This window comes from Ruegeria sp. AD11(2025) (assembly GCF_056542405.1).
The window spans coordinates 1-55,033 of record NZ_JBQFZU010000026.1 but is presented as its reverse complement, the minus strand read 5'-3'; the positions used below and the strand labels follow the sequence as shown (position 1 = coordinate 55,033).

Genomic DNA, 55,033 nt, shown 5'->3' with positions numbered 1-55,033 from the left:
TGCAGCCAGTGGTCGGTGCCTGGGATTACGACGCGGGTCAGGTCGGGTGCGAATTCTTCCAAACCCGCAGTGGCCTCGGGCAGCAGAGCTTTGTCGTCAGGCCCCCACAGCAGCAGGTGCGGACAACGGACCATCAGGCGGTCCAGCGGCAAATCGGGCAGATCGGTGCGGGGCTCTCCGGGTATGGCGACGACCAAAGGCGAGGCGCGGTACCAGTTCAGCATCGCCTCAAGCCGACCGGGCCGGGCCCATTCGGAGCGATAGTCCTGCATACGTTCCTCCGACAGCCAATCGACGCCCATGCCAAAGCGAAAGAACTGTTCGAGTCGCGCGAAATTGTCAGCCGAGAAGTGTGACGCAGCATCCGGCGCGCGCAGGACGTTGATATATTGCGATGCCTCGGATTGCGCGCCACCGGCTGCCATGGCGCGTTGAAACGGCCCCGGGTGGACGCCGTTTGCGATGATCAGGTGGCTGACCAGCTCAGGGCGGAACATGGCCAGACCATAGGCCACTGAGGCACCCCAATCGTGCCCCAAGATGCAGGTCGGTGCTTCGAACTGTTCAATCAGCGCCGCCACGTCCGAGACCAGTCGCGACAGTGCATAATGGTCAACCCTGTCCGGACACCAGCTTTGCCCATAGCCGCGCTGGTCCGGTGCGATGCAATGAAAATGGTTGGCCAGATGTGGGGCCAGATCGCTCCAGGCCCCGCCATATTCGGGAAAGCCGTGCAACATCACCAAAGGCGGCAGGTCGGGTTCGCCCCAGCGCCGCAGAAAGAAGGACTGGCCGTTCAGGTCGACGATGTCGGTGTTCATTGCAACCTTCCTCTTTCTCCTCGAATTGATGGGTTTTTCGCGCATCAATTTGACGCCAATCAAAGCGAATAACAGCGTCTTCTGCTAGTCGTGTCCGCGGATAGTGAAAAAAGGAAAGACTGAATGGAAGCTGTTGTAAAAATCGAAGAAACACAATCCCCCGTCAAAATCTCGCCAACATCGAAAACCGCGCCTTCTCAGCCCAGCCCCGAGAAAATTCGGCAGGCGTTTGAAAGTGGCAAATACCCCTATGGCCGCAAGATGGCGCGCAAATCCTATGAGGCGCAAAAGGCTGAGCTGCAAGCTGAATTACTGAAGGTTCAGTTGTGGGCGCAGGAATCCGGTCAGCGATTTGTGCTGCTGTTCGAAGGTCGAGACGCGGCCGGCAAGGGCGGCACAATCAAACGTTTCATGGAGCACCTGAACCCGCGTCAGGCGCGCGTTGTGGCCCTGAACAAGCCGACCTGGGAGGAAAAGGGTCAGTGGTACTATCAGCGCTATGTTCAGGAACTTCCGACGGTTGGCGAAATGGTGTTCTACGACCGGTCCTGGTACAACCGCGCAGGTGTTGAGCGCGTCATGGGGTTCTGCTCGCCAAACGAATACCTTGAGTTCATGCGTCAGACGCCGGATCTTGAGCGGATGTTGGTCCGTTCGGGCATTCAGCTTTACAAATACTGGTTCTCTGTCACGCAGTCCGAGCAACAGCGCCGGTTCAAAAGCCGTGAGACTGATCCGCTGAAACAGTGGAAACTGTCGCCGATTGACAAGGCCAGCCTCGACAAGTGGGATGATTATACCGAGGCGAAAGAGGCTATGTTCTTCTACACGGACACTGCGGACGCGCCCTGGACAATCGTAAAATCGAACGACAAGAAACGCGCTCGTCTGAATTGTATGCGCCATTTCCTGTCGACGCTGGACTACCCGGACAAGGATCACGGTATCGTGGGGCAACCCGATCCTCTGATCGTAGGGCAGGCCCATCACGTGATCCATCGATCCGAGCATATTCTGGGCAATACCCTGCACCCGGAAACGTAGTGACCGGTTAGGCCGACTGTTAGTGCACCGATAGTCTCAACCTGAAATTTACCTTATCACCTCTTGTCCCGGCCTTTGGCCGGGCATAAGGCTGATGGGATGAACAAGGTGATGACATATCGCGGCCATTTTCGGGCCATTGCCGTGCTGGGCTTTCCGTTGATCGGCGGGCATCTGGCGCAGTTCGCGATCGGACTGACCGACACGGTCATGCTGGGCTGGTACGGGGTCGAGGCTCTGGCTGCCGTGACACTGGCAAGCAGCTATTACTTCGTGCTGTTTCTGTTCGGCGCAGGGTTTGGCTGGGCAGTGATGCCCATGGTGGCAACGGCCGCCGCCGAAGAGGATGAGACCAGCATTCGCCGCTCAACCCGCATGGGGCTGTGGTTGTCTCTGATTTATGCGACGTTGATGATGCCACTCTTATGGTGGTCCCAACCCATCCTGATCGCCTTGAAGCAAGACCCGCAAGTCGCTGAAACTGCTTCACAATACCTGCGTGTTGCGGGGTGGGGCCTGTTCCCGGCGCTGTTGGTGATGGTGCTGAAATCCTATCTGGCCGCGCTTGAACGGACTCAGATCGTACTGTGGATCACCGTCACCGCAGCGGTGGTGAACGCGGTGACGAACTATGCGCTGATCTTCGGCAACTGGGGCGCGCCCGAATTGGGGGTGATGGGCGCGGCCATCGCCTCGGTCTTGACGCAGATCGTGTCGCTGGTCTTTGTGGTGATTTATGCGGTGCGTGTGTTGCCGGAACACAGCCTGTTCCAACGTTTCTGGCGCCCGGATTGGGAGTTTTTTTTCAGCGTCCTGCGCCTTGGCGTACCCATCGGCCTGACGACGCTGGCCGAGGTCAGCCTGTTCGCCATGTCGGCCATCATGATGGGTTGGCTGGGGCAGGTGCCGCTGGCGGCACATGGGATCGCGCTGAACCTGGCCTCGGCCACGTTCATGGTGCATTTGGGGCTGTCCAATGCGGCAACGATCCGGGCGGGGAATGCCCTTGGGCGCAAAGACCGCCCGCATCTGGAAAAGGGTGCGATCGCGGTGACGGGCATGTCTCTGGTGGTATCCGTATTCACGGTTATCCTGTTCCTGACCTGTGCCGAACCGCTGATTTCGCTGTTCATGGAATCAGACGATCCGCAGCGCCCGCAAATCCTGGCCATCGGCACCGGGCTGCTGGCCATGGCCGCTCTGTTCCAACTGGTGGACGGGGCGCAGGTGATTGCGCTGGGCCTGTTGCGCGGATTGCAGGACGCCAAGGTGCCGATGGTGATGGCCGGACTCAGTTATTGGGTCGTGGGGATACCGGCGTCGTACTACTTTGGCTTCGTGCAGGGTATGGACGGGATCGGCATCTGGCTGGGCCTCGTGCTTGGCCTTGCCTGCGCCGCCGTTCTGCTGATGGCGCGGTTCTGGATGCGATCGGTCCGTGGGGTTGGCGTTCCGGCCGAATAGCCTCCCGGTCAGCCCTTGGTCAGCCGATCCGCCTTTTTGCGCACCAGTACGGTGCGCAGATCGTGCATCGCCAGCAGCAATCGGTCGGTGACATCCTCGAGTTGTTCTTCCGACGCCTTGGACTGCGCCCATTGCGTTGTCAGGTTCATGTAGTCGACCGCGCGATGAATGTCGTCGATATCGCGCTGCGCCAACAGGGCTTTGCGTTCCTCTATCCAGCGAGCAATTTCTGTATGGTCGGATTCGGTTAGGGCGCGCTGGCCTTGCGGTTTCACCTCGCCGTTGCGAATGTTGATGACCGCGATCTGATCCATCTCGATCCGCCGCTGGCGATTTTCAGTGTCGATCCTGAAAACAACCGCGCCGTTTTCACGGATACGGAAATAGTATTCTGGCAGTTCTGCGGTCATCGGGGTCTCCGGCTCAGGTCAGGGACGCGCAGAAGCGCTGAATGCGCGTGCAGGCTTCGGACAGGGCCTCATCCGAGGTTGCATAGCTGACGCGGAAGTTCGGCGACAAGCCGAAGGCCGCGCCGAACACGACGGCCACGTCTGCCTCTTCCAGCAGGGCGGTAGCGAAAGCCTCATCCGAGTCGATCACCGTGCCCGCCGGTGTGGTCTTACCGATCAGCCCGGCGATTGAGGGGTAGACATAGAACGCGCCTTCGGGGGTGGGGCAGGTGATGTCGTCGATTTCGTTCAGCATCCGTACGACCAAATCGCGGCGACGTTTGAAGGTTTCGTTGTTCGGGGCCAGAAACGCTTGCGTACCATTCAGCGCCTCGACCGCAGCCCATTGGCTGACCGAGCAAGGGTTCGATGTAGACTGTGACTGGATCTTGCGCATCGCGGCAATGATCTCAACCGGACCGGCGGCATACCCAATCCTCCATCCGGTCATGGCATAGGCTTTCGAGACCCCGTTGCAGGTCAGCGTGCGGTCAAAGAGGCCGGGTTCGACTTCGGCCGGGGTGCAGAATTCGAAACCGTCGTAGGCCAGGTGCTCATACATGTCGTCGGACATGATCCAGACATGCGGATGGCGCATTAATACATCGGTCAGCGCCTTCAACTCGTCACTGCTGTACCCCGCGCCGGTCGGGTTGGACGGTGAGTTGAAGATGAACCACTTGGTCTTGGGCGTGATTGCGGCCTCAAGCTGTTCGGCGGTCAGCTTAAAGCTGTTTGCCAGCGTCGTTTCGACCACAACCGGAGTGCCCCCGGCCAACAGCACCATATCAGGATAACTGACCCAATAGGGTGCGGGGATAATGACCTCATCGCCGTCATTCATTGTCGCCATGAGGGCGTTGTACAGGGTCTGCTTGCCTCCGGTCCCAACCGAGATCTGCGCAGGCGTGTAATCCAACCCATGGTCGCGTTTCATCTTGGCACAGGCGGCTTGTTTCAGCTCGGGGATGCCGTCTGGCGCGGTGTATTTGGTCTTACCCGCCGCGATCGCCGCCACTGCCGCGTCCTTGATGTTCTGCGGAGTGTCAAAATCCGGCTCGCCCGCGCTCAGGCCGATCACGTCGCGACCGGCGGCTTTCAGCTCAGCCGCTTTTGCTGTCATTGCAATGGTCGGAGAGGGTTTTACGCGTGACAGTGTCGCAGACAGGAAACTCATGGTCGACCTCGGTTTGTATGTTCAACCTGTCTGTCATAGGGTGCGCCCGAATGACGATCAAGCTGTATGAATAATGAATTAGGAGACCCCGATGAGCGACGAAACCGACTGGTATGGAGCAGATGCAGCGACTTTCGGGGACAGGCTGGCGGGCGCGCGTGAGGCCGCAGGGATGACACAGTCCCAGCTGGCCCGGCGCCTGGGGGTCAAGAAGGCAACGATCGCGGCCTGGGAAAACGATCTGTCCGAACCACGCGCCAACCGATTGTCGATGATGGCGGGCATGATCAACGTCTCGATCATGTGGCTGCTGACTGGCGAGGGTGAGGGCATGGAAGCCCCGGTCGACGAGGCCGAGGGCGATCTGGAACTGGTGGACGCAGTGGCAGAACTGCGTGCCATCCGCGGGGAGATGCGCGCCAGTGCTGAGCGTGCCGCGCGGCTGGAAAAGCGACTGCGATTGATGTTGGAGTCGGCCCAGTGACCGAAACGCGCGAAGTCCGGATCAAGCGCATGCAGATGCGCTCAATGCGGCGCGGTATCAAAGAGATGGACCTGATCCTTTCTGCCTATGCCGAACGCAATCTGGATAAGATGGATACGGCGGGTCTAGACCTGTACGACGCCATGCTGCATGAAAACGATCAGGACCTCTATCAATGGGTCACGGGTCAGGTTCAACCGCCCGGTGTTTTTGCCGACCTCATCGCGGATATCGCGCAGACCTTTCAAAAATAAAGAAAACCCGGCTTAACCGATTTTTCGGGATTTCGATTCATGCTGCCTGAAACAGCGCGAGTGAATCGGAGGATCGGATGAGTATGGAAATGCAGGTCTCCGCGCCGGAAACCAAGGGGTTTATGACCAGCTATCTCGAGGCGCTCGCTTTGGTCGAGCGTCTGCACCGCCTGCTGCTGGACGTCATCAAGGATGAGTTCGAGCGTGTCGGAGTGTTGGAGATCAACGCTGTTCAGGCCTTATTGCTATTCAATATCGGTGACCATGAGGTGACGGCGGGCGAACTTAAAAGCCGTGGCTATTATCAAGGCAGCAACGTCAGCTACAACCTCAAGAAGCTGGTTGAAATGGGCTACATGCACCACCAGCGCTGCGAGATCGACAGGCGCTCGGTCCGGGTTCGTTTGACCCCGCGCGGGCGGGAAATCCGCGATATCGTGTCCAAGCTGTTCTCGCGCCATGCCGAAGGGTTGCAGACCCGTGGCGTGCTGGGGCTGGAAGGGATCGACGACATCACCATGTCTCTGCGCCGGGTCGAGCGGTATTGGACCGACCAGATCCGGTATATCTACTGATCAGGGGCGCGGGATGGGATTTGCGTTGGGAAGGTCCAGTCCTTGCATCCTTTTCGCGGCGTCCTGCAGAGCGCCGATTTGCAACCCCTTCAGTTCCCGCTCCAGTTTGCGCCGCATCGCGCGTTCGAAATCCTCGAACCCCTGCGCAATTTCCAGAAACGCGCCGGGCCCGTGCAGGACGTTGTTTTCGAAAAACGGGATCAGGTACAGCTCGCCCTCGAAATCGGCGGCATTGATGACCAAACCGTTGACGACCGTGTTCTGAAAGGGAAAGTGTCTATAGGCCGAGTCCGGGCCATAGCCGTCATTGTTCGACCCATCGCCCGACAGATCGATGGTTTGAAACAAACAGGGCGGGGCCTTCTGCATCAGGGTTGCACCGAAGGCCAGCGCATATCCCATCGCTGTTGCCGAGCCACTATCGGACCGGATCGATTGCTGCACGGTCGCCGCCGCGGCGAAAAGGTCGGCCTGCGTGTAGATCATCGTCCAGTTCAGAATGACGCGCTGGGTGGATCGACCGCTCCATTCATACACGGCGAGCGCAACCGGCATAGGCGAGGAAAAGAACGCCTCGGTAACCTCGGGCGCGACAAGCGCGGCGGCCAAGCCCTGCCGCTGCAGGGCGTCTTCGTTTGCGTCTACCGAAGTGGAGATGTCCATGGCCAAAGCCAGGGCCAGACGGCAGGTTTCGGCCCGAAGCGGGCTGGCCAGAACGGCTAGCCCCAGTGCTGTCAGCCAGCGGATCACCAGTGGCCGGTGCTTTCCATGCTGGCCCAGGGCTCCGCGGGTTTCAACGCATCGCCGTTCTGTAGAAGTTCGACGGAAATGTTGTCCGGGGACCGCACAAACGCCATACGTCCATCGCGCGGCGGGCGATTGATCACGACGCCACTGTCCTGTAGGTGCTGACAGACTTCGTAGATGTTATCGACACCGTAGGCCAAGTGTCCGAAATGGCGGCTGTCGCTCGGCAGAGCGTCGTCGCCATCCCAGTTATAAGTCAGCTCGATCGGCCGATCCTCTTGCCCAGGAGGCGCCATGAAGATCAGAGAAAACCGTCCGGCCTCGCTGTCATAGCGGCGGGTTTCCTTCAGGCCTAGTAACTCATAAAACGCCATCGACTTTTCCAGATCCTTCACGCGGACCATGGTGTGAAGATATGTCAGCCCCATCTGCGGCTTCCTTTCTGTTCAGGTGATGCGCAGCAGCTTAGCGCGCGGACATTGCGTGTCGAGGGGCAGCAGGGACACATTTTGAATTTTGAAGAAATGAGCGCACATATCGCGGTTCCGGTCCGGGAATTGCCGAGATATAGTGGTGGGCGACTCATTGCTGGATAGGAGATTCCATGCCGCTGTCCTCTGACCAACTGGCCGAGATCGAAGCGCAAAGGGCGCAATCGCATCCAACACGCCGCGTTGTGGCTGCGGGTATGGAAGAGCATCTTTACACTGCCCATCAAGTGCTGGACCACGGTTTTGTGCGCGTGATCGACTATATGGGCGATGACGCGGCGATCTGTCAGGCGGCGCGGGTGTCTTATGGCAAGGGCACCAAATCGGTGCAGAATGACGAGGGCCTGATCCGCTATCTGATGCGTCACTGGCACTCGACCCCGTTCGAGATGTGCGAGATCAAGCTGCTCGTCAAACTTCCCGTGTTCGTGGCCCGGCAATGGATTCGCCACCGCACGGCAAATGTAAACGAATACTCCGCGCGCTACTCGATTCTCGACCGTGAGTTCTATATCCCAGCGCCCGATCATGTCGCGGCGCAGTCCGAGGTGAACAATCAGGGCAGGGGCGATGCGCTGCAGGGGGAAGAGGCCGCGCGGGTTCTTGAAGTGCTCAAGGCCGACAGCGCGCGGTGCTACGACAACTATGAGGCGATGATCAGCCAGGATGGTCAGCAGGGGTTGGCACGCGAACTGGCGCGGATGAATTTGCCCGCAATTATCTATACGCAGTGGTACTGGAAAGCTATAGGTGCTGTGAATACTCCCAATTTATGGAAAATGCTTTCCAAGTCAGTAAGTTACGAAAAAGTGGGAAGTAGCTTTCCCGTTATTGGTCTGACTGGTTTTTTCAAACGAGGAAAGTTGGGGCGGCTAGGTGCTGTTTGAAATATCGTGCCGCGTAGACAGGTCTCGTTCCCAGATTAGTCTGAGTGAACGTCAATGTGACTGCACGATGCTTTTAGCTTTGGGCCAGTGATGTCCAAGCTGAAGAAAGAAAGGCGAGGGCAAAGTTGAAGCAGTATCTAGATGCATTGAACACCATTCTAGAATGTGGTGAGGAATCAACCGACCGCACGGGTACGGGCACAATCTCGTTATTCGGCTTGCAGTCGCGCTATCGGTTGGCGGATGGTTTTCCTTTGGTAACTACCAAGAAGCTACACTTAAGATCAATTATTCATGAACTTTTATGGTTCATAGCTGGCGACACCAACATCAAATATTTGAACGACAATGGTGTCACGATTTGGGACGAATGGGCTGACGAAAATGGTGATCTGGGTCCAGTATATGGCCATCAATGGCGAGCCTTCCCCACACTTCAACCGACTGGGCAGGTAAAGGATGATGAACCCCTGTACTTCGGGAGGGGAGTTGACCAGATCACGCAGCTTATCGAAACGATAAAGTCCACGCCCGATAGTCGCCGCCTCATTGTGTCTGCATGGAATCCGGGAGATGTTCCGCGCATGGCGCTCCCTCCTTGCCATACAATCTGGCAAGTTCGGGTCTTGAACGGTCGTATGCACCTTCAGCTCTACCAGCGGTCAGCTGACATGTTCCTTGGCGTGCCATTCAACATTGCATCCTATGCGTTGCTTCTAGTGATGCTCGCTCATGTTACTGGCTACGAAGCGGGTGATTTTGTGCACACTATTGGAGATGCCCACATATATTCCAACCATATGGATCAGGTGAAATTGCAGCTTACTCGCAAGCCGAAAAAGCTGCCGACTATCCGCATCAAACGCGATGTGTCGTCCATATTTGATTTCCGATACGAGGACTTCGAGATCGTTGATTATGATCCTGAACCCGCGATCCCTGCGCCAGTGGCGGTCTAAGCAATGATTACTTTGATCGTCGCGCGTGCCGAAAATGGCGCAATCGGCCGAAATGGCGATATCCCCTGGCATCTTCCCGAGGACTTGAAGTCCTTTCAGCGAGAAACACTCGGCGGTGCACTGATAATGGGACGTAACACGTGGGATAGCCTTCCGGTAAAACCGCTGCCAAAGCGCCTAAATATCGTTGTATCTTCACGGCCTGACGCCGCGGATCTTGTGGCTCCCTCGGTGGCCGCGGCCGTTAAGATCGCCGCCGATGCGGGATATGATCGAATTTATGGCATCGGAGGAGCACGGATTTACCAAGAGATGATCCCACTAGCGAATAGGTTGATGATTTCCGAGGTCGACATTCAAGTCCAAGATGCCGATACATTTTTCCCCAGTTTTGACCTGGAGGCCTGGCGTTTGATCAACAAGCGGCTACTACGGTCAGACGGGCCAAAGTGTTGTTTGCACGAGTACCTGAGGCGTGGGGCTCAGCTAATTCAGCTGGATACCCAGGAAGCAAACATGCTTAGCTGACTACCGCAAGTAGCGGAGAGTGCTTTTGCCTTTGTCCGTAAAGATCGAAAACCCTTCGCAGGTGAGTGAAGAATTTTCCGTATTGAAGGTTATTGGCGCGCTCGGTCTTTTCGAACAAGATTTCGTCTTCTTCCAAAATCGACAGGTGCGGCTGTCCACTGTACTTGGATTTCGGTCTGCCTACTTCCTTTCCGGGTTTTTCGTTTGTAACAATTCTTGGCTTAACAAAGGTCACCTGTTCCTTTTCACGCACCTCTCTTTGGAGCATTTGAGCTTCAACTCTGTCGACTATTTCAATTACCCGAGATTCTGACAGTTGGATCTTTCGCAGAAGCTCGCCGCCGCTGATGAACTCGTCCAAGAAATGATCAACCTTGATCTGCGCGGTGAAAGTGAAGAGCAAATCTGGTTCGCCCATTTCTTGATGAAACATGGGTATCCTGAGCGAGCGATATCAACCGCATACGCAGCACTGAGCGCAGGGCCCAACGAGGCTGAACCCCACAGCGGCTATTGTGGGCTGATACAGATGAATACGCGTCTCGGACCAAACGAGCGAGTGGTTCCATCTGTACCACAAGTCAGTGGCGATAGCTGGGTTGCAATCACAAGGGACAACGGAGAACGTCGAGAATTCCTAATTTCCGCCGAGCCAGAGAAAGAAGCGCGGCATCTATTTGGTTTGGTCGTCGATACTTCGAATGAGCTGGCACAGATGTGCATAGGAAAGAGCGTTGGCGAAAGTTTTCAGTTTGCAGGTGTTATTGCTCAACAATTATCGGAATGGACAGTCTCTGAAGTAAAACACAAGTATTCTCAAGCTTGCCACATCATAATGGATGAGTTTGACATTCGGTTTCCCGGCTCACGCCAGATGTCCAAGATGGCTATGGCGGACGGCGACGTTCAACCGGTGCTTGACTACATCCGCGGTTATGCTGAGCAGCATCAAAAAGCGTCGGAATATTACACAAAACAGGGTTTTCCAATCAGCATTTTGGCGGCTTTGAAAGGCGGAACTTCAATTGAATACGCTGGTTATCTGCGTAGCCTCGGGTCGGATATTATAGTGTGCCGTGGTTTCGCGGACGAGCGTGGCAGCGCGCTCGAACTAATCGCTCAAAAGCGTGTCGAAGGAACGACCATCGATGCTCTGATCGCTTGGACTATTTATTGGGCAGACGCTTTTGATGTGGTCAAGCGAGTTTTTGGCCGAATTCGGATCTCGCAAACGTGCCTTGACGAATTGACGAGAATGGCTGTCGAGTCCGAAGACAACTCTGTTGGTAGGCTTTCGCTTACCTGGAAAGACGGGCGGTATTTTCGTGAAGAGCATTCAGCAGAAGAAATTGCCGCGTACCATGAGCGATTGTTGAAGGTACGGGACCACGTCGTTGGCTTCTGCGAAATCGTACCAAGCGAAGCTCCCGACGACATACCCGAGATGTCACAGGAGCTGATCAGCAGCTTTTCTGTCGATTTACTTGATCCGGCTTTCGCTGCGCTTGGTCAAGGTTTGCTGTTGTCGGAGGATGTGTTTTATCGACAGCTAGTTAATCAAAAGTTCGGAATCCAGGGTGTGTGGCTGCAAGCAGTATTGATGTTCGCGTTGCAGGAGGGTTTTCTAGAATTTGACGCCTACTGCGCTCAGTGCGTGTTTCTAGCTCGAAGCGGGCACGTTCACTTTGCTGTGACTTCGGATGTACTGGCGAACGTGGCGCGGCAAGAAGGTAAAGAAACCTCAGGTGATTTCGAAGCTCTGTCCAACGTCCTCGGCACGCCCGATGCGGATGTCTATTCTCATTTTCAGGTCGCATATGCTGCAATTTAAAAAATCTGGGGTGTCTGTGACCTCACGATAAGACAAAGGCGTCGCTTTTCTGGAACGCTGATCTCTAAGTTGATTAGGAACCGCAAGGAGGATTGGGCTTACGCGTTGAGTGCACTTTATATCTTAATGCATAGCGACTTTCGTCAATTCTTGCAGGAATGGATGCGAAATCAGTCGCTCCCTAAAGAGGAATTTGATGCAGCGTTTTTGGCCGCATTGAAGGCTCGCCATTCAGACTAAGCATCTCTTAGATGAGACGTTTCCTTAGTTCACCTGTGCCCTATCGCTTATCTAGCGCTGTCCGCCTTGGGCTGCGACCAGCCAATAATGCAAGCTGCAGAGAACGGCGGTACTGAGCCCACTTTGACCGATGCTGCGGGATGCCCCAGTTACGGCAATGCGCAGAAAGCAGACTTTGCAAAGTCCGGTTGACCACATTGTCCACCAAAGGCGACAGTTCTGCTTCGCGACTGGGCTATACATAGCCCTCAAAGCGTATTGTTTGCGGGACTTCAGTTGCACCGTTTTCCTGAGCGAGTAGGGCGCGTGCTGACGAAAAGGTAGCAAGCGCAAAAAGAACAAGAAGGGCCTTTATCATCGTAGCGCCTCGGATCCGGGTTTTGAACTTGGGCCGGGGTTCACAAATGATCGCCCCGGCCAGCGTCAGGGCAAACGAGGTAGTTCTTGCCCTGAAACATCGTACTTTCGCCTAATTTAGAAGATCACCGACGATGCCGACGGCATCGACCACGGTAGACAGGTCATTCGTAACTTCGAGGACTTCGTCATCGACCAGAATGTAGCGGTTTCCTTTGCCCGGCTCCCCAAGCTTCCATTTGGAAAGGTCCCCAATATCCTCGAACTCCAGGTCAGATGGGAGCTTGGCACCGCGCGTGTAGCGCTTGATCTGTCCAGGTGGTACAGCTTTTGGGCCTTTGCCGGGTTTGTCTTCTATCTGAATGCTGACATCACCGTTCTTGCCCCCCTTGTTCGGCTTTTTACCCTTGTTGTCTTTGGCATGGGCATCGCTGCCTCCAAGGATGAAAAACACAACTGCTAAGGCTGCAAGAATTCCGTATGCAATCTTCATAGATTGTTCCTTTGCTTCCCAACTTCATTCGACCGGCGTTGAAAATTCCGGCACGCGCTTGATCTCTCTTAGTTGCCCTTTGGCACACCCCTTAGTGACTGCCTTCACCCCGCATTAGAAAACGATCCGGGTTCTTAGACCGAACAGGGTAATCCGGTCCTGATCGGGATTTAGAAGCGGGTCGGAAATGAATTGTACCGATGGCGTGATCTTCAGTCCGGGTGAGATTGAAAAGCGGTAGAAAGCTTCAAGCGTGAACTGATCGCCATCTATGCCTCTTGCTTCGGCCCAGTTTAGGCCCAGACCGGCCAAATCGGTGTTGCGACCATAGTAACCGAGACCGGCAGAAATCGACCGTTCATAAAGCGCTGCGGTTCCCTTCGAGGCCCCTGCACGGAAGAACGGCATCCATTTATTGTCAACAAACCATGCGGCGGAAAACGCTGCGCCGTAATCTTCTGCTCGACTGCCATCGTCAGCCGCATCCGCATGCCAGAGGGTCAGATGGATATTGTCGAAGTAGATGCGATCAAAGCCGGACGTGTACCCAAGTTCGAGCGACTTGAAGAGATTGCCGTCGCTAAACACATCAAAGTTTGGATCGGACGGGTCGGCGTTTGCGTCTGATACGCTGGCAACGGCGTAGAGGTTCTCGCTCAGCTTTACCCCACCGGCAATACCAAGGCCTTGGTTGGGCGTGTTGATTGTCGGGTTGGTATTGAAAGACAGGTTTTGAAAACCACTGTAGGGGCTTACCAACCCGTAGATATCCACAAAGTCCGTTACATCAATCTGGCCGACTTGCAGCGCCCACGACCCATTCTCAGCCCTTTGGGTCCAGAACAAATTGGTCAGAAGCAAACCGTTGTCATTGAAGGCTGTTCCCGTGATTGAAAGGGCTCCGCCATCCAGCCCGAGAAATTGCGGAGCAACGTCAGTATAACTGTGCCTGTCTTCGATCTTGAATGTCAGAGACCCCCGTTCAGTTGCCTGCCAACTGCCGTAGAACCGCGCAATTCCGCTGGCTGCTTCGCCGGTTCCCAGATCAGCATCCGTGGTTTGGCCCAATGCCAGGTAGTCAATGTTGAACCGAAAACCACCCTCAGCCAGTCGGTCTTTCCGCTGAAACCAACCCGGTGCGATGTTGCGTGGAAAATCGGAACGATATTGCGGATCGGTGAGCCCGTCTCCGGGCGCAAGATCGGCTTCGACTGAAGATGGCCCGGATAGTCCCTGAGCCGACGCTGCGCCAGCAAATGCAATGCTCAATGCGGCAACCAGAAGTCTTATCATTTTGACGCCTGTGCCCCACCGGTCTTGCGATTTCCTGCCGCGCGGATGCGATCAGCAGCACGCTGCTTCCATTCCAACCTGTCTGCCTCGGTTTCCAGAGTTTCGACACGTTCCGCCTCTAGCTGGAAAGTCGCATTCATAGGCATGAGGCCATCCACAACCATCATATTATGAACGGAAGGATCGATAGTCAGCGTGCCTGTCAGCCGAACGGGTTCGTGGAAATAGCTAGGCGCCCAGTCCCCGTTCAACCGCACACGGATCATCTGGTTAGGCGGAGGTGGAGGCATGTGGCTGCACATCCCTCTTTCTGGCACCAAATACGCCACAGGCCGGCCGTCCGGATCGCTCGGAGCAGGAATGGCAAAGCCCGCGAGTGTGATTGTTCGGCCGTCGAATTGCGGGTTTCCGCTCGTTCCAGCCTTTCTTCGACGTTCAGTCACAACCTCGCGCTGATCGAGTAACCAGTCGACGTCAATTCCGCCTGACACCAAGGCGTCTTCGGTCTCTGCTAAAAGCAATTGCCATTTCTGCCGTTCTTCGGCGCTGCCAACCTCCTGCTGCAACCTGCCGCGTATACGCACAACGAAAAGAACATCGTCGAACTGTTCAGGGCTGAGATCACGATAGGGGTCATCAAAGACCTGCGCAGACGGATCTAGCAGGTCTGCCCAGTCCAACGCGGTTCCAGGCGTCGCCGCAGCATCATAACCGCACAAAACCAACCCTGCGAATACTGCGGAGCAAAACCAATTTCGCATGAATGCTCTCCGGCTGCTTTATCTGGTCAATCCAGTGTGTTTTTGTAGATCACACCGTCCTTCATGATCAGGCGGATTGTTTCCGGGCTGTCCGGCCTCGGGTCCGCACCAAACCACTGATCACCCGTTCCGACGACAGAGAAGTCTTCGAGGGGGTTGCCGTCTATCAGCAGGATGTCGGCATAGGCACCTTCTTCGATCACACCCAGTTTGCCTTCCGGATAGGGGTTCATGAAATCACCGCTAAGTGCCGCGATCTCGCCACCTACCGAAGTTAGGGTTACCATCGACGCATAGGGGCCGAAGAAATGGTTATTCAGATGTTTCTCGTAGGCGATCTGGATGTTGCACGCTTCGACCGACCCGACGCAATCGGTTTGGAACCCTCGCGGCGCCGGGCATTCCTTCATGCTTGGAATATAGGCTTCGAAGGTCGCCGAGGCCGATTTGGCCTTCCTCAAACTGTTGGGGTTGTTTTTCACGGACGGAACATCAAGTAGGCCTGGATCAAATGCTGTGATGTTCGTCGTGATGTACGCTCCTTTTTCTTTCATCAAAGCAGAAATCTCGCAGTCAAAGTGAAATCCGTGTTCAATGGTTCTGACCCCTGCATTCAGGGCATTGATGATCGCTTCTTTGCGGTAGGAATGTGCCATGACATAGGTGCCGTACTCGTTGGCAACCTGAACAGCGGCCTCGATCTCTTCTTTCGAACCGGCGAGCAACTGCCATGGATCGAATGCCGAAATCACCCCACCTGATTGCATGAACTTCAATTGCGTGGCACCCATGCGCAGGTTGTTGCGGCCATACATGTAAATTTCGTCAACACCGTTGACCTGTTGGGCCATATTCAGAGTCCCAAAGTTGGTCACCCCACCCGGCGGAGATGTGAAGGATGCGAAATCGGCGTGACCACCACGTGTTCCGAGAAATGCCCCGGAAGGATAAAAGCGGGGGCCGACGATCTGGCCGGCGTCAATTGCGCGCCGCAGCCCGCCGCCAGCGCCCCCGGCATCGCGAACGGTCGTGAAGCCCTGCATCAGGTACATTTCGGCCATCCGGGTCCCGTGGATGGCGAAATCCTCCCAGGTCGAGTTGGTTTCCATCTCGGCAATCGATGGCCCCATGAGCATCAGGTGCGCGTGATTCTCTATAAAGCCCGGTGTCAGAGTGCGCCCACCGCCGTCGATAACCGTCGCGCTCGGCGCATCAATGGCATCGGTTGAGACGGACTTGATCAGATTGCCCTCGACCAGAACACTGGCATTTTCAATGCGTTGCTCATTCACACCGTCGAAGACATGCACGTTGGTAAACAGCGTTTGGGGTTCTTCTTGATCCTGAGCCTGCGCGGTCGCCGAAAAAGAAAGAACTGCCGCGACAATTGCCGTCGAGCAAAGAGACATTCGTAAGCCGGACATAAGTACTCCCTTCATATTCATGTTTTGCCAACTATAGTCTGGAATTCATTGGCTCGGTTGCCCCTTTTGAATTAGGATGTACGAATGTGACTGCAAAAATGGCCACTTCTTAAAGCTAATCCAACAAGGGTTATGAGCTTGCCTTTCAACTCCACCTCCCGAGAGCATAGCGAGGGCTTTGTTCGCCTCTCTTTAGCCGCTCCCTTTCTGCAATATCTCACCGAACGTAAGATCAATCCGCAACCAGCATTGGATCAGGTCGGCTTGAAAGCTGAACTGATGACTAACCCATCCGTGTTCGTTCACTCCGAGTTGGTTTACGGCTTGGTAAATGCTTTCTCAGAAGTATCAGGGGATCGATACCTAGGACTGAATGTAGGGGAAGCGTTTGACCTACAAGGATGGCCGCCCTTCGCTCAAGCCTTGCAATCTACAAAAACGCTGTTCGAGTTTTTTACCCGCTTTGTTGAGCTCGTGCCGCAGGAGTCCAATTCTGTGCGGCACAGCCTTGTCATTGAAGCAGACAAAGCGACTTATCGTATCGAGAGGCAACAGGAACCAACCGTCCCACCCATTCAGGTGACCGGTTTTGGTGCCGCAATCTATGTACGCCTATTGCAGACCGTCGTCGGAGAGTCCTGGGACTCTTCCCGTGTGCGATGGGAAAGCAGATACATCAATGGGCTGCCTATCGACTACAAAGGGATCGAGGTTGGCCTTGGGACTGATCCCGGAATGCAAATTAGTTTTCCTGTGGAATGGTTGTTTTTGCACCACGTCTCTGAGGGTTCTGCCAAGCCCATAGCATCACTTCGACAAGATGAAGAAGTAACCGTGGTGGCAGCTTTGCGATCTGTCTTACGCGACAAACTGGATGAAACCGATTTGGGACCAGAGATGGTGGCTGGAATGCTGGGAATACAACCGGAACGGTTTCTGAAAGCGCTTCAAAAACAAGGCACAACGCTACCGCGCGAAATCAAACGGCTGCGTATCGATGTCGCCAAGGAGCACCTCAAACAAAACCAGATGACAATTGCAGAGATCGGACTGATGCTCGGCTATTCTGACAAGTCCCATTTCACTCGCTTTTTCCGAGGTCAGACCGGAATGACACCGACCAAGTTCCGAAGCAAGTAAATGTGGTCGAGCCAAATGAACGCTTCGAAGATTAGGTCCTCGTGGGATCAGTTCGGAGAAGTTGTAGTGCGACGTTGAACAGGTTAGTCGACGACATGAATGGTTGGTTGCCACCGCCGATACAACCTCTGCAACTGGCCGTTTCGTTGTGTATTTCGGAGTTAGCAAAGCTTGGTTGCGAAGGTCCGCTTCGGGCTGACTGCGGCCTATCTAAAAATTTCAAAAACCGGTGACACTTACCCTTGTTAGGACTGCCTTGGGGCGAGTTCTCCTCACTCATCCGCGCTCATGCTTTTTCGCGTTAGCCCATCTTCTGAGGCGAACTGAGCTGCTTTGACGAGGAGAAAGGCCACCGTAATGACGTCTACCTCGCAACGTTTCTCGAATTCTTCGGTCGTCTTATTGGGCCTTTCTTCCGACATTCCCATCTGTATCTGACGCTTTCGGGCAATTGGCTAACTTTGCATAATAATTCGTCGCTCTAGGAAAGCCAGTTCTCGGGCGTGCGAGCGCTTCTTCAGGAGAGGCTCTATTTCCGTCCTCCAGCGCAAGTGATTTGCAATGGTGTAGAAGGACGGGAGACCGGCTCTGATACTCCTCATTGTTCGTTTGGTTGTGTGTCATTTGACAATCCATCCTGCTCATCGTCAGACGTTGTTTCATTTTCCCGAATTGCCATCTCTGCGATTTTTCGAACCAGATACCAAACGCTACTTCGGCGCATGTGACCCTTAATCCAACCGGTGACATCCTTGGCCGGGATATCGAGATGCGGTGCTTCGTCTTCGAATACTCTGACCTTGTCGTCGGAGATATCCTGGTCTTCCCCCAGTGAAGTGGTCCTCCACTATGTTTAGGAAAACGGAGGGATCACATGGCCGACAAGTGACCCAAGCCAGAGGAAATTGTCACGAAGTTACGACAGGTTGAGGTCCTTACTGGGCAAGGTATGCCGCGTCTGGATGCGATCCGGCAAATTGGTGTGACTGAACAAACCTATTACCGCTGGAAGAAGAAATACGGTGGTATCCGCGAAGGCTGACCGCCCATATCGCTTGTTTAAACGAGGCGTCATGAAGCTGTAAGACTCAATTCATGACGGTTTCTACCGTGATCCGAACCATTTGCCTGTGCCTTGTGCTTGCACTCAAAGCACAGGCCAAGTCCTTGATTGCCGAGGTGATTTGCTAGCCCGCCGCCCGGATACACGAAAAACTTGAACGTCAGTTCGGTTGGGAACGCGCGGCGACCGGCACTCGCGGGCCTGAACAATTGATGGAGGTCTGGACCAGAAACCCGGTGACTGGACCATGTTGGTCACCTATGTCACCGGGACATCTTGCATCGTGGCGATGGAACAAGACTGGTAACTCATGCCAAAGTCGACCCGGCGCGAGGCTAAGGTTCTCTAACCTTTGAAGATTGGCCAACGGCCGGTAATTGGCCGTTGGCCTGTTTTGATAACCCGCAGAATGCGGTTGTTTTACAGTGGCTTCAAATCAGCTGCCATTTGGCGGCCGTCGCGTCCGTCTTGCAGCTCGTACGAGACTTTCTGATTGTCAGCGAGCCCGGTCAGACCGGACCGTTCAACGGCCGAGATATGAACAAATACGTCCTTGCCGCCTTCATCGGGGGCAATAAACCCGTAGCCTTTCGTGGTATTAAACCATTTCACGGTGCCAGTTGGCATTTCCCGTGTCTCCTTCTACTTTCACGTTGTCCCACAAAATTGGTGGGGTAGTGGTTGACGCCGCCGCAACACATCACCGCATCGCCCACACGATACAGCCCGAATTGCGTGTTTCGTCTTTTTCAACATTGCACGGTGAAGTAAAAAATCAAGAATTACCGAAACGATCAGGCGAAATTGCCGAGAATTGAACCAGATACAGGAGAACTCCGCAGATGCGCCTCTATGGCCTGAAGACCTGTGATACGTGCCGCAAGGCATTGAAATCACTTCCAGATGCTGAATTTGTCGACGTTCGGGCCGAGGGTGTGCCGGATTCGGTGCTTGCGCGGGCTTTTGACGCCTTCGGCGAGGCTTTGCTCAACACCCGCTCTACAACTTGGCGGGGATTGGGTGATGCGGATCGTGCGCGGCCTCCGCTAGACCTGCTGGCCGATCACCCGACTTTGATGAAGCGTCCCCTGGTCGAGCGGAACGGCACGCTGTATCTGGGTTGGACGGCTGAAACGAAGGCAGGGCTTGGCGTTGCGTGAACGGGTAACTATGTGAATTGACGTAAGTTAGAGGGTTTTAAATGCGCAACGCAGCTATGATTCTAGGCGTCATTGCCGGTCTGATCGGTATGATTGTGGGCTTTTTTGGCTATGGCCGTATCGAACTGATCGAGCATATCGGAGAGATCGACGGACTACTGGAGCAGTCGAAAAACCCGGGGTTTATTCAGGCTGTGTCGATCTTGGCGCCTCTTCTGGCCATCGCAGGTGGTGCGATGGCTCATGCACGAGCCTTGGTCGGAGGCGTGTTGTTGTTGGTTTCGGCAACGGGGATGTATTACGCCTTTGGTTTCAACGTTTTCACCATGTTCCCGGTGGCGTTTGCGGCCGTGGCGGGCTTCCTTGGGCTGGCCGCAGGTAAACCGGACGAGCCCAAGGCACATTTCTAAATCACTTGATCCGAAGGACGCGGTCTAGCGACAGTGGGCCTGCGCCGTTGATCACGATCACCAGCAGTAGGAATGTCCACAGTGTCCGATCGTCCAGCAAGCTCACGGCGTTGGTAAAGTAGCTTCCCAGTTCGGTGCCATGCCCGTTGACGTCCACGATGGTCTGAACCCAGACAAACGTGACCATGCCCAAGGCTGCGAACCGCGACAGCAGACCAATCACGATCAGAGCGGGCAGCAGGAATTCCGCCCAAGTTCCTGCGACCGCTATGGCCCAGTGACCAATACCCAGTTGCGAGCTGTCATAACCGACAGCTTCCATTGCCTTGGGGAAGATCTGTACGTAGGCACCGTCCGACGGGGACAGGAAGCCAAAGAAGCCGCTGCCCAATTTGGTTTTCGCCGAGTTCCAGTAGTACACCAGCAATGTTGCTGCAAAGACCAGCCGGGCCAGGGTTGGTGTCAACCAGCCGGCGGTCATTTCCAACCGTCCCAGGGTGTTGTTGTGCAATGAGATCAGGGCAGTCATGTTGCCAGCCTTTCGATAGTCACAGAGGTTATTGCGCCGCCCTGCAAAAGCAGCGCCAGAGTGGCCCCAAGGTCAAAATCGGGGAATTTGGCCGCCGTTTCTTCAAACGCGTCGCCAATTGTTTGCCCGGCCTGAAGTCCCGCAATCCAATATGCGCCGCCCGTCGGCAGCAGGTGTGGCGCCGGATCATAATCAGGCCGAGTGATCAGAACGGACTCGGGGCCGGGTTCGGGTTTGGGCGCGATCTCTTCAGTGTTGAAGTGCCAGATCGAGAAGACCGGCCAGTTCGAGTTCAGAACCTGCATCGACGGGGCAAAACCCAGCCGTGCCCGCATGATATCTTCCGGCGGCACGGCCAACGCATCTTCCGGGGCGGGTGTGCTGTCCGCCGCATGGTATGACCGCCGCAATGCCAGTTCCAAACGCGCCACGTCGGGCAGGTAGCCCAGATGGGAAAGCTGTTCCATTTCGGTCAGGAAGTCCGGAAACGCCTCGCCATAGAACATCATTAGGGGCGAAGAGGGGGGATGCTTGCGCAGAAATATTCCCGACAGACCATCCATGTTCTGCGCTCCCAAAAGCTTGGTGATCACCGGAAAGGCCTGATGCATCGCCTCTGTCAGCGACACAGCCACGTTGTTCCGGTAGACGCTGAACCGGCGTCCGGCGGGTTGGGCGGCGGCGTCCAGCAGCCCTTCGGGTATGGCTGCCGACGGGTCCAGCAGCGCGGTATGGAAGGTTGTTTGCGAAACACTCATGCCGGGATGCGGTCCAATGCCGCCTGTGCGCGGTCTGCCTCGGTCCGCAGAATGGGCCAGTCGGGGACGTCCGTGTCCCATTCGATCAGCACCGGTTTCGGGCCCGAGCGTTCCAGTACGTAATCCAGTAAGGCCCAGACCGGATCGACCACTTCGCGCCCGTGGCTATCGATCAATAACGGGTGGCCGTGGTCGTCTTCATCCTCATCATGCCCGCCAAGGTGAATCTCGCCAACCTTGTCCAGCGGATAGGCTTCGATATAGCCTTGGGGTGAGAAATCCAGATTGGTGGCCGAGACAAAGACGTTGTTCACATCAAGCAATAGACCGCAGCCCGTGCGACGCGCAATCTCGCGCAGAAAGTCCGGTTCGGACCATGTGCTTTCCTCAAACGCCAGATAACTGGAGGGGTTCTCCAGCAGCATCTGCCGCCCCACGGTTTCCTGAACTTGATCGATATGGTCGCAAACGCGCTCCAGTGTTTCATCAGTATAGGGCAGGGGCAGCAGGTCATTCAGGAAATGGCTGTCATGGGTGGACCAGGCCAAATGCTCGGAAAAACTGGCAGGGTTCAGCCAGCCGACAAGGTGTTTCAGGCGCGCAAGATGGTCAGGGTCCAAGGGTCCTTCGCCACCGATTGACAGGCCGACACCATGGACGGAAATTGGGAACTGCTCTGACAGGTGCCGCAGCTGTGCAATTGGGCGACCGCCATCGCCCATGTAATTTTCGGCATGAATCTCAAGCCAGGCGACGGGGTTTGCGTGATCCAGAATCTGCGCAAAGTGCTGTGGTTTATAGCCAACGCCCGGAGCGGCCGGCAGCCTGTTTGGTCTGGTCGAATTGTCCAACATGTGCGCGCCCTCCAATCACGAAAAAGAGGCGGACGATATGGCCCGCCCCTTCGGTTCTCGAAAGCTTGGGCTTATGCCGGCAGGTCGCGGTCCAGCGGTTCCAGCGAACCCTTGCGGTTGTCCGGCAGTTCGATATCGGCGCAAGTGCCCGCGTCGACCAGAGTCCAGGCGTTGCCCTGATAATCCACGGTTGAGGTGCCCGCGCAGGTGGTGCCGGGGCCAGCTGCGCAGTCGTTCTGACCGGCCAGCGATACGCCATAGCATTTCTCTTTGGCTTGTGCGGTGGCAGTAGTGGCGGCGCCCGAAACGGCGGCTGCGACTGCGCTTGCGATAACCAGTGTTTTTGCGGTGTTCGACATCTCGGTAATCCCTTTTGATGACTGCGTATGTCTGCTTGTGACAATGACAAAGGTAGTGCTTGCGAGGCTGCAGTTGAATTCACGAGCCCGTGTCTCACAACCCCGTCAGGACATGACATGCCCCCTTGAAGGTTAACAAACTGTTTTTGAAATGAAAAATGGTAAATGTTTCAATCCGGCCCCAAATCCGGGGCCGGATTTCCGGCAATTTGATGCCGAATGTTACAGCAAGTCGGGCGGGGTTGCCGCCTGGGAAAGCTCATTTGTTACAACGTCAAGCGGTTGAACCTGCGTCTGTTTTTCGCCCAAACGGCGGACACTGACGGTGCGCTCCTCAACTTCACGGTGGCCAACGGCCAGAATGACCGGCACTTTGCCGACCGAGTGCTCGCGGACCTTGTAGTTGATCTTTTCGTTGCGGATATCCGCCTCGGCGCGCACGCCAGCGGCCTTGAGTGTTTCGACCACTTCCAGCACATAGTCATCGGCCTCTGAGGTGATCGAGGCCACAACGACCTGACGCGGAGCCAGCCAGAAAGGTAATTTACCGGCGTGTTCTTCAATCAGGATGCCGATAAAGCGTTCGAAAGAACCCAGCGTCGCCCGGTGCAGCATGAACGGACGGTGCTTGGCGCCATCTGCGCCGATAAAGCTGGCGTCCAGACGTTCGGGCAGGTTGGGGTCAACTTGCAATGTTCCGCACTGCCACGTCCGACCGATCGCGTCGGTCAGAGTGAATTCCAGCTTGGGCCCGTAGAACGCGCCTTCGCCTTCAAGGACCTCATAGTCATAACCGGCTGCCTTACAGGCATCACCCAGCGCCTTTTCGACCAGATCCCAGCTTTCATCCGATCCGATCCGCTTTTCCGGGCGGGTGGACAGTTTGATCGTCCAGTCGTGGAAGCCCAGATCTGCATAAACCTTGGACAGGAAAGCGATGAACTTGGCGGTCTCGGATTCAATCTGATCCTCGGCGCAGAAGATGTGCCCATCATCCTGCGTAAACCCGCGCACACGCATGATCCCGTGCAACGCCCCCGACGGTTCGTACCGCGCGCAGGATCCGAACTCGGCCATGCGCAAAGGCAGGTCGCGATAGGATTTCAGACCCTGATTGAACACCTGCACGTGGCAGGGGCAATTCATTGGTTTAAGTGCGTTGATCGCCTTTTCGCGGGCGTGTTCCTCGTCGACTTCGACGATGAACATGTTTTCCTGATACTTGTCCCAGTGGCCTGATGCTTCCCACAGCTTGCGGTCAACGACCTGAGGGGTGTTCACCTCGACATAGCCGTCGCGCTCTTGCATCCGCCGCATGTAGTCCTGCAGCGTGGTGTAGATTCGCCAGCCGTTCGGATGCCAGAAGATCTGGCCGGGGGCCTCTTCCTGCATGTGGAAAAGGTTCATCTCGCGACCCAGCTTGCGGTGGTCGCGCTTTGCGGCCTCTTCCAACATATGCAGGTGAGCTTTGAGCTTTTCTTTACCGGTAAAAGCGACGCCATAGATACGCTGCAGCATCGCGCGGTCGCTGTCGCCACGCCAATAGGCGCCAGCGATGGACATCAGTTTGAAAGCGTCGCCAGGTAATTGGCCGGTGTGCTGCAGGTGCGGACCACGGCACAGGTCTTGCCAGTGGCCGTGCCAATACATGCGAAGCGGCTCGTCACCCGGAATGGACTCGATCAACTCGACCTTATAGGGCTCGTTATTGGCCTTGTAGAACTCGATCGCGCGCTGACGGTCCCAAACCTCGGTAGTGACGGGATCACGCTTGTTGATGATCTCTTTCATCTTTTTCTCGATGAGGCCGAGATCTTCGGGCGTGAACGGTTCCTCGCGGTCAAAGTCGTAATACCAACCGTTTTCGATGACCGGGCCGATGGTGACCTTGGTGGCTGGCCAGATCTCCTGCACCGCGCGCGCCATGACATGGGCCAGGTCGTGGCGGATCAGCTCATTGGCCTGTGCTTCATCCTTCATGGTGTTGATGGCGATTTCGGCATCAGCGTCGATGGGCCACTGCAGGTCCCAGTGTTTGCCGTTCACAGTGGCCGAGATGGCCTTTTTCGCCAGCGATGTCGAGATATCGGCAGCCACCTGCGCTGGCGTGACGCCTGCGTCAAAGGAACGTGCATTGCCATCGGGAAAAGTCAGAGAGACGGATTTTGAATCCAGGGCCATATCGGCTCTCCTCGTCGGTTCGGCGCCCACTGAACGCCCGGTTGCGGGTTATATGTGTTGGGCTGATTTGGCAGGTGCAGCATAACCTGTCAAGAGCGGAAGGGGCGGGTACTAACGCAGCGGGACATCTGAATTCGGGAATTGCGACCACTGGGCTGCCGTGCATGATGTCACTCAAAGAGGAAGAGGGATTTATGGCAGCGACGGATTTTCTGGAAACACCGCAGGGGCGGCGATTGGCCTATCACAAGAGCGAAGGCACTGGTCCGACCATCGTTTTCCTGGGTGGTCTCAAGTCGGATATGGAAGGCACCAAGGCCGTATATCTTGAGGCTTGGGCGCAGGCACGGGGACAAGCATTCTTGCGCTTCGATTATTCCGGTCATGGCGAAAGCTCAGGGACGTTTGAAGAAGGTAGTATCGGTGACTGGCATCAGGACACGGTGGCGGCCGTTTCCGAACTGACCGAGGGACCGCTGATTCCAGTCGGATCCTCAATGGGTGGGTGGCAGGCGCTGTTACTGGCCAAGGCGATGCCCGCGAGGATTGCGGGAATGGTGACTGTTGCAGCCGCGCCGGACTTTACCGAAGACGGCTATTGGGCCTCGTTCAGTGACGCGCAAAAGGCGGCTCTGGATACCGTCGGTCATGTGGAGCTGCCCTCGGACTATATGGAGCCCTACATCATCACCAAGCGGTTGATCGAGGACGGTCGGCAGCAGCTGGTTTTGCGGGACGCGCTGGAGCTGCCATTCCCGGTCCGGTTCCTACAAGGCACGGCAGATACAGCAGTAACCACCGAAACGGCCATGCGTTTGCTGAACCACGCCAGCGGGGAAGACATGCGCCTGTTGCTGGTCAAGGATGCCGACCATCGCTTTTCAGACGGCCCTTGTCTTGGGTTGATCGAAAACGCGGTGCTTGAGGTGATGAGGAGTACCTGATGCAGCGTTTGGGATGGATAATTGGCCGTCTGCTGCTGGGGCTGATTGTCCTCGGCGGGTTGATCTACTGGTTCGGACCGCGCGAGGAAGTTGATCTGCACCCGCGCTTTGATCCGCGCAAATTCGGGGAGGGGGTTCAGGTTTATTTCGAAAGTACCGAGTCCAGTTTTGACGACATCGTTCCGGGTGTTGAAAAACGGGTGGTCTGGCAGGACGGTTTCAAAGAACAACGTACGCCGATCTCGGTCCTTTATGTGCACGGCTTTTCGGCTTCGTCCGAGGAAATTCGGCCCGTGCCTGACTTGGTGGCCGATGCTCTGGGGGCCAATCTGGTTTACACCCGGTTGCAGGGTCACGGACGGGATGGTGCTGCGATGGCCGGGGCAACGGCGTCAGGTTGGATGCAGGACATGGCCGAAGGGCTGGCCGCGGCGCGGGCCGTTGGGGACAAGGTTGTGGTCATGTCCACCTCGACCGGCGGCACGCTGGCTGCAGCCGCCGCCTTGGATTCGGAGCTCAGCCAGGACGTTGCAGCGATGATTTTTGTTTCGCCAAATTTCGGAGTGAACACGCCCGGCGCGTGGCTTCCCGGTTTGCCATGGGCGCGTGACTGGTTGCCGTTAGTGATGGGAGAGGAACGTGATGTCTCCAGCCCGGACCCCGAAAAGAACACCTATTGGACGTCGGTCTACCCATGGGAGGCCGTGGTGCCGATGACCGTGCTGGTTGAAACCGTCTATGCGCTGGACTTTTCCGGCGCACAGGTGCCAGCGTTGTTCTGGTTCTCGGATGACGATCAAGTGGTGCGACCGGATCGGACGCACAAGGTGGCTGACAGCTGGGGCGGATCCTCGACGGTCAATATTGTGACGATGGGGCCGGGGGACGATCCCGCGTCGCATGTGATTGCCGGGCGGTTGATGTCACCGGGACAGACAGACGCTACTGTGACGGGCATTCTGGACTGGCTCAAAGGGATAGGTGTGGAGTAGCGATGCGCAAGCCGGGCAGCATGTGGAGCCTTGAAACGCTTGGCCGCGTGCGCCTGTCCCGGCATTTCTTCATGCGGGATTTCCTGTATTCCGAGATCGGGAATTTTCATGAAAAACAGAACCTTCCCGACAATCCCGATCTGGCCATCGAAACCGGCCGCGCGTTTTGCCGGACCCTGCTGGACCCGCTTGAGGAAACCTTTGGGCGCGTTGCGGTCCGGTCAGGGTATCGCTCGCCCTCGCTGAACCGGTTCGGGAATGAGAACCGTCTGAACTGCGCCCGGAACGACAACCCTCTGGAATGCCATATATGGGATCGGGGGGAGGGCGATGCTCGGATTGCAGGCGCCTCGATCGTTACTCCGTGGTTTGCCGATCAGTTTGAGGCCGGGCGAGATTGGCGGGATCTGGCGTGGTGGATGCACGACCATTTGGACTACTCTGAAATCTGGTTCTTCCCCAAGCTTTGCGCGTTCAATCTGGTTTGGAGGCCCAACCCTCTCCGCCGCATCGACAGCTATATCGTGCCGCGCGGCTGTTTGCTGCGCCCGGGAGCCGAGCCGGATGAGGATTTGCGGACGCGTCGTCAGAGATACGCGGATTTTCCAACGTTCCGGGGCATAAATTACCCCTGAAGTTTAACTTGCCCGAAGCAACAAAACGTCTCATCCTGTTAGCAATGAGTACAGGCCGAAAAGGTCGAATAATACGAGGCCCCGCGTGATCGAGCCGCTGGTTTTATTGCCCGAAATGATGTGCGACGCACGGATTTTTGAACATCAGGTCAATTGTCTGTCGCGCCAGCGCGCTGTGATGGTCGCGCCGGTTTCACTGGGGGAACGAATAGAAGAGATCGCCTCGACCCTGCTGGATCAGTTGCCGCATCGCTTTGCGTTGGGCGGGCTGGGGATGGGTGGTGTGGTGGCGCTTGAGCTTATTCGCCGCGCGCCGGACCGGGTGTCGCGCCTGTGCCTGATGGCGGTGGATGCTCAGGCCGATACACCTCAACTGGCAGCCGCGCGCGAGGAACTTCTCGTCGGGGCTAAGGCGGGGCGGCTCGAGGACGTGATGCGGCGGATCATTGGGTCAGACACGCTGGCCCCCGGGCCAATGCGCATTCCCATTCTGAACGGGCTGATTGAAATGGCGCTGGATATGGGGCCTGCGGTGTTCGAGCGTCAGATCCGTGCCTTACAGCGGCGCCCGGATCAGCAGGGCGAACTGCGACGCATCACGGTGCCGACACTGGTACTTTGCGGCGCGCATGACACGCTGACACCGCAGCGAAAACACGCATTCATGGCGGACCTGATCCCCGACGCTGAGCTGAAAGTCATCGAGGGGGCTGGGCATCTGCCGACGCTGGAAGCGCCCCATGTTGTGAATGACTCTATGGCCCAATGGTTGAGAGCGCCCGCGCGGGCGGCCTATGTGTAATACTTCGCGCGCTCAGCCTTGCTGAGGATCGTTGGGGTTGCCACGGGTTCACCCTTGTCGATGTCGAAGAACGGTGTGTTTCTCCAACTGCCCGACACCCAGGATTTCGTCAGGCGTGTCAGTAGTCCAACCACCGCATAGCGCATTTTTTCTTGTGACTGCTTGCCGTCCGGCTGCGGAACAAAGCCACGAGTGGTGATCGGGCCAAGCGCGCCGGGATCGGCGATGCGTTTGACGATGAATCCGGCGAAGGGGACCTTGGCAGTTCGCGACGTCGTCGCAATAGGGGCATTGCAGCAATCCGCGTACCATCGCAGCATCCCCTTGGGGCTGAGCTGCATTAGCGCAAGATATTCTGCGCCATTGTCGATGCGGATTTCTTCGGGGCTCATTTGCAGAATATCGACGGGGCCGGGGGCCGGATCGGGTTGCCCGAAATACAGCTGAGCTGCACGGCAGTCATGGCAGTAGCACACAACATGGGTGCCGGTTCGAACACCGGCAGCCGTGATATGCCCACTCAGGGTGCCGCAAGTACAGGAGAAGGGCGTCGTCTCTGCCGCTCTCCTGCGCATGGGGGTCAGGCGACCTTGTTGCTGTTGGCGGCGCGGCGCGAAGACTTGCGGGAATTCGTATTCATGAAGTCGATCACCAGCGGTCGGATATTGTCGCGCCAGCTGCGCCCGGCAAAGATGCCATAGTGACCGGCGCCGGGTTCAACATGGCTGGCCTTTTTCGAATCCGGCAAACCGGTGCACAAGCCCAGTGCCGCGATGCACTGGCCCGGGGCCGAGATGTCATCATTGGCGCCTTCGACCGTTTTGACTGCAACATCGGTAATCTTGCCGATATCGACCTTGTGGCCGGCAACCACAAATTCATTCTTCGCGATCTCACGGTTCTTGAAGATACGCTCCACCGTAGACAGGTAAAACTCGGCGGTCATATCCATGACGGCCAAATATTCGTCGTAGAACCTGTTATGGGCATCGTGATCCGAGGCCTCGTTGCGCATCACGCGCTGGATCTGGTCCGAGAACGCCTTGGAGTGGCGATCCGCGTTCATCGACATGAAAGACGCCAGTTGCAACAGGCCGGGATAGACCATGCGGCCAACACCCTTGTATTTGAAACCAACGCGCTGGATCATGGTTTCTTCCAACTGGCCCATGGTGACGCGGCGGCCAAAGTCGGTCACGTCTGTGGGGGTAGCGTCAGGATCGACCGGGCCACCGATCAGGGTCAGGGTGCTGGGCTGCGCCTTGGGCTCGAGCTCGGCCAGATAGGCGGTCGCGGCCAATGTCAGCGGAACCGGCTGGCAGACGGCCACAACATGGGTGTCCGGGCCAAGTTCTTTCATAAAATCGACAAGGTATAGAGTGTAATCCTCAACATCGAACTTGCCTTCGGACACAGGGATGTCGCGCGCGTTATGCCAGTCGGTTATGTAAACCTCGCAGTTGACCAGCAGGCTTTTCACAGTCGACCGCAGCAGCGTTGCATAATGGCCCGACATCGGCGCAACCAGCAGAACCTTGCGGGGCTGTTCTTCGCGACCGTTCACCCGGAAATGGACAAGATCACCAAAGGGGCGTTCAACGACAGTGGTGACGTCGACCAGGTGATCCTTGCCGTCTTCGCAGGTGAATGTGCGAATGCCCCAATCGGGTTTTGCGACCATGCGTTGGAATGTCCGCTCGGTCACCTCACCCCAGGCAGCCATCATGCTAAATGCGGGGTTGGGCACCATGGAGAACATAGGATAAGATGCAATGGCGCTGGCAGTTGCGCCCATCCATTGGTTGGTGTTGCGCATCGTTTCCATCAAGTCGTATGTCATCATGTAGCGCATGAAAAAGGGGCCTCCTGCGTGTCAGCCTATTATGTTCGGACCATTCGCCGCTTTGCCCCCCGAGACACACGACGTTATTCTGCATAGCAGCAAGGTTAGGGGGGAATTGTTAAAATGACAACAAGTGAAGACCAGATGCCAGAAGTGACCGAAGAAAACATTGAACGCCTTAAAGAAAACATGGAGAAGGTCGAAGAACTCTCCAAACGGTTGATCGATGTCATGGCGGTGAAAACGCCGCATACCCCTGCCTTGGACGGCCCGAATCAGGATCTTTTTGCAAAGGCAGCATCGGCCTATTGGACCGAAGCATGGCAAAATCCCGCCAAACTACTGGAGCAGCAGATAGAATACTGGGGGAAATCGGTACTGAATTTTGCCGAAGCGCAACAGGCGTTGACCAAGGGCGAGGTCGAAGACGAGGAACCCAAACCCGATGACAAACGGTTTTCCAACCCCCTTTGGGAAACCAATCCCTATTTCCGCCTGATCCGCCAGCAATACCAAACCAATTCCGAAGCCATCGCCCAAGCTGTCGCCTCGGTCGAGGATATGGATGCAAAAGACAGGCAGCGCCTGCGGTATTTCTCACAGCAGATTGTCGACATGATGGCACCCACGAATTTTCTGGCAACGAACCCGGACGCGCTGCAAAAGGCCGTCGAAACAGAGGGCCAGTCGTTGATCAAGGGGCTTGAAAATCTCGTCTCGGACCTTGAGGCCAACGATGGCGAACTGGTGGTGAAGCTGGCTGACGAAAGTGCATTCGAAGTCGGTGGCAACCTGGCGACGACCCCTGGAGACGTGGTGTTCCGCAACCGCATGATGGAACTGATCCAGTACAAGCCTGCGACCGAAACGGTCCATGAAACGCCGATCGTCCTGTTCCCGCCCTGGATCAACAAATTCTACATTCTCGACCTGAAAGCGCAGAACAGCCTGATCAAATGGGTGACCGAGCAAGGCTATACCCTGTTCGTCGTAAGTTGGGTCAACCCGGATGAAAGCTATGCGGACACCGGGATGGAGGACTATATTCAGGACGGGTTCCTGACCGCGATCGAAGAGGCCAAGAAGATCTGCAAGGTCAAGCAGGTCAATGCGATCGGATATTGCATCGCTGGCACCACGCTAAGCCTGACGCTGGCTCTGCTGAAAAAGCGCGGTGACAAATCGGTCAAGTCGGCCACATTGTTTACCGCGCTGACGGATTTCTCCGAACAAGGTGAATTCACGCCCTTCCTTCAGAACGACTTTATCGACGGAATCGAGGAAGAGGTGAACAAAGTGGGTGTGCTGCGGTCGTGGATCATGGCGCGCACCATGTCGTTCCTGCGCTCGCGCGACCTGGTCTATGGCCCGGCGATCCGCAGTTATATGCTGGGTGAGGTGCCGCCGGCCTTTGATCTGCTGTTCTGGAATGGCGACGGTGCCAACCTTCCTGCCAGGATGACGGTTGAGTATCTGCGCGGCCTTTGCCAGCGCAACGAATTCGCCACTGATGGGATTGAGCTGTTCGGGCACAAGTTGAAACTCAGCGACGTGGATGTGCCGCTGATGGCGATCACCTGCGAGACGGACCATATTGCGGCGTGGAAAGACTGTTATCGCGGTGTCCAGAAGATGGGGTCGCGGAACAAGACTTTCGTAGTTTCGGAATCCGGCCATATCGCGGGCATTATCAATCCGCCCAGCAAGAAAAAATATGGTCACTACACAAATCCGGAATTGAAGTCGGATGCCGACACCTGGCTGAAAGAGGCTGATTTCCACGAAGGCTCGTGGTGGCCCCTGTGGGAAGCGTGGCTGAAGAAACGTTCGGGCAAGCAAGTGCCCGCCCGCGATACCGGTGATTCGGACCATCCTCGTTTGGCCCCGGCACCTGGCACCTATGTTATAGCCAATCCAAACGGCTGATTTCATTTTGAAACTTAAGAAATTCTGCGGCGCAGCAAGAAAAAACTTGAAATGCTGCGCCGCAGCATTCATATTATCCTCAAGCTGATGAAAGCCGGGGTGGGCCCGGTTCGGCAAGAAGGATTAATACAATGGCAAAGACTCAAGACTTTACCGCGACCATGAAAGAAATGATGGGCGCGTTCCCCGTTGACACGACTGCTCTGGAAGGTGCTTTCAAGTCGACCGCTTCGCTGAACGAAAAGCTGTCGGGCGTTGCTCTGGAAGCTGCTGAAAAGTCGGCTGAAATCTCGAACAAATGGACCAAGGACACCCTGGCCAAACTGACCGAGATGTCGAAAGCAAAGGCCGAGCCGGCTGACTACGCAAAAGCCGCAACCGATTTCGCCAGCGCTTCGGCTGAAGTTGCTGCTGAAAACATGGCTGCTTTCGCTGAAATCGCGAAAAAATTGCAGACCGAAACCGTCGAGCTGCTGATGGCTGCAGGCAAAGAAGCTGCTGAAGACGCAACCGCTGCCGTCAAGAAAGCAACCAACGACGTGACAGCAGCTGCCAAGAAAGCTGCAACTGCTAAATAAGCAAGGCCGCGAGGCGCACCCGTTCCTCCCATCTGGTGCAATCGCGTTGGGCAGGTCTTTTGACCTGCCCTTTCTTTTTGTTCTGCACTCGCATAATCTCTGCTGCAACGCATCATCCTTGGGGAGGGCAAACGGTGTCACAACAAGAAAAGCCACTGTTGATCAAACGCTATGCAAGCCGTCGGCTGTATAACACCGAGACCAGCGACTATGTAACGCTGGAGGATATCGCGGCCTTTATCCGCGACGGGCGTGAGGTGCAGATCATCGATCTGAAAACCGGGGACGATCTGACCCGGCAATACCTGCTGCAAATCATTGCCGAGCACGAAAGCCGCGGCGAGAATGTTTTGCCGGTGAATGTGCTGAATGATCTGGTACGCAGCTACATGATCCCGGGCGGTGGGATGATGCCGCAATTCCTGCAAAGCTCGTTCGAGATGCTGCGCGAGAGCCAAAGCAAGATGATGGAAAACATGAACGCTATGAACCCGATGTCGCAGATGCCGGGGTTCGAGGCGATGCAAGCGCAGCAACAGGCATTTCTGAAGGCGATGACGGGTGGTTTGTCGGGCAACTGGTCCGGGCCGGACAAAGATGGCGACGACAAACCAGAGTCAAAAGAAGATCTGGACGACATCAAGAAGCAGCTTGCTGAGCTGCAGAAGAAACTCTCCAAGTTGAACTGACCGCGCCAAGGATGCGCTGGCTGGTTCTGAGTATCGCGTTACTTTGGATGCAGCCCGCGCTGTCGCAGGGTGTCTATTCGGAAAACTGGTCTCCGGTCTGCAGGCTGGGTACCCAGTCCGGGGCCGGGTGTGACGCTATTCGCAGCCGCGAGATTCTGGATGCGGATCAAGCCCCGTGGCGCGCCATCGGGCGGATCAACTTTGCCAGCCGGGATCAGAGGTCCCATTGCACCGGTGTTCTGGTGTCGGATCGGCTGGTTCTGACTGCTGCTCATTGCCTGTATAACACCCCACGACAGCGGTGGATTCCGCCCTCGAGCATCCGGTTCGCCGCCGGATATCAGCGCGGATCAGCCGCCGCGGTGTCCGAAATAGCAGGGTATCGGTTACATCCCGAGCAGGGCATTGACGAGGTGTTTGACGATCGTGCTGATCTGGATTGGGCGGTTCTGGAACTCAGCGAGCCGATAGGTCAGCAGGTCGGGTTTTTGCCGCTTGCGAAAGCTGAGAATAATTCGGCCTTTGTCTCAGGGTATCCTGGGGTGCGGCCACATATACTCAGTCGAACCGAAGCCTGCCCGCCGCGCCGATATCAGGGCGGCGTTATGTCGGCGATCTGCCCTGTGATGATGGGGGATTCCGGTGCGCCGCTTTTGGTGGAAACGGCTACCGGTCTGCAGGTGGCCGCAATCCTGTCCCGCGTTGCCGCAACCCCCGATGGGGTCACAGCTTTTTTCCTATCGACCGAACTGTTCGATCTTGGCTCGCAATAGCCGTCAGGTGCCGTAGACCGGGACCGGGCCAGTCACTTCACCCACCGAGGCCAGTAGGATATCGGCGATCACGTCCAGTTCTGCGCGTGTCAGGCGAACCGGCAGGCGCACATCGCAGGCCTTCATCAGCATGTCACGTGTCTTCGGCAGCTCGAAGGTCTCGGGCAGGAATTGCCAGTTCCAGAAGGCGCGGGCGTTGTCCTCGCTCAGCCCGAAGACCTGAACCTTTACACCGCGTGTTTCAGAGGCCGCGGCAAAGGCGCGGATTTCCGCCTCATCCATTCCAATCAGATTGAACTGGATCGAGTCCGGCGCGCGGCGCTCTGGCGCCAGCGGGGCAGGAACGTCGATGTAATCCGACGTGTTCAGGCGATCCGCCACATAGTCGTGGTTCGCCAACCCGTCCCGCACGCGGCGTGCCAGTTCCGGGATTTGTGGGCGGATCACTGCGGCGCTCAGGTTGCTCATGCGCAGGTTATACAGCGGCAGTTGGTTTTGCCAGCGGGCGAAAGCCTGTTCCAGCTCGGGCGAGTTGTCACCGTGCGGGCCTTTGTGTTTCTTCCAGTTATGCTCATAAGCGCCTGACATGATCACAGCGCGGGCCACCAGATCGGCGTCGTCAGTGATCAGGATGCCACCTTCGCCGGCGTTAATCATCTTGTAGGACTGGAACGAGAAGCAGCCGACCTTACCAATGGTGCCAATATTCTGCCCGTGCCAGGTAGTGCCCAGCGAATGGGCCGCGTCCTCGATCACCGGGATGTCGCGCTCGTTGCACAGGGCCATGATCGCGTCCATGTCGGATGTATGGCCGCGCATGTGACTGATGATCACCGCCTGCACGCCGTCCAGCTTGGCGGCGAAATCCTCCATGTCGATGCGATAGTTCTCGCCCACTTCACACAGAACAGGAACGCAATCCGCATGCACGATTGACGACGGCACGGCGGCAAAGGTGAAGCCGGGGATCAGAACCCGCGCGTCCCGCGGCAGGCCTAGTGCTTTCAACGACAGGAACAAAGCGGCCGAGCAGGAAGAAACAGCCAGCGCGTATTTCGAGCCCAGCAGTGCGGCGAATTCCGCTTCAAGCAGCGCGACCGGAGCATCCTGCGGTGCGGTATAGCGGAACAGGTCGCCCGACTGCATCAGGGCGTCGATGGCTTCGCGGGCGGCTGCGGGGATGGGTTCGGCGTCATGAACGTTTGGAGGAAGCGTCATATTTGGTTTTCCCGAATTCTATATTTGGGAAAGATAAAGCTAATTATCGGGCAATAAAACCCCTCAATCGCCTTATGGGCGAAATTTCACCAATCTGTCGCAATTTCTTAAGGTCAGACCCCGAGGCGATCCCGCAAGGCGAACCACGTCATTGCCAGCACCAGCAGGGGACTGCGCAGGGCGGGGCCGCCGGGGAAAGGCAGGGCGGGCACGCGGGCCATGGTGTCGAACCCTTCGGCCTGCCCCTGAATGGCCAGCGCCATCAGTTGCCCGGCATGGGTCGCGGTGCCGACCCCATGGCCGGAATAACCCGAAGCGGACAGGATGTTCGGTGCAACCCGCGCCAAATAGGGCATCCGCCGCATGGTGATGGCCAAAGTTCCGCCCCAGGCGTAGTCGATCTTGATGTCGCGCAGATGCGGGAAAATCTCGGTCATCGGTTTGCGAACCTTGGCCGCGATGTCAGTGGGGAAGCGGTAGCCATAGCTCTCGCCGCCGCCGAACAGCAGACGGTTGTCAGCGCTTAGGCGGAAGTAGTTTACCACGAACTTGGTATCGGCGACCGCAACATCGCGGGTCAGAACGCGGGCGGCGTCTGCGCCCAGAGGCTCGGTCGCCGCAATGAAGTTGTTGATCGGCATGACGCGCGTCGCCACTTTGCCGTTCAGATCGCCAAGATAGCCGTTACAGGCCAGAATGACGTGGTCGGCGGTCACTTTGCCCTGCGCGGAATGCAAGATGGCCTGAGTGCCTTCCTCAATGCCTGTGACCTCGGTGCATTCGTGGATGCGTACACCGGCTTTCACGGCGGCTTGAGCCAGCCCCAGTGTGAAATTCAACGGGTGCAGATGCGCGGCCCCCATGTCCAGATAGCCGCCGCGATAAGCTGGCGAGGGGCACAGAGCGTGGCCTGCGCCTTCGTCCAGCAACTCCATCTGGTCATAGCCGTACCGGTCAGACAGATGCGCCGCATGGTCATGTAGTTCTTGTTGCTCGCCACTGCTCAGGCCCAGAACCGCCACGCCGGGTTTCAGGTCACAATCGATCTGATGCTTGGCGATCAGTGACTTGACCAGATCCTTGGCATCCTCGGCCAGATCCCAGAGCTTCGCTGCGTCGTCGTTTCCGACCAGTCGCTCAAGGTCTTCCTGATCCATCCGTTGTGCGCTGCCCAACTGACCGCCATTGCGGCCCGACGCGCCGAACCCCACCCGATGCGCTTCAAGCAGCACAACATCGAACCCGGCTTCGGCCAAATGCAGCGCGGCGGAGAGGCCGGTATAGCCTCCGCCCACAATGCAGACATCTGCTTTCACTTCCCCCGTCAGCGCGGGATACTGGTCGATCGGATTGGCCGTCGCGGCATACCAACTGGCCGGATACTCGGCTTTGCGGTCATTGGAATAAAGCAGGTTCATCGTGCGCCTCAGACGTTGATCAGCAGATGCTCACGCTCCCACGGAGAGATGACCTGCAGGAATTCCTCATACTCGGCGCGTTTGACTATGCCGTAGACGCGGGCGAACTCGGGGCCGAGAACTTCGTGCAGCGCGGTGGCCTCGTCGAACAGGTCCAGCGCATTGCCCATGACCTGCGGGATATCTCCGTCGCCTTCATAAGCGTCGCCATAGAACTGACGGCGCGGGCGTTCCTGCTGAGTCAGGCCCAAATAGCCACAAGCCAGCGACAGTGCGATGCCCAGATAGGGGTTGCAGTCCATTCCGGCGATGCGGTTTTCGACACGGCGTGCTTCGGGGCCGGACAACGGCACGCGGATGCCGGTGGTGCGGTTGTCGCGCGCCCATTCCAGATTGATCGGCGCGGCGTGGTCCTTCACATAGCGCCGGTACGAGTTCACATAAGGTGCCATCACCGCCAGACCCGCGGGCAGGTGGTTCTGTAGCCCGGCAATGAAGTGATAAAACGCGTCTGTCTCTCCGCCTTGTGGCCCCGAGAAGATGTTTTGCCCGGTTTCCATTTCAATGATCGAATGATGGATGTGCATGGCCGAACCCGGTTCATCCTCGATCGGTTTCGCCATGAAGGTAGCAAAGCAGTTGTGGCGCAGGGCGGCTTCGCGGATCAGGCGTTTGAAATAGAATACCTCATCGGCCAGCTTGACCGGGTTGCCATGGCGCAGGTTGATCTCCAACTGGCCCGCACCGCCTTCCTGAGTGATGCCGTCGATTTCGAAACCCTGATGTTCGGCGAAGTCATAAATGTCGTCGATCACGGGGCCAAATTCGTCCACTGCGGTCATCGAATAGGCCTGACGTGCCGCCGCCGGACGGCCCGAGCGGCCCATCATCGGCTTGATGCCTTGCGCCGGGTCGACATTGGGCGCGACCAGAAAGAACTCCATCTCAGGCGCGACAACCGGCTTCCAGCCCTTGTCGTGATACAGCTGTACAACGCGTTTCAACACGTTGCGCGGGCTGAAAGGGATCGGGTTGTCGTCCCGGTCATAGGCGTCGTGGATCACCTGCAGCGTCCAGTCGCCGGTCCACGGCGCGGCGGAGGCGGTCGTAAAGTCGGGTTTCAGGATCATGTCCCGCTCGATGAACCCGTCCTCGCCCGCAGCCTCACCCCAATCGCCAGTGATGGTCTGGTAAAAGATGCTGTCGGGCAGGTGGAAATAGGCCTGTTTCGCAAATTTTGACGCAGGCACCGCCTTGCCGCGCGCGATGCCGGGCAGGTCCGAGATAATACACTCGACCTCGTCCAGTCTCTGACCTTCAATGTAGGTCCGGGCTGCCTGTGGCAGCTGATCTTTCCAGTCGGCCATCAGGCCCTCTCTTTCTTCAGAAACTTTGCCATATGTTGCCCGATCTTGGGGTTGTCATCCTTGGCGGGCAGACGGTTGGTCGCGGCCTGCATCAGGTCATCGGGTACTACGCCCTTGCCGCGTGTGTCCATCAGGCCCTTGATAAAGCCGTCACCGTATTCCGGGTGCGCCTGAACGGTCCAGATCGTGTCACCATAGGCCACCATGGCATTTCGGCAGAAGGCGTTCGAACCGGTCACCTCGGCACCTTGGGGTAATTCGACGACCTGATCCTGATGCCAAGCGTTCAGGGACACGGTCTGCCCTTCATAGTCATAATCCGTCCGCCCGACGGCCCAGCCGCCCGAGAACTTTTCGACTTTGCCGCCAAGTGCCTGCGCGATGATCTGATGGCCGAAGCAAACGCCGATAAGGGGCTGCCCGCCTTTCTGGATTTCGCGAATAAGCTTTTCAAGCCGAGGAATCCACGCGTGGTCCTCGTAGGCTCCGTGACGCGAGCCGGTGATGATCCAGCCATCTGCCTGATCCGCGCTTTTGGGGAACTGGTTATCCACGACCGCAAAGGTCTCGAACTCAAAGCCGTTGCCGTCCAGAAGCGTGCGAAACATCGCGTCATAGGCGCCGAACTGGTTGCGCAATTCGTCAGGCGGGTGGCCGGTCACTAGGATGCCGATTTTCATGGGTCACCAAATTTGATCAAATTTATTCTAGCCCACCGAATTAAGGCGGGCAAGGGGGTCAAACCGCTTCGAGATAGCTGAGCCAGTGCTCATCCGACGGGCGCTCATCAAAGCGACGGATTTCCTGCCTTTTGGTCATAGCGAAAAAGCGGATCAAGTCGTTGTGAAAGATGCGCGCGACCAACGGGTCACTTTCAAAGGCGGCGATCGCCGAGGCCCAGTCACCAGCCAGTTGCGGCAGGCCGTCGACTTCATAAGCGTTGCCTGATATCGGGACGGGCGGTTCGGTCTCGTCCTCAATCCCGTTCATCGCGGCACCCAGGACGGCGGCCAGCATCAGGTAGGGGTTGATATCGCCGCCCGCAACGCGGTGCTCGATCCGCCGCGCGGCGGGAGCACCGCCGGGGATGCGGATCGCGGCAGTACGGTTTTCATAAGCCCAACTTGCTCCGGTCGGGGCGTGTGCGCCGGGAACAAGGCGGGTGTAAGAGTTTCCGTGCGGTGCGAAGATCAACGTACATCCTGGCATCGCAGCCAGACATCCGGCAACCGCCCAACGCAGCAGATCGGTGCCCTCGGGGCCGCCATTGTCGAACACGTTTTGCCCCTGATTATTTACGACCGAGAAATGCACATGCATTCCGTTGCCCGCATCGTCTGCGTAAGGCTTGGACATGAACGTGGCGGTGAACCCGTGCTTGCGGGCGAGGCCGCGCGTCAAGGTCTTGAAAAGCCACGTATCATCCGCGCAGCGCAGGGCGTCCTGATGATTCAGGTTGATCTCGAACTGGCCGATGCCGCTTTCCGAGATCGCCGTCTGCGCGGGAATGCCCATCGCGGCGCAGCCGTCGTAAAGTTCGGTGAAAAAGGCGTCGAACGCATCCATCTCGGCCATCGACAGGACCGATTCATCCGCCAGCCTGCGCCCGGTCACCGGGTTGATCGGAGGCTGTGGCTGCGCGCCCGACGCATCCAGCAGGGTGAATTCCAGCTCGGTTGCTGCGATGACGGACCAGCCGCGCTGGGCGTAGCGCTGCAATACCGTGGCAAGAGCGTGCCGGGGGTCACCTGCAAACGGCGCGCCCTTGTCATCGTACAGACACATCGGTACCAGCGCGGTATCCGCCGCCAGCCATGGCATCGGTACCGGGCCACGATCCGTCGGCAGCAACATTCCATCAGCATCGCCGGATTCGAAAACCAGAGGACTGCCGTCGATGTCTGCGCCCCACAGGTCCACGTTCAGCGCGGAAAACGGCATCCGCACCGTCCCTTTGCTGAGCTTGTCGGCGTAAGAGGGCGGCACGCGCTTGCCGCGCATCTGACCGTTGAGGTCACTGGTGGCGACGCGAAAACTGTGCAGGGCGCTCAGGTCCATTGGGGTCTCCATCACTCGGGATGTCCGAGATGTAATCGAGACCGCGCGCCTTGTCACGAAATTTGATCAAATTATTCGATCGCGTTTTTCAAGCGATACGCTCCGCGCCAGAGGGGGATGGCGCGGAGCGAGAGGGCGTCAGACGAAATTGACGCCGTTTTCCACCATCGGCAGAGAGGTAACCTTGACGCCCGAAAGCGCCCGGATCGCGTTGGCAAGGGCAGGGGCCGAGGGAGGGGTGCCGGGCTCGCCAACTCCGGTCGGTGCTTCGGCGGACGGCACGATATGGACGTCGATTTCCGCAATGTCACCGATCCGCAGAGGCTCGTAATCAGGGAAGTTGAACTGGTCCACGGCCCCACCTGTCAGCGTGATCTGGTCGCGCATGACGTGGCCGATACCGTAGCCGATGCCGCCCTCCATCTGCGCCCGCACCACGTCGGGGTTTACGGCGATGCCGCAATCCACGGCACAGGTGACCTTTTCGATCTTGATTCCGTTTTCCGGATCGCCCGAAACCTCGACAACCTGCGCGGCATAGGACCCAAAGGACTTGTGCACGGCAATGCCCTGTGCCCGACCTGCCGGAGGGTTGCCCCATCCCGCCTTTTCAGTGACCAGTTTCAGCACTCCCGCTTTGCGTTGCTGATCCGCGTCGCTGGTGTCGGCCAGATGCGCCAGGCGGAACTCGACCGGGTCGCGGCCTGCGGCTTCGGCGACCAGATCCATCATGGTCTCCATCGTATAGCCGGTGTGGGTATGGCCAACCGAGCGCCACCACAGAACCGTCGTGGCTTTCGGTGTATCGGTCAGCCCCAGCGACATGCCGGGGATCATGTACGGGCTGTCGGCAATCCCTTCGATCGAACTGTGATCGATACCGTCATGCACCAGAGCTGCCTCGAACGGTGTACCTTTAATTACCGATTGCCCGGCGACCTGATGCTGCCATCCGACGATATTCCCGTCGGCATCCAGACCCACGCGGACCTTATGGCCGAAGGCGGGGCGATAGTAACCGCTGCGGATGTCATCTTCGCGCGTCCATACCAGCTTCACCGGGCGCGAACGATCAGTGACGGCAAAGGCCAGCGCGGCCTCGACCTGATAATCCGCGTCCGGGGTTGCGCGACGTCCGAACGAGCCACCGGCCAGCATCGTCTTGATGTGAATTTTTTCGGGTGGCAGTTGGAATATCTGCTGATAGGCCATATGCGGCCCGGTCGGCATCTGCGCGCCATCATGCAGTACTATATCACCGTCGGCGGTCTGCTCGATGGTGCAGTTCAGCGGTTCCATCGGCGCGTGGGCCAGCAGCGGGAAGTAGAAGGTCTTTTCGACGACCTTGTCCGCCCCGTCGATAGCCGCCGACACCGCTGCCATATCCGCCTTGTTCACGTTATAGGTGGGTTCGGCGTCCAGTGCGGCCATGATCTCGGCTTTGATCTGGTCCGAGTCGCGGGTCTCAGAACCGGACATGTCCCATTCGACTTCAATCGCGTCGCGCGCCTGAATTGCGGCCCAGGTGTTTTCGGCATAGACCGCGATGCCTGCCTGATTGGGCAGAACGGCGGCGTTGATATAGCCTTTGACCTCTTTTGATGCGCTGTCATCAAAGCCCTTGGCAATGCCACCCTTCGATTCTGGTCGCTTGATCATAGCAACCATCTGGTTCGGCAGGTGAACGTCCATGGCGTACATCGCCTGGCCGTTCCCTTTGATCGCCGAGTCCTTGCGGCGGACGGCTTCGTTGCCGATCAGACGGAACTCGGACGGGTCTTTCAGGCGTGGTTCAGTTGGGGCTTCCAACTGCGCGGCGGCGGCCACGAAGTCCGCAATCGGGGCCGACTTGTCGCCTGCCTTGACGATGCCTTCCTCGATGGTGATGCCGGATGCATCAACGCCCCAACTGTCGGCGGCGGCGTTGATCAGCATCTCGCGTGCGGCAGCACCGGCCTGGCGGTATTGCAGCCACGAGTTCGCCATCGCGGTCGAGCCACCGGTTCCCTGGAAGGGGCCGAACAGCAGGTTGTTATAGACGTTCGGATCAGAGGGCGCGAATTCGTATTCGATCTGATCCATGGTCAGGCCGATTTCCTCGGCAATCAGTGTCGGCAGGCCAGTCGCAGGACCCTGACCCTTTTCAAAGTGTTTGACGATGGCGGTGACGGTGCCGTCCGCATCAATCTTCACGAACGGGTTGAACTGAGCGGTCTCGGACGACGCCGCCGCAAGCGCCCCATCAGGGTGCGCGCCAACCAGCAGAACGGCACCGGCAGCAGCGGCACCTTTCAGAAATCCACGGCGGGAGGTGTTGATGGTCATGGATCAGGCCTCCAGAATTTCAGATGCGCGTTGGATACCGGCGCGAATGCGTTGATAGGTGGCACAGCGGCAGGCGTTGCCAGACATGTATTCGTCAATTTCTTCGGCTGACGGTTTCGGGTTTTCCGACAGCAGGCCGACCGCCGACATCACCTGACCCGACTGGCAGTAACCGCATTGAATCACGTCCAGCTCGACCCAGGCCTGCTGGACGGCCGCACCAATCTTGTCGTCACCGACCGCTTCGATCGTGGTAACCTCGGCATCTTCGACTTCTTCCACAAAGGTCTGGCACGAGCGCACAGGCTCACCATTCAGATGCACGGTGCAGGCACCGCAGGATGCAACACCGCAACCGAATTTGGTTCCGGTCAGCTTAAGTTCATCCCGGATCACCCACAGCAGGGGTGTGCCGGGTTCGGCATCGACCGTGTGGGTCTCGCCGTTCAGTTTCAAGGTCAAGGCCATGAGGGGACTCTCCATGTTGGGCTGGTTACCTGAGTCGGTAAACTGGCGGGTTTACCGTATGCTACGTTTCCTCCAGTGTAAACCCGTGAGTTTACCTAGTGTTTGACCTTGCTCTGTCAATGGGTCTATAGCTTTGAAACATGAGCGATTGTTGCGCACCGAACGCGTCCAAACAGGCCCAGATCATCGAAGCCGCCGTGGCCGAATTCCAAGAGAAGGGGTTCGCAGCCGCCAGCATGGACCGCATATCCACCCGCGCCGAGGTTTCCAAGCGCACGCTGTACAAGTACTTCGAGAGCAAGGAAAATCTGTTTCGTTCGATCGTGATCGAACTGTCCAATCGGTTTGCTGCCGTGCTCGACATCAGGTACCAACCAGGCCGAGATATCCGCGAGCAATTGACCGAGCTTGCCTGGGCCGAGGGGCGGATTCTGATGATGCCCGAGGTTATCGCCATGGCGCGGATGGTGATCAGCGAAACTTTGCGCAACCCCGAGATGGCGGCAGTAGCTCAGGGCAAGCTGGATAAGACGAGGATCTTTGTCGCTATGCTGAAAGATGCCGCAGATGACGGGCAACTGCAGATCGAAGACCCGGAACGAGCCGGGCATGAATTCATTGGCCTGATCAAAGCCAAGGCCTTCTGGCCGATGATGTTCACCGGTGACGTGCTGAGCGAACCGGAAATGACCGCCACCATCGAAAGCAGCGTCGACATGATCCTCAGCCGCTATGGTTCACAGCTGTCAGAGTAGGTGCGGGGTAATCAGCCCAGTCCTTCCATGCTCAGAAACCAGTCTGTCTCAACGTTAAAGAGCAGGAAACCTTGCCGCAGCTAAACGACGGGATCTACTCGTCGGCTCCGTTGCTGAAAAGCGAAGACGCCGTGTTTGTGTCGGCGGCGGTGTTTATGTCGGTCCGCTACTTTCAGGCCGATCCAGGCTGAACGCCCGAGGATGTGTTGGACGTGCATCACGTTTTGCTGAACCTGAATCCCAAGCCGCACGGTGACATTCGAAAACGAAGATGCAACGCTGTCGGACATGCTCATCCTGCCCTAGTGAATGAGGAGCAGAAACTGCCGGTCGTTGTCGTGACCGCTGCCTGGGCATCCGCGGTGCCGCGAACGCCGTTGGCCAGATCATCCAGGCAGCCGGTCCCGAAGATGCCGAATGCACCAAAGCCATCGTGCGCGCCTTTCTAAAGGCTTAGGAAGCTGAAGATGCGGCTGTCGTTGCCGCTTTTTTTTGCTGAGGGGGAACGTACATATCACCGCCTATCACTGCGGTGTCTTTCCAACCGGCGCCAAAGGTCGATTTGCGATTTAGGCCTGTTAGTCGCGGACCTTCTCGAACTTTGAAGGCATGATCTTCCCGGTCCACGAGCTCTGCGCGATGGATGACGGGCAGGGGGTGTTCGTTCGCTTCACCGGTCAGATCAAGCTGAAGAATGACGCGGGTTGGTGCAGCAATAAGTAATACTCAACCTTCAAATTCAACAAATCCGATAAGATCATGGAATACGTTGAGGTTTTCAATCCGGTTGTAGCCGCGCAGGGGGTTGGTCTGATGGACCAGTTGGTCGGGCAAGGCTGGTCGCTTGTTTACTTCGATTTCGGAGAGGGGAAAGCCGGTTCGATCACGGTGAAGAAATCCCTTGTTCAATACCTGTTTCTTAAAGTGAGAATGACGACGGGAGGTACGGTGCCCTGCACCGGTGCCCGCCGTCCGCTCCCGGTAGATACCGGAATGCATCACGTTTTTCTCAGGGGAGAAGGAGCAACGAAACGCAGCTTTCGATTGCTGCCCTGTGTCATTTCGAAGGTTTCCCGATTGCCGAGGCACAATGTGCACCAAAGTCGGACAAGTCATCGCCCAAGTCGCTGTCACCGGTCTCGGCAGCCATTCGGTCGAAGAAAGGAACGTAGGCCACCGCTTCGGACCGCGCCACCTGGCAGAAGAAATCATTCAGAATAGTGGCGTCGCAAAGCTCGGTTCTGTGACAGAAAGTCACCTGACTGTAGAAGTTGTCCAACAGGACAAGCGCTTCGCGTATCTGGTGATCGGCCTCGTGCCGGAAAACCTCCTGGCTGAGAGCGGCCCGGTAAGCCCTCTCTGAAATTCCGCCATTTGTCAGCAACTGGACCAGTTCCGGACGCTCGGACCAGAATTCATGAAGGGCCAGACGGGCTGCCACATATCTCGCGCTGCCATATTCTTCGATATAGGACAGGGATCTGCTTTGGGCTTCTTTATGCGCGATCTCGCTGCGCTCCTGAAAATAGCGTATTCCGCCAAAGCAAATCGCTATGATGCTGAAAACTTTGAAGCAGATGTCTGCGATCTTGTCGAAGTTGGCGAGTGGTTTGCTCATGGTGCCCTAACCACCACGCGGCAGCCATCGGGGTAAAAGGCGACGAGGCTTGCAACGACTGGCAAGGTTTGACCCGCGATACAGGCGAGGTCTTCGCGGGTCAGAACAACGACTTCGTCGGGAATATCCTGCTCTTCAACGATCCTGATGTCTGGCGCGGCATTCAACGTCATCTCCATGAAGCTAATAGTCTCGCCGGTTCGCTCGGATCCGCAGTCACCGGGCCTGATGAACAAAGTGTCCTCAGAGGAAGACAGGTAGCGGTCCGCATTTCTGGCAAGGCAATCGATTTGAGCGCCAGACATGAGGAAGAATGCGTCGTCCTGTGCGGCGGCAAGGCCCGGCACCAGAGTTGTGGCGCTCAGCAGTAGAATCCTGATAGAAGATATCATTCTGTAAACTCTTCCATGGACTTGTATCCGGCCACGCTGAAGCTGCCGATGCAAAACATGCGCTCCGTTGCGCTGCTTAGCCAACAATCTTTGTTGAGCCAGCCATCTTCAGGAGCAGTCAGGGTCTGGGCCGCATCGTTGATCGCCTTGTTTGTTTCTTCCGGCAGGTCCCAGCTCTCGATTTTTTGCGCCGGTGATCCGTTCAACGTGTCGGCCTGACTGGTCCCGGATATAGCCTTTTCCACAACAGTCTGGCTGCCCGATGGCCAATGGAACCGCCAGACGTTTTCTACGGACAAATCAGCGAGCCTGGTCTTCACGGCCTCCCAACGGCAAGGGTCCTGATCGCTCAACCTGCCATCGGCGAAAACCAGGCAAACAGCCTCGGCATCTATGCTTTTTTCAATTCTCGCAATTCGGGCAGGTGGCTTACCATCGGGGTTGAAAAGCGTAGTGATCGGGGTTTGCGGATCGTACATTTGGTAAGGATAGACCCCTTCATACTCGGTGATCGAGTGGATTGCGCGATGTGTCAGAGGCCCATAGCGATCATATTCCGAGACTGCTGACTGGAAGATTTGGCAAGGCATCGACCGCTCTCCGCGAAAACCGTCGGGCAGCGTGCCGGTCGTTACCGAGCCTTCGCTTTGGATCGCCACTTTTTCTGCTTTGGTAAAAATCGGCAACAGGTTGTCCTGGAGAAAATATTCATGGTTGTAGCAGGCATTGATCACTGAGACCGCATCAAGCTTGTCTTGCGGCGCGACAGGGGCGATGGCAATACCCCAACGTGAGGCTTCACCAACGGTTCTCACGAAAAGCATGTCGTCGCTGGGCGTGTTCAGCATGCGCAAGACGAGACTGCGCTGAATGTTCATCTGATCTCCTCGTTCCAAGAGGAAGCCAATGTTTGCCAGCGCCACTTCGAATGCCTGCTGAACAATCTGTGCCGAGTACTCCCGCTCAGGGACCTCGATAAAAGGTGCGTGGAAGCCCAAGCTGCCAAGTGGATGCAATTGGCGGAAGGGAATTGGGCCCCCATCACCTTGCGTATCATTTGTTCCACCCATAAACGCCACCGCGCAGGCCGAAAGGCATTGGGCATCTTTTGGAACGGCACTTCCGATCTGCTCGCTCAACAAATACTGGGCGATCTTCACACCTTCTGAAAAACTCCCCCCGGGGCTATCGAAACAGACTTTCTTCCAGCTGTTCATCGAATTGGGGTAGTAAAGGTTTGCCTCTTCGGGGTGGTCGGCAGAAAAACTTGCCATGGCTTCGCGAATTCTGTCAGCGTCTCCTGCTTCGATCGGACCTTGAACCGACAGATAACAACGCATTTCCTCATTCGGGGTTTTGGCTAATTCTGCGGCGTGAACGGTGGCGAGCGGGAACAACGTGGGTAAAAGAAGAGCGGTCGAAAGATAGAAGCGATTGGTCACAGAATAGTTCTCTTCTTTTTTGGCATGCCTTTGCTTCTAAACGTGAAATCTGAATGGAATCAACCATACATTGCAATGGCGGGAGGTAATCATCCCTTTCGTGAGGGTTTGAATTTGCTTTAATTGCTTTGCGTCGGTGGCACACTAGTTTCGCTATCCCACGCATGATGCTGTCATCCATCGCATCACGCCTTGCCGCCTCTTCCACGACGTGCCGGATACTCAGACGGGTACATCTTGTTGGTTCATTGCTGGGCAAGGTGTTTTCGCGGGAGGTATGACAAAGTCCTGCAGAAACACCTGCACTTCAAAGTCCCGCCAACTGAATCTTGTCTTACAGTAGGAGATTGGACGGAGCACGGATCTGCAACAGCGGTTTGGCGGCTTCGCGAAACATGCGCTTCGGGGTGTCACTTTCGCCGAAGGAGCAGCCTTGATTTTGGAAACATCCGTCAGCGCGCAAACGCTGGTCACTGGGTCGCGTTCTCGGCCACGGGTACTATTGATGGTCCTAAAGCATTTGAAGTTGGACCGGTCCCGGTGGGGGCAATCAGTCTCTGAGTCGACACGGAAATGCAAATTCAGGAATAACTGAAACCGAGTCCAAAAGCGCACGTTTCTCAGAGCGCCCGCAATTGCCCTTTGCAAATACGACATCCTTTCCCCAACCTGTACTTCGATAGTTTGCGTCAGATGTCTAAAATTGAGATTTTCTGTCCGGCACCTACTGTTAAGCGAACGACCAATCTGCGCATTCTACTATGAGTTTCGCGGTCAAAGCGTACGTCCATAGGACGTGGTCAACTGAATAGTCGTTGGGTCTACATCTTCCGGTTTTCAGCTTTCTCACTAACGATCTCGAGTATCCTGTTTCTTTGGATTTTTCCCGAGGGGCCTTTGGGAAGATCAGACAAGATATGAACTTCATCGGGGGACTTGAAACGACCCAGTTGATCTTCGCAAATTCTCGATAGGCTTTGCGGCGTCAGTTCAGAACCCTCTCGAATTTTTACAGCGGCTTCGACAGTTTCACCGTAGCTTTCGCAGGGGCGTGCAAAAGCTGCGGCTTCAACAACGTCGGGATGAGAATAAAGTGCCTCGTCTATTTCACGCGGCGCGATGTTTTCACCGCCCTTGATGATCAGCTCTTTCAGCCGACCGGTGACAAAAACGTAGCCGTCTTCGTCCATGCGTGCGAGATCACCGGTTCGCAACCACCCATCGGAACTAAACGTGCCTGCAGTTGCATCGGGGTCGTTGAGGTACTCCAACATCACATTTGGCCCACGAATGACCAATTCACCTTCCGTTCCGTGAGGAACAGGTTGAAGGTTCGCGTCGAATACTGCTGCCTCGTTCCCAAATGCGATACCCGGAGAACCAATCTTGCGAACGCCCGGTGGCAGAGGATTGGACAGTATCTGCGCGGCGGTTTCTGTCAGCCCCATAGTTTCCACAATCGGTATTTCGAAACGGTCTTCAAAGGCCCGCTGCACGTCCGGTGCCAATGCTGATGATGCAGAACGACCGAAACGCACACGTTGGCGGGTGTGCGTATCCGGATTTGTATCCGAGTGCAGCAAGTGAGAAATGATGGTTGGTACGACCGAAAACCATGTTGCCTCAATCTTACCCAGATTGTCCCAGAACCGACTGGCAGAAAATCGTTCGCACATGGCCAAAGACCCGCCTGAAACAAGCGTTCCCATGATTGTCACACACAGCCCGTTAATGTGGTAGATCGGCAATACGCAAAACCCGCGATCAACCTCGGTCAACTCGTGAGCAACTGCCGTCGTCCAGCCCCCTGCCAGCAGGCTGGAATGCGTGTGAACCACGCCCTTGGGACGCCCGGTTGTTCCGGATGTGTACATCAACAGAGCATGACTGTCGGACGAGATGCTGTGCAAGTTACCATCGGCATCGGCAACGTCTGTAACGTGCAACTGGGTGATTCCGGAGGGATCGGCTGTCCGTTCGAACAATTCCATTTGTCCGGGATGCACAAAGGCACAACGTGCCCCACTATGCTCCAGCGCATAGGATACGGCGCTGTCGCCTGCGACAAGGTTAATCATCGTTGCCCGGAATCCGCCGTAGAGAACGCCGAACAAGACCTCTAGCGCTTCGCGGCAATTGGGGTAGAGGATCGCAACGCTTTCACCTTTTGCCACACCTGATCCGGTCAACATGACCGCTATTCGGCGGGCTGTTTCGCGCAATTCACCCCAGCTCAAGTCCGGTGCCCCATCCGGGAAAACAAAACCGGTTCCTCCCTGGGTAGCTCTGTATTCCAGCCAATCTCGGACAGTTCCTTTGGGCGGTTCCATCATCGGCCGACCTCCGACCAATAGTCGCCAAAAATCTCCTTCAAGTCTGGTTCACGCGGAGGCGTTTCACGCACGATCTTGGTGGTTTGGACGAAATGCCGCCAATGCAGGTTGGTATCGATGGAATTCCCGCCCCAACTGCCGCAGCCCATCGAAAGCGAAAAGGGCATTCCATTGGTGAAACTGCCACCTGTGGCAAAGGTATGCGCCTGGTTTACGATGACCCGACAGGTGGGCAAGTCACGTCCCAACCCAACAGCGCGGGTGTCGTCATCCGTGTGGATGCCGACCGAATGTCCTGCCCCCTGATGCTCCAGAATGCGAGCGGCAATTCCCTTGGCCTCTTCGAAATCTGCCGCGCGATAGAGAGCCAAAACCCGACTAAGTTTTTCGCCGGACAGTGGATGATCCGGACCTATCCCGTCCGTCTCCACGGCCAAATACTTGGTCCCTTCAGGCACTTTTCCCGCCATCCCCAAAGCTTTGAGCATTTTGTCGGCATCCTGCGCTATGGCAGAACGGTTGAGATGACCATTAGGCCAAAGCCGGGCCACGATGTCACTTGCTTCGGAGGATGGCACCAAGGCACCGCCTTCGCTGGCCATCGCGGCAACGAACACATCATAGATTGCATCAACAACGACCAAGGCATTTTCAGAAGAACAGGACGTCGCGTTGTCAAAGCACTTTGAGGCCGTAATCTTGGCCGCGGCCGCCTGCAAGTCAGCAGTCTCGTCAACAATCACTGTCACGTTGCCAGCACCAACCGCCACAGCTGGCGTACCGCAGGATTGCGCGCGGTGAACATTGTTCTGGCTTCCAGTGCAGATCACCCGATCAACAGTTTCCATCAACCGTTGCGTCTTAGTCTTGGATCCGGGCGCGGGGATCATCTGCACCAGATTGCGATCCAACCCCAGCTTGTCGAATTCAGAGTGGATGTAGTCAATCAACATCTCGCATGACGCCACGCCTTTGGGTGACGGTGCCACCACGATGGAGTTGCCGCTTTTGAGCGCATTGATGATATTGTTCGCAGGTGTTGCCGCAGGGTTAGTCGATGGCACAACCGCGCCGACCACGCCAATAGGACGCGCAATCTCGGTAATGCCGGTTTTCGGGTCGTCGCTGATGATGCCGTGGGTTTTTACTTCAGCGATATCTCGCAAAAGACCCAATGTCTTACGGTGGTTTTTTGTGATCTTGTCGAGAACATTACCCAGCCCGGTGGTTTTAACGGCGGTCTCGGCCAACCTCCGGTTGCGTGCTGGCTCCATAGTGGCCCACCCCACTGCGAGAGCTGCTTTGTCATAAAGCCCCTGACTGCCATGAGCTTCAAAGGCCTCCTGGGCCGCACGAGCTTGCGTTACGATACGATCTACTTCAGCGATTTCTGGGGAAATCTCGTCCTGAGCGTTCATCTTGGTCCTCGATTTTTTGTTCGGGGCGGATCTGCTCCGCCCCGTTTTGATCACCGGATCAGAGGCCGGCCAGCAATTCGTTCAGCGTTTGTTGGCGCTTTGCCCACATCTCGATCACTTCATCACGTGTCATGATGTGCATGGGGGACCCACCGGCCTCCATTTTTTTAGCCACACGGTCGTTGGCAAACATCTCCGGGACCGTCGCCGCCAGTTTATCGATCACCTCAGGCGGTGTACCTTTTGGCACCATCACGCCCCGGAAATTGACCGATGAGTTGTCAACCTCCAGCCCCTGTTCCATCATCGTCGGAACGTCCGGCAGGAACGTGTTGCGTTCAAGATCTGCGACACCAAGGATTTTGACGTTGCCCGCCTCTTGCGCGCGGTACGCATCCGACAGGTTGTTGATACCGCCCATGACTTCACCCGCGATCACTGCTTTCATGGCCGCGGCCCCGCCGCCTTTGGTCGGAATGTAAGCCATTTTGGTTCCTGCTGCTTTGTCGATCTGCAGGGCTGCAATGTGGTGGCCCACAAACAGGCCCGCTCCGGATACCGTCAGCTTGCCGGGGTTGTCCTTTGCATATGCGACCACATCTTCCATCGAGTTGAACTCGCTGTCGGCACCCACAACGAAGACTGCCGGGTCGGCGCCCCAGTTTGCAATGGGCTCAAAGCTGTCGGTCGAATATTCCACACCGCCTTTGATCGACTGGGCGATGAAATGCGGGACGTTATAGGCCGCCAGTGTATAGCCATCCGGGTCGGCTTGAGTTGCAAACCAGTTCCAACCCACGCGCCCGCCTGCTCCAGGTTTATTGATGATTGCGATGGGCATTCCCAGCGCATCCTCGTTCCCGGACGTCATGGTGACAATCCGCGCCTGAAAATCTGTCGCACCGCCCGCGCCATAGCTAACCATCATCATGATCGGTCGTTCGGGGTATTCTTCGGACGCGACGGCACCTGTCAGGCCCATGAGGGCCAATGCGACCCCTGCAAGTATTTGTTTCATTTGCGTTTCCTCCCTTATTTGGCTCACCCGCATCCTGTGCGGTCAGAACAGAATTTCCCTTGGCGTGTAAACGTTCAGAAGCATGGCGAAGAGCCCGTACATGACCGCTACAAAGACTGCGGTGATGACGCCGCGCTTGACCCAGGTTTTGGCTTCGGAATGCGGGGCTGGATCATAGATTGACAGCAGAATGAAAAACGCGATGGTCGTCGCGGTGTAGAAACCCAGCGACTTTGCCGCCCAGAAAACGTAGATCAACGTTACGATCAGCCCCGGCAGCATGTTTATGAACATTGTACGCGTCAAGCCGTTCCCAACCTTGGAAAATCCCAACACCGCTTTGCCAAAGGTCCAGCCAGCCAGAACCACAAAAACCGATGCAATAAGACGCGGGAAAAGGAACGCCTCAGCGGGTTGCTGGGTATAGCTGACCCAAGTCACCCAAAGGCCAACAGCAAAGACCAGACCGGACCCAATCATATGTTGCGAGCGGTTCATGCCTGTGCCTCCTCTTTGGTGGTGTAGCGACGGTGGCGCAGTTCCATCCAAACCGAGTAGGCGATTGAGGCCAGCACCACTGCGATCAGCAACAGGTTCAACCCACCGGTCAGGAAATACGAAGCTTTGCCCACGGTCGCATCAGCGATCATCCCGCCTTGAATGAAGTTGGCTTCAGCGATGGGGCCAAGGATCAACCCCAACACCAGTGGTGCTGCTGAAAAACCAAAACGCTCAAGGAAAAACATGCCTATACCAAGGCAGGCCATGACATAGACATCACCCATCGAGCCCTGCACCGAATAGGCCCCGAAGACCGACAGCGCCAGAACGATGGCTGCCATAACCGACTGTGGAACCTGCGCGACGCGGGCGGCCAGACCGGCGACATAGAGGCCAAAGATACACATCAGGACTTGGCCGATCAGCATGGAATTGATGAAGGTCCAGGCCACGTCAGGGTGGTTGTCGAAGAGGTCCGAGCCCGGAAAAATTCCATGGATTAGCAATCCGCCCAGCAGAACGGCGGCTGTTGGGCTACCCGGGATCGACAAGGTTAGCAGCGGAACCAAGGACGGGCCGACCATCGCATTATTGGCGGATTCCGCAGCAATCACGCCTTCGGAATGGCCCGTACCGAACTTGTCTTTCTCGGCTGAGAATTTCTTGGTCTGATCATAGGCGACCAACCCGGCGATCTGTCCACCAACGCCCGGGATCAGGCCGATGATGGACCCTGTCAATGTGCCGATGCTCAGAGCGCGGGTTCGGCTGAACAGTTCGCGAAACGCAGCGAGGATCGAATGGCGCTGCACTTCGATGATTTCGGCGCCCGTGTTACGGCGACCCTTTGCAAACATCGTCAGCACCTGGGGGATCGCGAACAGACCGATCAGCGCGGCGATAATGTTGATGCCTCCACCCAAAGCAGGGTGAAAGATGAAGCGTTGCGCCCCCATGATGTCGTCAAACCCAATGGTAGCCAGCCACAACCCGATACATCCCGAAAGCAAACCTTTGACCACCGAGGAGGAATCCAGTGTCCCGATCACCGTAACACCCAGAATGGCTAACCAGAACAAGTGCGAGGGACCGAATGCCAGCGCCCATTTGGCCAAAACCGGGGTCAGAAAGATCAACAGGAGCACACCAAAGATGCCGCCCACCGCCGATGCCAGAAACGACAGTTGCAGCGCCCGCGCACCCTGACCCTGTTTAGCCATGGTATGTCCGTCCAACGTCGTCGCTATGTTGGCCGGCGCGCCGGGGATCTTGAGCAATATGGCGCTAACCGCACCACCAGCAACGGTCGAGGTATAGGCGGCGCCCAACAGGATTAGCCCCTGTGCCGCCTCGAGTTGGAAGGTGAAGGGGATCAGAAGAGCGACCGCCATCGTAGGTGACAAACCCGGCGTCGCCCCCAGAATCAGACCCCCAATCGTGCCGCCCAACAGCAGCAAAAACGACAGCGGCGTGAATACGTCTCCGAAGTAATAAATGAATTCCATTCAGGGCCTCCCAACCCGTCGGTCCACACTTTTACTTTTGTTGACAAATCAGGGTAGGCGATGAAAATAGTATTGCAAATGTTTTCATAAATTCGACTGGATGGAAGAATATTATGGCAATTTTTCAAAAAGGTAAGGTAGATATTGTAGCGGTCGCAAAGGCCGCAAAAGTATCGCCATCCACGGTTTCTCGTACCTTCAATCACCCTAACTTGGTCAGCCCGGCGACTCGGAAAAAGATCAACCGAGCGGTGCAAAGGCTGGGGTATATCCGCAATCGGGCTGCGCAAACGATGCATGGCAAGCGATCAGGCACTGTCGGTCTCGTTGTTCCTACGATCAACCACGCCATTTTCGCCGAGGTCATTCAGGCCTTTTCAGATTCCATCGATAAAGCCGGGTTCAGCCTGTTGCTGGCGTCGCATGGGTATGACCTCGATCGGGAATACGCGATGGTTCGCAAGCTTCTGGAGCATCGTGTGGACGGAGTGGCTCTGGTCGGATTGGAGCATTCCGAACCTACCGCGCGGCTGATCGAACAACAGAAAATACCGGCTCTTGCCATTTGGAACTATTCGGAGAATTCCGATCTTCCCTGCGTTGGAGCTGATAATCGGCTGGCGGGGCGTCTGGCGGCTGAGCATCTGCTGGACTTGGGGCATCGCGATATTGGGCTGATCTTTCCCAAAACCTCGGGCAATGACCGAGCTCAACATCGGTTATCTGCCGTCCGTGATGCGTTGAGCGAAATTGGTATTTCCGTTCCCAGTGAACATGAGTCGGAGGCCCCGTACAGTGTATCTCAGGCCAAGCAGGCAGCCTTGTCCCTTTTGTCAGAACGCACTCGCCCTACGGCTCTGCTGTGCGGGAATGACGTCATCGCACAAGGTGCACTGTTTGCAGCCCAGAACCTTGGTTTGAAGGTTCCCAATGACCTTTCAATAATCGGTATTGGTGATTTCAAAGGGTCCGCGGACGTTGAACCGGGGCTCACCACCATTCGCATCCCTGCAGAAACCATCGGAAAGCTGGCTGGCGAAAGGTTCACTGACTACATTACCTCAGACGATCCAGAGCCATTTAGAATCTGCTGCGAATTGGAGCGTGTCGTGAGAGGAACATCTGGTCCGGTGGCGGATTGTTATTCATCCAAGGCAAGTCAATTTCCCCGTGGAACATACGCGGTTTGAACGCTTAGGCTCAGGACCCATTGATTTCCGTATAGCGGCGTGATTCACGGTTCGAAAACGAGCGGTGAACATGTCTGATCTTTTCTGGCTTA

The 55,033-nt window shown here is 56.6% G+C and carries 56 protein-coding genes and 1 pseudogene (1 of these 57 cut by a window edge); 23 read left to right on the top strand and 34 right to left on the bottom strand.

The window, feature by feature from the left end; translation table 11 throughout:
• Positions 1-821, bottom strand: the 5' portion of a protein-coding gene (locus ACR1XY_RS19520; RefSeq protein ID WP_480595581.1) for an alpha/beta fold hydrolase. The gene continues 55 nt to the left of window position 1, outside the view; 821 of the gene's 876 nt are visible here — the first part of the coding sequence; the start codon lies at positions 819-821; its stop codon lies beyond the left edge, outside the window.
• 123 nt (positions 822-944) lie between these two features.
• Between ACR1XY_RS19520 and ppk2 the strand changes: the two genes are divergently transcribed.
• Positions 945-1,865, top strand: a complete 921-nt coding sequence (gene ppk2 / locus ACR1XY_RS19515; RefSeq protein ID WP_480595580.1) for a polyphosphate kinase 2 — start codon at positions 945-947, stop codon at positions 1,863-1,865.
• Positions 1,866-1,964: 99 nt separating this feature from the next.
• On the top strand, positions 1,965-3,329 hold the full coding sequence (locus ACR1XY_RS19510) for an MATE family efflux transporter (protein ID WP_480595579.1): 1,365 nt from the start codon (positions 1,965-1,967) through the stop codon (positions 3,327-3,329).
• Between the two features lie 8 nt (positions 3,330-3,337).
• Here ACR1XY_RS19510 and ACR1XY_RS19505 read toward each other — a convergent pair whose 3' ends face one another.
• Both ACR1XY_RS19505 and ACR1XY_RS19500 read right to left on the bottom strand, forming a co-directional pair.
• Positions 3,338-3,739 carry a hypothetical protein gene (locus ACR1XY_RS19505; RefSeq protein ID WP_480595578.1) on the bottom strand — a complete coding sequence of 134 codons (402 nt, stop codon included), beginning with the start codon at positions 3,737-3,739 and terminating at the stop codon, positions 3,338-3,340.
• Between the two features lie 13 nt (positions 3,740-3,752).
• On the bottom strand, positions 3,753-4,955 hold the full coding sequence (locus ACR1XY_RS19500) for a pyridoxal phosphate-dependent aminotransferase (protein ID WP_480595577.1): 1,203 nt from the start codon (positions 4,953-4,955) through the stop codon (positions 3,753-3,755).
• A 91-nt stretch (positions 4,956-5,046) separates the two neighbouring features.
• Here ACR1XY_RS19500 and ACR1XY_RS19495 point away from each other — a divergent pair, with 91 nt between their 5' ends.
• From ACR1XY_RS19495 to ACR1XY_RS19485, 3 genes are all read left to right on the top strand, one after another.
• Positions 5,047-5,439, top strand: a complete 393-nt coding sequence (locus ACR1XY_RS19495; RefSeq protein WP_480595576.1) for a helix-turn-helix domain-containing protein — start codon at positions 5,047-5,049, stop codon at positions 5,437-5,439.
• Positions 5,436-5,693, top strand: coding sequence for a succinate dehydrogenase assembly factor 2 (locus ACR1XY_RS19490; protein WP_480595575.1), 258 nt, complete (start codon positions 5,436-5,438; stop codon positions 5,691-5,693). The genes ACR1XY_RS19495 and ACR1XY_RS19490 overlap by 4 nt, the downstream gene beginning before the upstream one ends.
• Before the next feature lie 77 nt (positions 5,694-5,770).
• Positions 5,771-6,268 (top strand): MarR family winged helix-turn-helix transcriptional regulator, encoded by a 498-nt coding sequence (locus ACR1XY_RS19485; RefSeq protein WP_480595574.1) that lies wholly within the window; start codon positions 5,771-5,773, stop codon positions 6,266-6,268.
• Here the strand turns inward: ACR1XY_RS19485 and ACR1XY_RS19480 are convergent, their stop codons facing one another.
• Positions 6,269-7,018, bottom strand: coding sequence for a DUF1194 domain-containing protein (locus tag ACR1XY_RS19480; RefSeq protein WP_480595573.1), 750 nt, complete (start codon positions 7,016-7,018; stop codon positions 6,269-6,271).
• Positions 7,015-7,443 carry a VOC family protein gene (locus tag ACR1XY_RS19475; protein ID WP_480595572.1) on the bottom strand — a complete coding sequence of 143 codons (429 nt, stop codon included), beginning with the start codon at positions 7,441-7,443 and terminating at the stop codon, positions 7,015-7,017. Before ACR1XY_RS19475 ends, ACR1XY_RS19480 begins: the two co-directional genes overlap by 4 nt.
• Before the next feature lie 176 nt (positions 7,444-7,619).
• Between ACR1XY_RS19475 and thyX the strand changes: the two genes are divergently transcribed.
• The 3 genes from thyX (at position 7,620) to ACR1XY_RS19460 (ending at position 9,880) form a co-directional block, all read left to right on the top strand.
• Positions 7,620-8,393 carry an FAD-dependent thymidylate synthase gene (thyX, locus tag ACR1XY_RS19470; protein ID WP_480595571.1) on the top strand — a complete coding sequence of 258 codons (774 nt, stop codon included), beginning with the start codon at positions 7,620-7,622 and terminating at the stop codon, positions 8,391-8,393.
• A gap of 125 nt (positions 8,394-8,518) precedes the next feature.
• The gene (locus ACR1XY_RS19465) at positions 8,519-9,352 is read left to right on the top strand and encodes a thymidylate synthase (RefSeq protein ID WP_480595570.1); all 834 of its coding nucleotides are present in this window, start codon (positions 8,519-8,521) and stop codon (positions 9,350-9,352) included.
• Positions 9,353-9,355: 3 nt separating this feature from the next.
• On the top strand, positions 9,356-9,880 hold the full coding sequence (locus ACR1XY_RS19460) for a dihydrofolate reductase (protein ID WP_480595569.1): 525 nt from the start codon (positions 9,356-9,358) through the stop codon (positions 9,878-9,880).
• Here ACR1XY_RS19460 and ACR1XY_RS19455 read toward each other — a convergent pair.
• Positions 9,873-10,313 (bottom strand): hypothetical protein, encoded by a 441-nt coding sequence (locus ACR1XY_RS19455; protein ID WP_480595568.1) that lies wholly within the window; start codon positions 10,311-10,313, stop codon positions 9,873-9,875. The two genes, ACR1XY_RS19460 and ACR1XY_RS19455, sit on opposite strands and share 8 nt — an antisense overlap.
• 96 nt (positions 10,314-10,409) lie before the next feature.
• On the opposite strand from ACR1XY_RS19455, the gene ACR1XY_RS19450 reads away from it, so the two are divergent.
• The gene (locus ACR1XY_RS19450; RefSeq protein ID WP_480595567.1) at positions 10,410-11,711 is read left to right on the top strand and encodes a PIN domain-containing protein; all 1,302 of its coding nucleotides are present in this window, start codon (positions 10,410-10,412) and stop codon (positions 11,709-11,711) included.
• Positions 11,712-12,420: 709 nt separating this feature from the next.
• On the opposite strand, the gene ACR1XY_RS19445 is transcribed toward ACR1XY_RS19450, so the two are convergent.
• From ACR1XY_RS19445 to ACR1XY_RS19430, 4 genes are all read right to left on the bottom strand, one after another.
• Positions 12,421-12,801 (bottom strand): hypothetical protein, encoded by a 381-nt coding sequence (locus tag ACR1XY_RS19445; RefSeq protein WP_170337130.1) that lies wholly within the window; start codon positions 12,799-12,801, stop codon positions 12,421-12,423.
• 114 nt (positions 12,802-12,915) lie between these two features.
• Complete coding sequence (locus tag ACR1XY_RS19440; protein WP_480595566.1) at positions 12,916-14,094, bottom strand: carbohydrate porin; 1,179 nt, start codon at positions 14,092-14,094, stop codon at positions 12,916-12,918.
• Complete coding sequence (locus ACR1XY_RS19435) at positions 14,091-14,855, bottom strand: DUF3299 domain-containing protein (RefSeq protein ID WP_480595565.1); 765 nt, start codon at positions 14,853-14,855, stop codon at positions 14,091-14,093. The genes ACR1XY_RS19440 and ACR1XY_RS19435 overlap by 4 nt, the downstream gene beginning before the upstream one ends.
• Before the next feature lie 26 nt (positions 14,856-14,881).
• On the bottom strand, positions 14,882-16,279 hold the full coding sequence (locus tag ACR1XY_RS19430) for an amidohydrolase family protein (protein ID WP_170337131.1): 1,398 nt from the start codon (positions 16,277-16,279) through the stop codon (positions 14,882-14,884).
• 132 nt (positions 16,280-16,411) lie between these two features.
• Between ACR1XY_RS19430 and ACR1XY_RS19425 the strand changes: the two genes are divergently transcribed.
• Both ACR1XY_RS19425 and ACR1XY_RS19420 read left to right on the top strand, forming a co-directional pair.
• The gene (locus ACR1XY_RS19425) at positions 16,412-17,419 is read left to right on the top strand and encodes a helix-turn-helix domain-containing protein (RefSeq protein ID WP_170357373.1); all 1,008 of its coding nucleotides are present in this window, start codon (positions 16,412-16,414) and stop codon (positions 17,417-17,419) included.
• A gap of 904 nt (positions 17,420-18,323) precedes the next feature.
• Positions 18,324-18,452, top strand: a pseudogene (locus ACR1XY_RS19420) (IS3 family transposase); the annotation flags it as partial.
• A 450-nt stretch (positions 18,453-18,902) separates the two neighbouring features.
• On the opposite strand, the gene ACR1XY_RS19415 reads toward ACR1XY_RS19420, so the two are convergent.
• The gene (locus ACR1XY_RS19415) at positions 18,903-19,109 is read right to left on the bottom strand and encodes a cold-shock protein (RefSeq protein ID WP_008758035.1); all 207 of its coding nucleotides are present in this window, start codon (positions 19,107-19,109) and stop codon (positions 18,903-18,905) included.
• Positions 19,110-19,324: 215 nt separating this feature from the next.
• Here ACR1XY_RS19415 and ACR1XY_RS19410 point away from each other — a divergent pair, with 215 nt between their 5' ends.
• A complete protein-coding gene (locus tag ACR1XY_RS19410) occupies positions 19,325-19,642 on the top strand; it encodes an arsenate reductase family protein (RefSeq protein WP_480595564.1) in 318 nt (105 codons plus the stop codon).
• Between the two features lie 41 nt (positions 19,643-19,683).
• A complete protein-coding gene (locus ACR1XY_RS19405; RefSeq protein ID WP_480595563.1) occupies positions 19,684-20,052 on the top strand; it encodes a hypothetical protein in 369 nt (122 codons plus the stop codon).
• A gap of 1 nt (position 20,053) precedes the next feature.
• Here ACR1XY_RS19405 and ACR1XY_RS19400 read toward each other — a convergent pair whose 3' ends face one another.
• The 5 genes from ACR1XY_RS19400 to thrS all read right to left on the bottom strand — a co-directional run bounded on the left by ACR1XY_RS19400 (position 20,054) and on the right by thrS (position 24,733).
• Positions 20,054-20,581, bottom strand: coding sequence for a DoxX family protein (locus tag ACR1XY_RS19400; RefSeq protein WP_480595562.1), 528 nt, complete (start codon positions 20,579-20,581; stop codon positions 20,054-20,056).
• Complete coding sequence (locus tag ACR1XY_RS19395; protein WP_480595561.1) at positions 20,578-21,339, bottom strand: HvfC/BufC family peptide modification chaperone; 762 nt, start codon at positions 21,337-21,339, stop codon at positions 20,578-20,580. Before ACR1XY_RS19395 ends, ACR1XY_RS19400 begins: the two co-directional genes overlap by 4 nt.
• Complete coding sequence (gene bufB, locus ACR1XY_RS19390) at positions 21,336-22,193, bottom strand: MNIO family bufferin maturase (RefSeq protein ID WP_480595560.1); 858 nt, start codon at positions 22,191-22,193, stop codon at positions 21,336-21,338. The genes ACR1XY_RS19395 and bufB overlap by 4 nt, the downstream gene beginning before the upstream one ends.
• 71 nt (positions 22,194-22,264) lie before the next feature.
• Positions 22,265-22,552: a BufA1 family periplasmic bufferin-type metallophore gene (locus tag ACR1XY_RS19385; RefSeq protein ID WP_170325388.1), complete on the bottom strand. Its 288-nt coding sequence runs from the start codon at positions 22,550-22,552 to the stop codon at positions 22,265-22,267.
• Positions 22,553-22,774: 222 nt separating this feature from the next.
• Positions 22,775-24,733 (bottom strand): threonine--tRNA ligase, encoded by a 1,959-nt coding sequence (gene thrS / locus ACR1XY_RS19380; RefSeq protein WP_480595559.1) that lies wholly within the window; start codon positions 24,731-24,733, stop codon positions 22,775-22,777.
• A 194-nt stretch (positions 24,734-24,927) separates the two neighbouring features.
• Between thrS and ACR1XY_RS19375 the strand changes: the two genes are divergently transcribed.
• The 4 genes from ACR1XY_RS19375 to ACR1XY_RS19360 all read left to right on the top strand — a co-directional run bounded on the left by ACR1XY_RS19375 (position 24,928) and on the right by ACR1XY_RS19360 (position 28,106).
• Complete coding sequence (locus tag ACR1XY_RS19375; protein WP_480595558.1) at positions 24,928-25,677, top strand: alpha/beta fold hydrolase; 750 nt, start codon at positions 24,928-24,930, stop codon at positions 25,675-25,677.
• Positions 25,677-26,669: an alpha/beta hydrolase gene (locus ACR1XY_RS19370; RefSeq protein ID WP_480595557.1), complete on the top strand. Its 993-nt coding sequence runs from the start codon at positions 25,677-25,679 to the stop codon at positions 26,667-26,669. Before ACR1XY_RS19375 ends, ACR1XY_RS19370 begins: the two co-directional genes overlap by 1 nt.
• 20 nt (positions 26,670-26,689) lie before the next feature.
• Entirely contained in the window at positions 26,690-27,304 is a 615-nt protein-coding gene (locus tag ACR1XY_RS19365; RefSeq protein WP_480595587.1) for a hypothetical protein, read from the top strand.
• 85 nt (positions 27,305-27,389) lie between these two features.
• Positions 27,390-28,106, top strand: coding sequence for an alpha/beta fold hydrolase (locus ACR1XY_RS19360; RefSeq protein WP_480595556.1), 717 nt, complete (start codon positions 27,390-27,392; stop codon positions 28,104-28,106).
• Here the strand turns inward: ACR1XY_RS19360 and ACR1XY_RS19355 are convergent.
• Together ACR1XY_RS19355 and phaZ are read right to left on the bottom strand one after the other, a co-directional pair.
• Positions 28,097-28,681: a DUF6151 family protein gene (locus ACR1XY_RS19355; protein WP_480595555.1), complete on the bottom strand. Its 585-nt coding sequence runs from the start codon at positions 28,679-28,681 to the stop codon at positions 28,097-28,099. The genes ACR1XY_RS19360 and ACR1XY_RS19355 overlap by 10 nt on opposite strands.
• A gap of 5 nt (positions 28,682-28,686) precedes the next feature.
• Complete coding sequence (gene phaZ, locus ACR1XY_RS19350) at positions 28,687-29,958, bottom strand: polyhydroxyalkanoate depolymerase (protein WP_480595554.1); 1,272 nt, start codon at positions 29,956-29,958, stop codon at positions 28,687-28,689.
• Between the two features lie 114 nt (positions 29,959-30,072).
• Here phaZ and ACR1XY_RS19345 point away from each other — a divergent pair, with 114 nt between their 5' ends.
• From ACR1XY_RS19345 to ACR1XY_RS19330, 4 genes are all read left to right on the top strand, one after another.
• Positions 30,073-31,875 (top strand): PHA/PHB synthase family protein, encoded by a 1,803-nt coding sequence (locus ACR1XY_RS19345; RefSeq protein WP_480595553.1) that lies wholly within the window; start codon positions 30,073-30,075, stop codon positions 31,873-31,875.
• A 131-nt stretch (positions 31,876-32,006) separates the two neighbouring features.
• Positions 32,007-32,453 carry a phasin family protein gene (locus ACR1XY_RS19340; RefSeq protein WP_480595552.1) on the top strand — a complete coding sequence of 149 codons (447 nt, stop codon included), beginning with the start codon at positions 32,007-32,009 and terminating at the stop codon, positions 32,451-32,453.
• A 134-nt stretch (positions 32,454-32,587) separates the two neighbouring features.
• A complete protein-coding gene (gene phaR / locus ACR1XY_RS19335) occupies positions 32,588-33,142 on the top strand; it encodes a polyhydroxyalkanoate synthesis repressor PhaR (RefSeq protein ID WP_480595551.1) in 555 nt (184 codons plus the stop codon).
• An 11-nt stretch (positions 33,143-33,153) separates the two neighbouring features.
• Complete coding sequence (locus tag ACR1XY_RS19330; protein ID WP_480595550.1) at positions 33,154-33,915, top strand: trypsin-like serine peptidase; 762 nt, start codon at positions 33,154-33,156, stop codon at positions 33,913-33,915.
• Between the two features lie 3 nt (positions 33,916-33,918).
• On the opposite strand, the gene ACR1XY_RS19325 is transcribed toward ACR1XY_RS19330, so the two are convergent.
• From ACR1XY_RS19325 to ACR1XY_RS19295, 7 genes are all read right to left on the bottom strand, one after another.
• Positions 33,919-35,133, bottom strand: a complete 1,215-nt coding sequence (locus ACR1XY_RS19325; protein ID WP_480595549.1) for a DegT/DnrJ/EryC1/StrS family aminotransferase — start codon at positions 35,131-35,133, stop codon at positions 33,919-33,921.
• A gap of 113 nt (positions 35,134-35,246) precedes the next feature.
• Complete coding sequence (locus tag ACR1XY_RS19320; protein ID WP_480595548.1) at positions 35,247-36,551, bottom strand: NAD(P)/FAD-dependent oxidoreductase; 1,305 nt, start codon at positions 36,549-36,551, stop codon at positions 35,247-35,249.
• Between the two features lie 8 nt (positions 36,552-36,559).
• A complete protein-coding gene (locus tag ACR1XY_RS19315; RefSeq protein ID WP_480595547.1) occupies positions 36,560-37,918 on the bottom strand; it encodes a glutamine synthetase family protein in 1,359 nt (452 codons plus the stop codon).
• Entirely contained in the window at positions 37,918-38,598 is a 681-nt protein-coding gene (locus ACR1XY_RS19310) for a type 1 glutamine amidotransferase (protein ID WP_480595546.1), read from the bottom strand. Before ACR1XY_RS19310 ends, ACR1XY_RS19315 begins: the two co-directional genes overlap by 1 nt.
• A gap of 58 nt (positions 38,599-38,656) precedes the next feature.
• A complete protein-coding gene (locus tag ACR1XY_RS19305; protein ID WP_480595545.1) occupies positions 38,657-39,976 on the bottom strand; it encodes a glutamine synthetase family protein in 1,320 nt (439 codons plus the stop codon).
• Between the two features lie 138 nt (positions 39,977-40,114).
• Positions 40,115-42,301 carry a xanthine dehydrogenase family protein molybdopterin-binding subunit gene (locus ACR1XY_RS19300; protein ID WP_480595544.1) on the bottom strand — a complete coding sequence of 729 codons (2,187 nt, stop codon included), beginning with the start codon at positions 42,299-42,301 and terminating at the stop codon, positions 40,115-40,117.
• 3 nt (positions 42,302-42,304) lie between these two features.
• Positions 42,305-42,769, bottom strand: coding sequence for a (2Fe-2S)-binding protein (locus ACR1XY_RS19295; RefSeq protein ID WP_480595543.1), 465 nt, complete (start codon positions 42,767-42,769; stop codon positions 42,305-42,307).
• A 140-nt stretch (positions 42,770-42,909) separates the two neighbouring features.
• Here ACR1XY_RS19295 and ACR1XY_RS19290 point away from each other — a divergent pair, with 140 nt between their 5' ends.
• A complete protein-coding gene (locus ACR1XY_RS19290) occupies positions 42,910-43,524 on the top strand; it encodes a TetR/AcrR family transcriptional regulator (RefSeq protein ID WP_480595542.1) in 615 nt (204 codons plus the stop codon).
• 726 nt (positions 43,525-44,250) lie between these two features.
• On the opposite strand, the gene ACR1XY_RS19285 is transcribed toward ACR1XY_RS19290, so the two are convergent.
• The 9 genes from ACR1XY_RS19285 to ACR1XY_RS19245 all read right to left on the bottom strand — a co-directional run bounded on the left by ACR1XY_RS19285 (position 44,251) and on the right by ACR1XY_RS19245 (position 53,751).
• The gene (locus ACR1XY_RS19285; RefSeq protein ID WP_480595541.1) at positions 44,251-44,523 is read right to left on the bottom strand and encodes a hypothetical protein; all 273 of its coding nucleotides are present in this window, start codon (positions 44,521-44,523) and stop codon (positions 44,251-44,253) included.
• A gap of 58 nt (positions 44,524-44,581) precedes the next feature.
• The gene (locus ACR1XY_RS19280; RefSeq protein ID WP_480595540.1) at positions 44,582-45,142 is read right to left on the bottom strand and encodes a hypothetical protein; all 561 of its coding nucleotides are present in this window, start codon (positions 45,140-45,142) and stop codon (positions 44,582-44,584) included.
• Positions 45,139-45,534, bottom strand: a complete 396-nt coding sequence (locus ACR1XY_RS19275) for a hypothetical protein (protein ID WP_480595539.1) — start codon at positions 45,532-45,534, stop codon at positions 45,139-45,141. The genes ACR1XY_RS19280 and ACR1XY_RS19275 overlap by 4 nt, the downstream gene beginning before the upstream one ends.
• Positions 45,531-46,976: a COG3904 family protein gene (locus ACR1XY_RS19270; protein ID WP_480595538.1), complete on the bottom strand. Its 1,446-nt coding sequence runs from the start codon at positions 46,974-46,976 to the stop codon at positions 45,531-45,533. The genes ACR1XY_RS19275 and ACR1XY_RS19270 overlap by 4 nt, the downstream gene beginning before the upstream one ends.
• A gap of 821 nt (positions 46,977-47,797) precedes the next feature.
• Positions 47,798-49,309 carry a class I adenylate-forming enzyme family protein gene (locus ACR1XY_RS19265; RefSeq protein ID WP_480595537.1) on the bottom strand — a complete coding sequence of 504 codons (1,512 nt, stop codon included), beginning with the start codon at positions 49,307-49,309 and terminating at the stop codon, positions 47,798-47,800.
• Positions 49,306-50,727 (bottom strand): acylating sulfoacetaldehyde dehydrogenase, encoded by a 1,422-nt coding sequence (gene sauS, locus ACR1XY_RS19260; protein ID WP_480595536.1) that lies wholly within the window; start codon positions 50,725-50,727, stop codon positions 49,306-49,308. The genes ACR1XY_RS19265 and sauS overlap by 4 nt, the downstream gene beginning before the upstream one ends.
• A gap of 58 nt (positions 50,728-50,785) precedes the next feature.
• Positions 50,786-51,745, bottom strand: a complete 960-nt coding sequence (locus ACR1XY_RS19255; protein WP_480595535.1) for a Bug family tripartite tricarboxylate transporter substrate binding protein — start codon at positions 51,743-51,745, stop codon at positions 50,786-50,788.
• Positions 51,746-51,787: 42 nt separating this feature from the next.
• A complete protein-coding gene (locus tag ACR1XY_RS19250; RefSeq protein ID WP_480595534.1) occupies positions 51,788-52,243 on the bottom strand; it encodes a tripartite tricarboxylate transporter TctB family protein in 456 nt (151 codons plus the stop codon).
• On the bottom strand, positions 52,240-53,751 hold the full coding sequence (locus tag ACR1XY_RS19245; protein ID WP_480595533.1) for a tripartite tricarboxylate transporter permease: 1,512 nt from the start codon (positions 53,749-53,751) through the stop codon (positions 52,240-52,242). The genes ACR1XY_RS19250 and ACR1XY_RS19245 overlap by 4 nt, the downstream gene beginning before the upstream one ends.
• A 113-nt stretch (positions 53,752-53,864) precedes the next feature.
• Between ACR1XY_RS19245 and ACR1XY_RS19240 the strand changes: the two genes are divergently transcribed.
• Positions 53,865-54,941, top strand: coding sequence for a LacI family DNA-binding transcriptional regulator (locus tag ACR1XY_RS19240; protein ID WP_480595532.1), 1,077 nt, complete (start codon positions 53,865-53,867; stop codon positions 54,939-54,941).
• Positions 54,942-55,033 lie beyond the last annotated feature (92 nt).

Excerpts from the sequence above, each read along its gene's own strand:
- ACR1XY_RS19400 (WP_480595562.1), bottom strand. The coding sequence starts at position 20,581 with ATGACTGCCCTGATCTCATTGCACAACAACACCCTGGGACGGTTGGAA.
- ACR1XY_RS19240 (WP_480595532.1), top strand. The coding sequence starts at position 53,865 with ATGGCAATTTTTCAAAAAGGTAAGGTAGATATTGTAGCGGTCGCAAAG.
- ACR1XY_RS19505 (WP_480595578.1), bottom strand. The coding sequence starts at position 3,739 with ATGACCGCAGAACTGCCAGAATACTATTTCCGTATCCGTGAAAACGGC.
- ACR1XY_RS19410 (WP_480595564.1), top strand. The coding sequence starts at position 19,325 with ATGCGCCTCTATGGCCTGAAGACCTGTGATACGTGCCGCAAGGCATTG.
- ACR1XY_RS19325 (WP_480595549.1), bottom strand. The coding sequence starts at position 35,133 with ATGACGCTTCCTCCAAACGTTCATGACGCCGAACCCATCCCCGCAGCC.
- ACR1XY_RS19285 (WP_480595541.1), bottom strand. The coding sequence starts at position 44,523 with ATGCATTCCGGTATCTACCGGGAGCGGACGGCGGGCACCGGTGCAGGG.
- ACR1XY_RS19495 (WP_480595576.1), top strand. The coding sequence starts at position 5,047 with ATGAGCGACGAAACCGACTGGTATGGAGCAGATGCAGCGACTTTCGGG.
- ACR1XY_RS19405 (WP_480595563.1), top strand. The coding sequence starts at position 19,684 with ATGCGCAACGCAGCTATGATTCTAGGCGTCATTGCCGGTCTGATCGGT.
- ACR1XY_RS19255 (WP_480595535.1), bottom strand. The coding sequence starts at position 51,745 with ATGAAACAAATACTTGCAGGGGTCGCATTGGCCCTCATGGGCCTGACA.
- ACR1XY_RS19460 (WP_480595569.1), top strand. The coding sequence starts at position 9,356 with ATGATTACTTTGATCGTCGCGCGTGCCGAAAATGGCGCAATCGGCCGA.
- ACR1XY_RS19250 (WP_480595534.1), bottom strand. The coding sequence starts at position 52,243 with ATGAACCGCTCGCAACATATGATTGGGTCCGGTCTGGTCTTTGCTGTT.
- ACR1XY_RS19475 (WP_480595572.1), bottom strand. The coding sequence starts at position 7,443 with ATGGGGCTGACATATCTTCACACCATGGTCCGCGTGAAGGATCTGGAA.
- ACR1XY_RS19265 (WP_480595537.1), bottom strand. The coding sequence starts at position 49,309 with ATGATGGAACCGCCCAAAGGAACTGTCCGAGATTGGCTGGAATACAGA.
- ACR1XY_RS19395 (WP_480595561.1), bottom strand. The coding sequence starts at position 21,339 with ATGAGTGTTTCGCAAACAACCTTCCATACCGCGCTGCTGGACCCGTCG.
- ACR1XY_RS19315 (WP_480595547.1), bottom strand. The coding sequence starts at position 37,918 with ATGGCCGACTGGAAAGATCAGCTGCCACAGGCAGCCCGGACCTACATT.
- ACR1XY_RS19295 (WP_480595543.1), bottom strand. The coding sequence starts at position 42,769 with ATGGCCTTGACCTTGAAACTGAACGGCGAGACCCACACGGTCGATGCC.
- ACR1XY_RS19290 (WP_480595542.1), top strand. The coding sequence starts at position 42,910 with ATGAGCGATTGTTGCGCACCGAACGCGTCCAAACAGGCCCAGATCATC.
- sauS (WP_480595536.1), bottom strand. The coding sequence starts at position 50,727 with ATGAACGCTCAGGACGAGATTTCCCCAGAAATCGCTGAAGTAGATCGT.
- ACR1XY_RS19445 (WP_170337130.1), bottom strand. The coding sequence starts at position 12,801 with ATGAAGATTGCATACGGAATTCTTGCAGCCTTAGCAGTTGTGTTTTTC.
- ACR1XY_RS19320 (WP_480595548.1), bottom strand. The coding sequence starts at position 36,551 with ATGAACCTGCTTTATTCCAATGACCGCAAAGCCGAGTATCCGGCCAGT.
- ppk2 (WP_480595580.1), top strand. The coding sequence starts at position 945 with ATGGAAGCTGTTGTAAAAATCGAAGAAACACAATCCCCCGTCAAAATC.
- ACR1XY_RS19455 (WP_480595568.1), bottom strand. The coding sequence starts at position 10,313 with ATGTTTCATCAAGAAATGGGCGAACCAGATTTGCTCTTCACTTTCACC.
- ACR1XY_RS19385 (WP_170325388.1), bottom strand. The coding sequence starts at position 22,552 with ATGTCGAACACCGCAAAAACACTGGTTATCGCAAGCGCAGTCGCAGCC.
- ACR1XY_RS19450 (WP_480595567.1), top strand. The coding sequence starts at position 10,410 with ATGAATACGCGTCTCGGACCAAACGAGCGAGTGGTTCCATCTGTACCA.
- ACR1XY_RS19415 (WP_008758035.1), bottom strand. The coding sequence starts at position 19,109 with ATGCCAACTGGCACCGTGAAATGGTTTAATACCACGAAAGGCTACGGG.
- ACR1XY_RS19355 (WP_480595555.1), bottom strand. The coding sequence starts at position 28,681 with ATGCGCAGGAGAGCGGCAGAGACGACGCCCTTCTCCTGTACTTGCGGC.
- ACR1XY_RS19485 (WP_480595574.1), top strand. The coding sequence starts at position 5,771 with ATGAGTATGGAAATGCAGGTCTCCGCGCCGGAAACCAAGGGGTTTATG.
- ACR1XY_RS19340 (WP_480595552.1), top strand. The coding sequence starts at position 32,007 with ATGGCAAAGACTCAAGACTTTACCGCGACCATGAAAGAAATGATGGGC.
- ACR1XY_RS19330 (WP_480595550.1), top strand. The coding sequence starts at position 33,154 with ATGCGCTGGCTGGTTCTGAGTATCGCGTTACTTTGGATGCAGCCCGCG.
- phaZ (WP_480595554.1), bottom strand. The coding sequence starts at position 29,958 with ATGCGCTACATGATGACATACGACTTGATGGAAACGATGCGCAACACC.
- ACR1XY_RS19430 (WP_170337131.1), bottom strand. The coding sequence starts at position 16,279 with ATGTCCGGCTTACGAATGTCTCTTTGCTCGACGGCAATTGTCGCGGCA.
- ACR1XY_RS19510 (WP_480595579.1), top strand. The coding sequence starts at position 1,965 with ATGAACAAGGTGATGACATATCGCGGCCATTTTCGGGCCATTGCCGTG.
- ACR1XY_RS19500 (WP_480595577.1), bottom strand. The coding sequence starts at position 4,955 with ATGAGTTTCCTGTCTGCGACACTGTCACGCGTAAAACCCTCTCCGACC.
- ACR1XY_RS19370 (WP_480595557.1), top strand. The coding sequence starts at position 25,677 with ATGCAGCGTTTGGGATGGATAATTGGCCGTCTGCTGCTGGGGCTGATT.
- ACR1XY_RS19305 (WP_480595545.1), bottom strand. The coding sequence starts at position 39,976 with ATGGACCTGAGCGCCCTGCACAGTTTTCGCGTCGCCACCAGTGACCTC.
- ACR1XY_RS19345 (WP_480595553.1), top strand. The coding sequence starts at position 30,073 with ATGACAACAAGTGAAGACCAGATGCCAGAAGTGACCGAAGAAAACATT.
- bufB (WP_480595560.1), bottom strand. The coding sequence starts at position 22,193 with ATGTTGGACAATTCGACCAGACCAAACAGGCTGCCGGCCGCTCCGGGC.
- ACR1XY_RS19365 (WP_480595587.1), top strand. The coding sequence starts at position 26,690 with ATGTGGAGCCTTGAAACGCTTGGCCGCGTGCGCCTGTCCCGGCATTTC.
- ACR1XY_RS19300 (WP_480595544.1), bottom strand. The coding sequence starts at position 42,301 with ATGACCATCAACACCTCCCGCCGTGGATTTCTGAAAGGTGCCGCTGCT.
- ACR1XY_RS19310 (WP_480595546.1), bottom strand. The coding sequence starts at position 38,598 with ATGAAAATCGGCATCCTAGTGACCGGCCACCCGCCTGACGAATTGCGC.
- thrS (WP_480595559.1), bottom strand. The coding sequence starts at position 24,733 with ATGGCCCTGGATTCAAAATCCGTCTCTCTGACTTTTCCCGATGGCAAT.
- ACR1XY_RS19245 (WP_480595533.1), bottom strand. The coding sequence starts at position 53,751 with ATGGAATTCATTTATTACTTCGGAGACGTATTCACGCCGCTGTCGTTT.
- ACR1XY_RS19375 (WP_480595558.1), top strand. The coding sequence starts at position 24,928 with ATGGCAGCGACGGATTTTCTGGAAACACCGCAGGGGCGGCGATTGGCC.
- ACR1XY_RS19435 (WP_480595565.1), bottom strand. The coding sequence starts at position 14,855 with ATGCGAAATTGGTTTTGCTCCGCAGTATTCGCAGGGTTGGTTTTGTGC.
- ACR1XY_RS19440 (WP_480595566.1), bottom strand. The coding sequence starts at position 14,094 with ATGATAAGACTTCTGGTTGCCGCATTGAGCATTGCATTTGCTGGCGCA.
- ACR1XY_RS19280 (WP_480595540.1), bottom strand. The coding sequence starts at position 45,142 with ATGAGCAAACCACTCGCCAACTTCGACAAGATCGCAGACATCTGCTTC.
- ACR1XY_RS19425 (WP_170357373.1), top strand. The coding sequence starts at position 16,412 with ATGAGCTTGCCTTTCAACTCCACCTCCCGAGAGCATAGCGAGGGCTTT.
- thyX (WP_480595571.1), top strand. The coding sequence starts at position 7,620 with ATGCCGCTGTCCTCTGACCAACTGGCCGAGATCGAAGCGCAAAGGGCG.
- ACR1XY_RS19275 (WP_480595539.1), bottom strand. The coding sequence starts at position 45,534 with ATGATATCTTCTATCAGGATTCTACTGCTGAGCGCCACAACTCTGGTG.